A 57,671-nucleotide genomic window follows, 5' to 3' on the forward strand; every position below is an offset into this window, starting at 1 on the left:
GAGCCGTGTGAGGGGAAATCTCTCAAGCACGGTTTTGTAGGCGAGGCGGAGTGGTGACGCTCCGACCTTAGCCATCGACGTTGCACTAGGAAAACCTCTAGTGCGTAAAATCTTCAAGGATTTGCGCCAACATCGTAATCATGCGTACAAGCAAAAATGCTTGAGACGGTAACTGCCCCGTTGAAAGTGGAATGCGCTCACCACACCGGGCAAAGTATGCTCAAGGCGGTGATTAACAGGCACTACCCGTTTACGGAAACTGTAAGATGTTGGCGACGCTGTTCACGTAGCCAGGAACCTAGTCTTTGAACTAGTGCTAACAGGGTAGATGGCAGTTGATAGCCATAGGCTCGTGCCTCGTGATGCCGATGCCCGGAAAGAATCACCTAGCCTAAAGGCAGGTGAGTCATCAATAACTATGATGTCACTTAATTGTAGAACCCGGTTAACCGTCACCAAGCAAACAGATGTGACAAATAAAATTTTTCCCATGCCCAATGCCCTATTGCTAATATCCCATTAACTCCTACCCAAAGGCTCAGCTATTTCTGTAGGCTGTGATGTATATTTTTTCCCTTTGTAACGATACCACCACATGATTGTACCAGTGACAAATAAAATAAGCGGTGCAAGCCCTACAAATATGTAGAGAATGCGGGATGGTAACCCCCAAAAAGTTCCATAGTGCATCCATGGAAACGAATAGAAGACTTCATCAGCACGGGATAGCTTGCGACCATCTTTCAATTGCACGATTTCACCCGTGTACTGGTCTAAGTTAACTTGACTGCGACCGTACTCTACTGTATCTTGAGGTAATTTTTTCCCAACTCTGAAAACTCCTTCTGGGGTTTGTGGCAATCGGATATAGGTAGTCACAGCTTCTGGTAACGCAGCATCAGCTTTTTGTAAAAGTTCGGAAATTGTTAGAGGTAACTTTCCCGGAATAGGTTGAGAAACTGGTTCCTTTGGAATGGGCGTCAGAGTAGCAGTGTGGATTAAGGGCTGACTAAATTCCCAAAAGTTCCAACAAAACCCAGTAAAAGCAATCATAGTTAGAAAGATGGCAGTAATAATCCCCGAAACTTTATGAATATCAAAGTTGGTTCGTTTTGGGTGTGCTTGCCACTTGATTTTGAAACCACTGATAAGTCTTCGCCAACCAGGCCATAGGATAATTCCTGTAATACTGAGAATAAGTAGTAATAAAGCTGCAATGCCAACAATGACTTCTCCAACTTTGCCAGCCAGAAGTTGATAGTGAAGTTTGTATGTTATGCCGATGAGTGTCTTTTCCCACACGCGCTCGCCCACGATAGCACCCGTGTAAGGGTTAACAAAAACCTCTAATCGTTTTTCATCTGGAGACTGTAGGAAAGCACGATAGGGTAAGTTTGGATCTGGTAATGTATTAATGCCAGATAGTTTGTACTCTGGCTGAGAAGCATAAGTGGTTTTTACGGTTTCAAGAATAGATGCTACAGATACCCTTTGTTCTTGAGGAATCACTTGTCCGAACTGCTGCTGAACTAGAAATGAACTGATTTCCTTCTCAAACACCAACAAGCTACCTGTTAAACCGACGACAATTAAAATGAGTCCGACTAGTAAGCCAAAGTAACGATGTAGGACAAATGCTACGTCGCGCACTTTTCTAGAGTGTACCATCGATGCTCCTGTGTCATGATTTAAATCAGTATTCAAACACTACTGTCAATTAGTGTGAATTTATGAGACAGCATTTAATTGTAATTATTATCAGCACTTCCTGTAAAAAAATACAAGCTTATTGCTAAAAACTCTTAGTCAAGAATTCTTAACAAAATACCGACTATGTGACGTTTTATTGAGAAATTTGCAGATATCGAGCGTTCGGAACAAAGCATGAATGTATCACTGTTAGGCGATCGCAACAGAGCCTATCCCCTATCCCCTATTGTCAAATTGGTATAAACTGCATTTGATAAGTTTAAAGAATTCCAGAAGTGAAGAACCTGTTCCGCTACAAGCTGGGGTTGAAAGAAATGAAAGAAATGCTTTCCTTCCGGGCATTTCCACAGGCGATCGCCCTCTTTCAAATAAGGTTGCCATCCGCATAAATTCTCAGTTTCTACAATGATGTCGTCTAAACTCCCACAGACCATTAGAGGAACGGGAACTGAACTTGGAGGCAAACTAAGTTTTTGAAATAGCGAGTGGGGTGAAAGTGAGGAAGTCAAATCTTGTCTTAAAAGTCTTGTTAGACGTTTATTAGTACATTCTTCGTGATATCCAAACAAATTATAAGCCATGGCTCTGAGAACTTGCTGGCGACTAGAGAATGGGCGATGAGCGTAATAATGCACTTGCCAATCAACAGTAGCATCAACACCGACAGCCAATAGAGTGAGAGATTTTACTTTTTCAGGATACTGACGGGCATAAAGTAGTCCTAACAATCCTCCCGTACTATGACCAATAAGATGTACGGGTTGAGTGCAAGATTGAAGATAATCGTGCAATAACAACACTGCAAATGAAAGTGGGCTTGCTTCATCCTGCGTTTGAGAGTAATCCCAACTAGCAATTATCATTTGGTGTGACAAATGAGATAGCAGTGGTTGAGAAAAGTATTGCAAACTAGGGTTTGTATTTAACCAAAGGACATCTGGAGATTGAAACATTAAATTTACCTGCAAGTAAATTATGATAAGGATTGTTAGTTGTTAGTAGTTAGTGGTTATTAATTAGTAGTCACTAGTAACCACTATCTATAGAACTCCTAGTTGATTTTTGAACGACACGTAGGTAGGGTTATGCCGTACAAAAGCTTTACATGGTAGGCATTGCCCACCCTACAGTACTGAGATTTTTTCACAAATCAGATAGGATTGCTATATTACACGCCAAACTCCGTCTTCAGTTGACCAACCCAAGCTTTAATACGCTTGTCTGTCAAATTAGATTGGTTATCCTCATCAAGAGCCAAACCAACAAATTTACCGTCTCGCAATGCTTTTGATTCATTGAAATCATAGCCCTCGGTAGACCAATACCCAACAGTGGTTCCACCACGTTCGGTAATTTTCTCTTCCAAAATGCCCATTGCATCCTGAAAGTTATCGTTATACCCAATTTGATCGCCTGTTCCAAAATATGCGACTTTCTTACCACTGAAATCAATGTCATCTAACTGAGGAAAATATCCTTCCCAATCACTTTGTAATTCCCCAATATCCCAAGTCGGACAACCGATAATTATGTATTGATATTCTTCAAACTCACTATCTTCCGTATCTGCAATATTATGTATGGTGACAACACTTTTTCCACCAAATTCTTTCTGAATTGTGTCCGCTACATCTTCAGTTTTTCCGGTTGTAGAGCCAACAAATAGACCAATCTTTGACATGAATTTCTCCTAGATAACGTGAAATGAAAATTGATAAAGACGCTTGCTGTGTTTTTAACTAAATTGAGATGTTAGGGAATTGCAGCTAAAACATTCAGACTCGATGAGACCAGAATGAGCGACGTGAGCGCCTAGCAGTTTTCCCGATCAATTTGTGAGTCTTGCATTCCCAGCCCACTATGGAGCATCGGTGAGGTCTTGCTCCACCGACAACGAATTTGTAGAAGCGAGCGCCATTTTACCTGATTTACCTTTTTTGAGAATTTAGTTCAACAACTATGAGTAACAGCTTACTATATAATCTATATTGATGAAAGATATTTTCATTAAGTTCTCAGACTAATCTGCTCTTGCGATCGCGAGGTGGTAAATATGTCTGCTCACAGATGCCCGAACATTGCTCCCTGCATTGCTTCTACCAGTGCTATGGAATTCTCGCCATCCTGTGTTAATTCTCCGTTCACATTCTTTCAACTCTACCCGTCTACTAAAACACTCGATTGCTGTAACAGGTAGTCTATTACAAAAAATCTTCTTAGCTTTGAGTTGCCAATGGTAGCTTCTACAACCATGCTGGCTGAGTTAATATTAAAAAGTATAGCAATTCCCACTTTCGTGAGGTACAGAATAAAGAATTAACCGCAGCCTGTAGCAGAAGGACACCGATCGATTTGTACTTCAACAGACTGGGAAACGCTATAAGTTGTTTATAGATTTATAACGATTGACTCAAGATGTATACCTCTGACCTCTATGAAGTAGATTTCTATGCCTGGACTCAAGAACAAATTAGCTTGCTCAAAGCTCAGCGATGGGAGCAATTAGATACGATAAACTTGATAGAGGAAATTGAGACTTTGGGTAGGAAAGAGCGGCAAGAGTTGAGAAATCGACTGGGAATTTTGCTAGGGCATCTATTAAAGTGGCAATTCCAATCGGAAAAGCGTAGTAATAGTTTGTTGGGCACAATCAGAGAGCAGCGCGTTCAGATTAAACTGCTTTTGGAAGATAGCCCAAGTTTGAAACCTTATTTAGAAGAGGTTTTCCTTAGTGCTTATGAACTGGGTCTGGCTTTAGCAATTCGGGAAACGCAATTGGGCGAACAGGTTTTTCCAGAAGTGTGTCCTTACACTCTAGAACAAGTTATAAATCCTGAATTCTTACCTGAGGCCAATTAGATTGAAGGAGTAGGAAAGGGAATTGCCCCACTGGAGTATACTCGTAAAGTAGCAGTACCTTTAGGCGATCGACACAAGTAGCAGTTGCGCGATCGCCGACCTATACTAAGAATTACCTGGGATAAATATGCTGTCTGGGTGCTATTCCTGGATTGACAATGCCAGCTAACTCTTCTTCAGACAACTTGCTTAACTCAGTTTGCAATTCTTCGACTGTGAAGTCATAGCCACGGTCTTTAGCAATTTTAATAAAAACTTCTGGCTCAGATGTGGCTTTGAGTCTTTCCTTTAATGCTCGATCTTGTTTGACGATCCCCAAAAATCGGGTAGCATTGTTCTGTGACATAACAGTCCATCCCCTGTTTTGAATTTCAGATTTCCATGTAATTAATTAGCTGCCGTCGTTTCGACAAATTTAGCTGAATTGAACTACTGGCTTATATCTGTATACTTCGATCTTTAACTAAAAAAGAGAATGTGCGATCGATGCTTGACAAAAGTTCACCTAATCAAAAGTCCGCGAAGGCGGTGAGTCAGCGTCCTGTAGGCGGATTTCCCACGCCCAGGGAACTAGCGAACCCGGAGGGACTTGGTTTGTATAGCAAGAGAATTCTATTCTTGCAGGCTTTGGCAAATTTGGTATGCTCCCCGTCCCTCCACCTGAATCTATTGCAAACATTTACAGAAAGTCAATTTTACTCGCTCCACTCCGTTACTACAGGTGTGGTATGAGCTAATAATTTTCCTTTAGAAATGACATAGCGAGGAAAAGTGCGACAGCGAATAGCATCATAACGATCGCCTGCATCTAAAACTATCAGCGAAGCTTTTTTGCCAACTTCTACCCCATACTCGCTTTCTACGTGTAGTGTTTTTGCTCCATTTATGGTAACCATGTCGTAACAGGCATTAATTTCAGGCACTCCTGTCATTTGACAAACATGGACTCCCATGTGGGCTACGTCCAACATACTACCCGTACCCAAGCTGTACCAGGGGTCTTGAACGCAATCATGACCAAAACTTACATTGAGCTTTTGCTGCCAAAGTTCTTTCACTCTGGTGACACCTCTGCGTTTTGGATAAGTATCCATTCGACCTTGGAGTGTAATATTAATGAGGGGGTTAGCAATCAAATTAATTTGAGCTTGTTGGAGAAAACCCATTAACTTGAAAGCATAGGCATTGTTGTAAGAACCAAAAGCTGTTGTATGGCTAGCAGTGACTCGCGCACCTATACCAGTACGAATTGCACAAGCAGCAACGATTTCTAAAAATCTCGATTGGTCATCATCAATTTCATCACAGTGAATGTCAATCAAGCGATCGTATTGTTGCGCTAACTCAAATATACGATGTACCGATCGCACTCCATCTTCGCGGGTAAGTTCGTAGTGCGGTATTCCACCAACTGCATCAGCACCCATTTTTAAAGCTTCTTCCAAGAGGGCTTCGTTTTCTGTTTTGGAATAAATGCCATCTTGGGGAAATGCCACTACTTGCAGAGTCATCCAATCTTTGACTTCCTCTCTGACTTCTAACAGTCCTTTTAGGGCTATCAGTTGCGGTTCGCTAACATCAGCATGAGTCCGAACATATAAAATTCCCCGTGCTGCTTGTTGTTTGAGCATAGCCACTGCACGGGTTTTGACATCTTCTAATGAAAGATTTTGCTTGCGTTCTCCCCAAATTTGAATACCTTCAAATAAAGTACCACTTTCATTCCAACGCGGTTCCCCCGCCGTCAGTACTGAGTCTAAATGAATGTGGGACTCGACAAATGGGGGCGAAATCAGTTGCTCTCGAGCATCGAGTTCTACTTCCGCCGAACCATTGAGATGAGATGCGATCGCAATAATGTGACCGTCTTTCACCCCAATATCGACCAGTTCTTCAGGTAATCCAACTAATTTACCGCGACGCACTAGTAAATCGTATGTTTTGTTTGCCATAAGGACAATTTAAACCTTTTGCGATAACTGTTGCACAAAATCCGCGTGTTCCTTCGCATTCAGACCTTGTTGTAATACTGCTAAGACCACACTCATATTACCTGCCAATAGTGCTGATGTTGCCAACCACAACCCAGGAAATACCCTACTTTTCAAAATATCCCCATCTGCTTCTAGTAGAATATAATCACCTTTTTCCAAGCAGAACCAATCTAATTTATTCTCAAAAATCTGCCACACAATGTATTCGCGCACTCCATTTCGGCGATAGGCTTTCTTTTTATCATACAAATCATTAGCAACACTGCTAGCAGCAATTTCTACTACCAATTCTGGTGCGCCTTGTATGTAGTCATCATGACTAATACTCGCCTGTCCTCCCAATTGTTTATCAATCAGTAAAACACCATCAGGCTGGGGTTGATTATCCCGATCCAAACGCACGGTTGGCTCAATTCCCAACCTCACTCCTGGTGTTGTAATTTGGTAAGTCCACAACCAGCCAATCAAATTACTATGAGGTTCGGCATGACTTTCAAAACGTAACGGGGAAGCCACGTAAACGACTCCTTCGATAAGTTCCGCCTTTTTAATGTGGGGGGAAGCGGCGTAACGACGTTCAAATTCCCAGTCAGTTAGCCTATCTCCACTTTCTAGAGGTGGTATGCGTTCGTTCTTGCTTAGGTCATGCTCCTCTACGGCTGTCCTCATTAACTTAAATGCCCGAGTTGAAATACTTTTGCTAATTCTAACAAAGACTTTGAACTTAAGTAAGTCAGCACAATTAAAGTTAACTAGTTAGTCCTCGTCATTGGTCATTGGTTATTAGTCATTGGTAAGGATTTTTACTTAGCTACTTAGAAAAAAGAAATTTTTCTAAATTCTACTATAATTTCATCAAAAACGATTATCATTGCTTTATGAATATACCAGCAATTACCGTAGTTGCCGGTCTACCCGGCTGTGGCAAAACAACTTGGATTTACCAGCAGTTGGCTGTGGGACAACAGCACTTCCACTCTACCAGTGGAAATGTATTGTATTATAGCCCCGGTACTGGGTCGGTTCCCATCGACCAAACGTACCTTGCTACCAAATTTCCTCAAGTCAAAGTCTTTGACGACACCCAAACAGCCGAGTTTGTCAACCAACTGACAGTAGCAGATGCTATATACATGGAAGTAGGTTTTTACTTGGAATTATCTACTGTTGAAAAAATATTAAACAATTTGCCTTACTCTAAAGTAGCAGTCCTGCCACCAAATCTGAAAGATTCTGAGTGGTATTCTTGGGCAAGCGAAATCGTAGCAGGAGTCAGTGCTAGTAAAAATCTTTCAAAAGCCCAATTATGGAGAGTCTCTAACACGGGTCAAGTCTTTGATGAAAACAGTTTGGAAGAGTTTTGGTATGAAATGACACACGGCGCTTATGGAACAGTTGTTAGAGCTAAGGGAATTTTTGATGTTGCTGATGGGCGATCGCTCTACGCTGATTTTGTTGAAGGTGTCCAAGAAACCGATCTTATAGAATTAGACTTACCTCGCCATCTAGAAGGTAGACCTCACCGTTTCAGTGGCGTGGAAGTTTTAGGAGAAAACCTAGATGAGGTGGCTCTAGGACAAACTTTACAAGATTGCTGTTTATCAGACGCTGCAATTTTGTACTACCAAGAACAGGCAAAAGAATCGCTGAAGGAGGAAATGGTACGGTGAAAATAGCAGTTATGTCATGCATTCATGGGAATTATGAAGCATTAGATGCTGTGTTACTAGATATCGATCGGCAAAAAGTTGAAAAAATTTATTGTGTTGGGGATTTGGTAGGATATGGTCCCCATCCAAATGCAGTCGTTGCACAAATTCGTTCTTTGGATATTCCGACTTGTGCTGGTTGTTGGGATGAAGATATTGTGGAAGGGTTAAATGCTTGTGAATGTAGTTACCCCTCTCTACTCGCTGAGAAACGCGGACAATTAGCCCACGAATGGACAAATAAGGAGATTCATCCAGAAAATCGTGAGTTTCTAGCACAATTACCTTTTACTTTCCGTGAGGGAAACCTCGCTTTTGTTCACGGTAGCCCTCATAGCAATCATGAGTATTTATTACCTGAACTCAATGCTTTCGTAGCGCTAGAGCGCGTCATTTATACAAAAGCAGATGTACTATTTTGCGGTCACACTCACGTACCTTATGTTCGGATTTTAGATACAGGAAGCTTAACAATTAGTGTTAAAAAAGGTCAAGAAGAACAGAGTAGAAGTTTTGATACACCTTTAAAGAGAATTATTAATGTGGGTTCAGTTGGAGAACCTAGACATGGGCGACCTAATGCCACTTACGTTGTTTATGATATGGACACTCAAGAAGCGACATTACGGGAAGTTCCTTATGACTACCACAAAACTTGTGCAGCGATTATTGAAAAAGGCTTACCTGCTATTTTTGCATGGCGTTTAGCTCAAGGATTGGAATATGCGGAAAGAGCCGATGACCCAACTCATGTTTGTACGAGGTAATTGGTTAGTGGTTACTGGTTAGTGGTTAGTAGAGGCGCAAGGCGTTGCGCCCGTACACTGGTTAGTGGAATGACTTCCAAAATCTAAAATCTAAAATCCGAAATTGATATGAGTAAATGGGCTATTTTGAGTGGAATTGAAGGAAATTTAGCAGCGTATGAAGCTGTAGTAGCAGATATCAAGCGTCAAAGTCGTTGGATAGAGGCATTGTACATTCTTGGCGATTTAGTTGGACCGACAAAAGAATCCGAACAGTTGGTAAAACGGGTTCGCAATCCCAAGCGGGGTGAGTTAGAACCAATGGTATGTAAGGGATGGTGGGAAGAACAATGTTTGATTTTACACGGTCTGAGTGCTACCCAAGAACCAACTGATTTGATGGCAAAGTATGGAGGAGAAACGGTTAAGTTCTTGTGGGAGTCTGTTTCTCGCCAAACTGTACAATGGTTGAGAACGCTCGATTTTGGTTTTTTTGAATTGGATTGTTTGTTAATTCACGGTACAACGGTGTCTGTAGACGAAGAACTGACTCCTGATACTTCTCCCGTTCTTCTGTGCGATCGCTTAATACGATTGGATGCGAATAACTTGTTTTGCGGTCGTTCTGGTCTGACTTTTGAGTATCAGTTGCGCTCCGGTTCTATTGTATCGGAAGTGACTACTCTGGATCGTCAAGTTTTTCCTCAAACTGTCAAGATGAACTCACGTCAAGTCATTGGGGTAGGAAATGTAGGGAGAACATTGGGGACAGCTACTTACACTCTCTATAACACAAGTACAAATCGAGTGGAATTTAAGACTGTTCGATATGGAGTCAACAAAGGTTTTAATATTCTATGAACAACAGCACCGAACAATCTTTTCACTCGTCATTCGCGCCCCAGATAAATTCCGTGCCGTTGGTCCTACTTGTAAAGCTGCTAACCCACCCATCAAGAATAATTCACAACCCCGCCACCGCAAATGCCGATCTAGAACTGGTAAGCCATTAACTAATCACTTCTCCCAGATTTTGCACACCGATGAGCGCGTGTAGCAACGCTCGAGGTGCGAACGGCGTGTATTTACCACCGAGATCCCTAGCAATGATGCAGGTGTTCGATGAAATCATCCCCACATAAGTACCTTGCAGAGTTCCTTTTTCACCCAACCCGTCAGCAACTACTGGTTCTTGGGAAATTTTGATAGTTATCATTGTACGATTGATATGAAATTAGTTATCATTACCCTATGACTTCCGAAACATCCACTTCAACTAACACCGCATCTGATACAAGCGAGCTAATTTATCGTCCCCGTCGCTTGCGCCGTACTGAAACTTTACGTCGTATGGTGAGGGAAACCAATTTGACTGTAGACGATCTCATCTATCCCATGTTTGTGATGGAAGGTGAAGACCAGAAAATTGAAATCACCTCCATGCCGGGATGCTACCGATACACTTTAGATCTATTGCTCAGAGAAATAGCAGAAATTTATCAACTGGGTATTGGTGCTGTTGCACTTTTTCCAGCGCTCCCAGAAGTTAAGAAAGATGATACGGGTAGTGAAAGCTATAATCTAGAGGGTTTGGTACAGCAAACTGTCAAGGCAATTAAACAAGCTGTACCAGAGATATTAGTCATTACTGATGTTGCCCTCGATCCCTTCACAACTCACGGTCATGACGGCATTATCGATCGCAATGGGACAATTCTCAACGATCCGACTGTAGAAGTCTTGGTCAAAATGGCACTTTCTCAAGCTGAGGCTGGGTCAGATATGGTTGCACCTTCCGATATGATGGACGGTAGAGTCGGTGCAATTCGTAAAGCATTGGATGCAGAAGGATACATTGACGTGAGAATCTTGGCATACTCTGCAAAATACGCTTCGGCATACTACGGTCCTTTTCGAGATGCTTTGGATTCTGCACCTAAGTTTGGAGACAAGAAGACATATCAGATGGATGCTGCAAATGCTAGAGAAGCTATCAAGGAAGTAGAACTAGATATAGCAGAAGGAGCAGATATTGTGATGGTAAAACCTGCCCTTGCATACTTAGATATTATTCGTCAAGTCAGAGATTTCACTCAACTTCCTGTAGCAGCTTACAACGTTAGCGGCGAATATGCAATGATTAAAGCAGCTGCTCAGAACGGCTGGATTGATGAGAAAAAGGTAATTTTAGAAACTTTAACCAGCATAAAACGGGCTGGTGCTGATTTGATTTTGACTTACTTTGCTAAGGAAGTTGCATTAATGTTGCACAAGTGAGTTGTGCTGGCATTCATGCGTGACGTGTAATTCGCTCACAGCTAGACTAAGGATTCAGTTTAGCTGTGAAAGCGAATAGCGTACACGAGGTCATCATGCTGAATAAAGCCAACTATATAAGGTTAGTGAAAATACTAGCCCCAATAGATCCGGCTACTCCTAACGCAATCAACAGATAAGTAAAGAACTTGCCGAACTCTGCGTTTTGTCCCAGTGCTTTATCGTCCTGACCAGCAGTGAAAAATAATGACCAGGTTTGGTTCGCGCTGATTTGCTGGAAATTGTTAAACTCAGGGCGGAAAACTACGGGTCCAATTAACTCTTTTTTGGGAAAATCAAAGTCAGTTCTCATCTTAATTCCTCCAAATTTTATTTATACAGTTGGCAATTATCACTTCAATTGTTTTCTGTCAATTGACTTACAAACTGGTGAGCAATCCAATAAAACCGTGTCCGGTAAAAACTTCTAGCAGGATGAGGGAGACAAAACCAATCATCGCCAAACGTCCGTTGAGCATCTCTGCATACTCGGTGAAGCCGAAGCGTTGGGTTTGCTCTACATACATCTTGGGTTCAATGGCGTAGTTGTTGAGTCTGTTGCCTTCTTCGATTACGTAAGTACGTGATGTCATGGGTTTTTTTCCTTGTTTTGTTTTCTATGTTAAGAATAGTAACTTAATGTAAATAAATATTGCAATACCTTAAAAATGAAAATATTTGTGTTAGAACCGTATCGTTTAAGTTCGGAAGACAGGTCTTGACTTTAAAAGAGATTTATTGTATCGACAAAAGTGAATACCGTGCTTCTATCGTTACACCAATTTGAACGAAGAATGAGACAGACAGTTTGCTCAAATCAAGTCTAGACATGGCTTTCTCAATCCAAAATCTAAAATCTAAAATCCAAAATGGTATTACAGATGAAGCACAAAGCATTTATCGATCGCGGTTAAAGGAAGTGCATTGTCCTCCTAACCCTTTCGCGATCGCACAAGTATTTCGTTCCATCATCCCGATATATGTACCTTGCGGTGTCCCTTTTTTACCTAACCCATCAGCCAACAATTCTTCTGGAGAAATTTTCACTTTTGCCTCATTAGCCACGGTTTTCAAGACTTTATCGTTAGCAGTGACTTCAGCAAATACAACAGGGACGCCTTGCTTTTTGATACTGTTAGTTAAAGACTTGATTTTGCTAGCTGTCGGTTCTTCTTCTGTGGAGATTCCCAAAAGTGTATCGGTAACAGTTAAGCCATAGGCATTGGCATAATAACCCAAAGCATCGTGAGTTGTAACCAGTCGGCGCTGTCGTTGGGGAATGGTGGCAATTTGTTTGGGAATCCAAGCATCAAGTGCTTTGAGTCGAGCTTCATAGGCATCAGCGTTTTTGCTATACTCTGCGGCATGCCCAGGATCGATTTTTGCTAAATTTGTTTCAATGAGTTGTACCATACCGATGGTATTCTTCACATCATGCCAAACATGGGGGTCAGTCTCCGTTTTGCCATTTTCAACAAGCGTCAGTTTCTTGGACGTGGTTTGGTCGTGAAGTGCAATTTTAGGAACAGATGTTTTTGTCGCCTCTACCATGCTTGCGATCGCCGGATCGAAGTTCAGACCAGCATAGAATACCAAATCTGCCTGTTCAATTGCTTGTCTATCTGACGGTTTGCCTTCGTAGGTGTGTGGGTCTTGGTCTGGGTTAATCAGACAAGTCAAATTCACCTTGTCTTGGGCAACCTCTTCCACTAAGTTGCACAATACACTATGGGATGCAACAACTTTTGGTTTTGTCTTTGTTATTGCCGTTGCCGGAGAGGATGTTGTCGTGGTAGATAAATTATTGACGTTTTCTCCACTTTGAGTTTTGGAAGCTGATTCACATCCACCTACCCCAACAATCATTGCTAGCAATAATCCTCCCCAGAAAAAATGCGTCTTGTTTTGCACGATTCCCAACATTGTATTTTCTGCCTCAGACTAAAGAGTTATACCATTTTGGATTTTGGATTTGGATTGAGAAAGTCAAGTCTTGCTTGGACTTGATATCAATCAAACAATCTGTCTCCTAATTTCCAATTGGCATTAAATATCCTAAGATAACAATAATCATTGTACAATATGAATAACAATTTAATTTTGTGCCTGTTAAATATGCGAGCAGTAATACGAGAATAATTATGCAAATCAAGACAAAAGAAGATGAGGGGACAGAGATCGATAGTTTAGAAAGTATGCTAGAAGTCTATAATTTATCAGTGCATTATCGAGGAAACTTAGCGCTAGAGGGCATTAGCTTTACTGTAGAACCAAGCCAATCGATTGGGATTATCGGTCCCAATGGGGCAGGTAAAAGTACATTGATTAAAGCCATGTTGGGGCTGATCAGAGTTTCCAGTGGCAGTGTGAAATTTTGCGGACAACCCCTAAAGCAACAGCTATCACGAGTTGCCTACATCCCCCAACGCTCGGTCATTGATTGGGATTATCCTACTACAGTCAAGAAAGTGGTGATGATGGGGCGAACAGTACAAGCAGGCTTGTTTCGCCGTCCAAGTCGTCAGTCGAGAGAACTTGTGAAGATGGCACTACAGCGAGTGGACATTTGGAACTTACGAGATCGCCCTATAGGACAACTGTCTGGCGGACAACAGCAACGGGTATTTTTAGCAAGAGCGATCGCCCAACAAGCAGACATCTTATTATTTGATGAGCCTTTTACAGGGGTAGATTATAAAACAGAGGAAATTATCTTTGATATTTTTAGAGAGTTTAAAACTCAACAAAAAACTTTATTAATTATCAATCACGATTTAGGAGATACCTTAAAGCAATATGACAAACTCCTGTTATTAAATAAGTATCTTGTAGCATGGGGTTGTAGAGAAGAAGTCATAACACCTGTAAATATTCAAAAAGCATACGGGCACAATTTTGGTTTGACAAACCCATGAATAGGGAATAGGGAATAGGGAGTAGGGAGTAGCAATTAGCCATTTATGAATTTAATACTAGAACCCCTGTCATTTGAATTTATGAGAAATGCCATCATTGTTGGAATTTTAATGGGCATTCTTTGTGCGGTTGTTGGAAGCTATATGATTGTGCAGCAAATGGGTATGATGGCACACGCAATTTCTCACTCAGTTGTTGCAGGGCTGCCAATAGCTTATGTTTTAGGTATATCTTTGTCAGTTGGTGCAGCGATCGCGGGAGTAGTGAGTGCAATTATGCTAGCTGCCATTGAAGCTTATTCGCGGGTAAAATTAGATTCTGCCATGGCACTGATTTTATCTGAATTTTTGGCAGTTGGAGTGACATTAATAAGTATTTTACCAGGAGCTAATCGCATTGACTTAGTTAATATTCTTTTTGGCAATATCTTAGGAGTTAATCGTGACGATCTCATATTAACTCTAATCTTAACTGGCTTTATTTTGGTATTAACAACGTTATTCTACAAAGAACTGCTGTTTTACACATTCGATCCATTAGGAGCACAAGCTCAGGGAATGCCAACAAAGATATATTATATTGGTTTAGTCACAGCTATTACCTTGACTGTCGTTGCGAGCTTGCAGACAGTAGGTTCGCTTTTGGTAATTGCTATGTTAGTTGGTCCAGCAGTCACTGCCTATTTGTTAGTCAAAGAACTGCATGCGATGATGATTTGGGGTTCTGTATTTGGTGCAGTCAGTAGCGTTGTGGGAATGTATATGAGCTACTACTTAGATATCCCATCTGGTGCGGCTATCGTGCTGATTGTTTTTGGATTTTTTTTCTTAGCGTTTTTATTCAGTTTTTCTTATCGACGACTTAAATAACAATGACAATCGGGTTTCTCAATGAGTGATTCAATCAAAGCATTTAATGCAGTTGCGGCTAACAAACCACCTCCTAATGTCCCTTCAATTGCGATCGCGCCCACAGATAATTGCATCAGTTGCCTTTTAGCCGCCGGAGCATGACTAAAACCAATAGGCATTCCAATGACTAAGGCAGGGTGAATTTTCTGCTTTTGAATCGCTTCACAAACAGATAGTAGTACGCTAGGAGCATAACCGATCGCAATAATGCAACCGTCAGGAACTTGCAGTAATTTTTCTTGCCATTTCTGATGTTGCCAAAATTCTTTCTCTGCCTCTGTTGCAGAAGTCACATGAGGATTATCAATTAGTATTTCAACGCGACAATCCAAATGAGCTAATCGTGTCATATCCAAAGCAGCCGCTACCGTTGGGGTATCTACAACAATTTCACAACCAGATTTCAAAGCTTCGCGGCTAGAGGCTATTGCTTGTTGATTTAACCTGACGAATGATGCCAAACTCACATCTCCGCAAGCTAAGACAAGTTTGGAAATTAAATCTTGTTCTATTTCAGAGCGGTTAGACAAATCGGGAAGTAAATGTTGTAACGATTCTTGAAAAGCTTCTGGATGAGCATGCACTTGGGCATCTAATCCACGCCAAAGTTTTTCTAGTCCAGACAAACCCGTCTTCGTTTCCACTTCCAGTAACTTTAGTTGTGCTAAAACCTCAGCTTGCATAATTTGGCAATTGCGATCGCGTCCCAATAACCCCTCTAATGCAGATGCTGTTTGCCTTAGTTGAGAAATTTGTTGCATCACTGACTGATATTGCTGTTGGAGTTGCGCCATAAAGCTAGCAGTGGCATCCGTTTCTGGTTCCACTTCTAAAATTTGACGGATGTGGTTGAGTTGAAATCCTTGCTGCTTCAGTGCCACAATGCGTTGCAGTCTAATAACATCTTTGTCGGTGTAAAGACGATAGTTGGTCGAAGAACGCTTTGGTTGCGGTAATAATCCCAATTGATGATAGTGACGTACCATCCGAGGAGTGATTCCGCCACCAACTGCATCGGTAAGTTCTTTGATTGTTAGGATATTAGACATTGTGGAATTAGCCATAATCAAATCTTCTCTTCCTCAAAATCAACCAAGTCTTAAGCAGTACCTTTCAAAGCGGTACAGAGTTTAGCGACTCTAATTAGCAATTCAACACCATTCCTGTTGTTCTCTAGGTTTCTGATGGTAGACTCGGTTACACCAATCGAGTCTGCATACTCTTTCAGTTTAACAAAAGCCATGAATAGTGCAATTACTTATCCAATCAAAGAGTTTAAGAACCACAGATAAACGTACATTAGGTGTATATCATGCTTATTGCACGCTTCACAAAAACTTTTTAAAAGAGACAGTGTTACTTCGGAAGCCATATATTTTGTGTCTGTGACACGCTAATAACAAGCAAATATTACTTGATAAATTACAGCATCTATCCTAAAAAAATGACATTAAACTCTACAGAGTCTTCCCCTTGGAATCCTTTTGTGCCAACCAAACGGGATATAGAAAGAACTGAAGAATTAGCCAAGAAAAATCCCACTATTGCCGGTTTTTTAACATTTTTCTTTTTGCCACTTGGTATGGTTTATCTCAACAGAGGAGTCAATAATCTCAAAATTGTGGGGTATGTATTCCTTCTTGGCTTTGCGATAGGATTAGTATCCTATGATGGCAAAAATGATAAACAACTCAACGCATTGGGTAATTTTGTCGGGCTATGCGGTCAAATTGCTTTAATTACTGAAAATGTGAGAGCAGTGACTCTAGCCCGCCAAAGACAACTATAGCAATGGATGAAGTACACCCAATCTTAAGGCAGAAATTTTTATATTTCTAATCTCCTACTATGAATTTGAAATTAACTGCTATCATAAGCGCTCTTACCGTTACTGCAACATCTATTGTCAATCCCGCACTTGCTCAGGAAACAACGAAATACAAAGCGGGGGAATTTACTATCACTTTAGGTAGTGATGATTCTTATCAAGGATGTGACAGCCGCAATCGCTGCATCAAACTTCAAGGCTCCCAATCTGTACGTGATGACGGTTACAGAGGAAAACTCTGGTTTAATGGCGAATATATTTACGCAGTATCCTGGCGTGAGAACCAAGAAGGAAATATGCATCTGAATATTCTCAAAGGCGATCGCCCTATTTTTACTAGCGAACTTGTGCCTATAGTTGACCTGAAGTGGATAACTTGGTGTGATGTCAAGGGTATTCAAACAGGACAACTTGCAGTGCGCTTTTCTCCTGGAGGGAAATCAAAAGCCGGATTGAACAATGGCAACACCGTTCATGTTATCCGAGAGCAAGGAAATTGGGCTTATGTTGAAGTTGAGCAAGGTCCAAATACAAGAGTTAAGGGGTTGCAGGGTTGGGTAAATTCAAATTATTTGCGTTGTACTCAAGAACCTATTGACTGAGCTTAAAAATGAAAGCACCTTGTAGTGCATAAGTAAGCTTGATTTTTACCTATACTTACTTAGAACTATTTCTCTCTTACCACACAATTGCTAAAATAACCCTTGACGCGACAAGCCGATAGGGTTTTTATTTGGGTACAGTCTTAATTTAATTATTCCTTGATTTTTATATTTTTTAGAAGTAACAAAGTCTTTTCTACTGTAGCAACCCCTATCTTCTTAATGATTTCGAGGCTCATTAGTGTATATTAACCAATCTTTTCCATATTCTTTAAAATAAACACTCATCCGAGTATTTGGCTTATATTGTAGCTGAATATTACGGGAAGCTGTGACAGAGGTTGATTCTCCTAGCAAAACTTTAGAGATGTCATGAAATTTAGAACTAATTTCACGATTTAACAGGTTCTCTTGAGTAAATTTAAGATACAATCTCCCCTCTATCGTATTGATAGAACTTTCATATTTCTCAATTTCTACCTCAAAATATTGACCATAATTTGTAATTTTTATATAAGGATTATCATGATAAAATAAACTTTTATCTAATACATCCTGTTCTTCAAAAACTCTGTGGGCGTATTTGGAATCTCTACCCATAAGATGTAGTAAAAGTTGTTTGTCGTCCGTGTTTCGACAGATAAGGCTTATGTCTTCTAAATTTAGCTTAGTAAAGTCAAGGTAATGATGAATAATAAATTCTTGTTGAGATGCTCTCAAATAAATCTCTTTACCAACCTGTTGTAATGTAGAGTAGACGTGATTAAAATCAAAATACTCTTTTAAAAAATTTACACTATTTCCATAATAAGATCCTGAAGCAGCAAGGTTTCCATTACTAATACCACATTGACTACCATGTGTTTCCAGTACTCGTTCGAGATTTAAGCGGAAGAAAATTGGTACGGGACACAAAGCATAAATGTTTCCTTTTCGCTTACCTAGTGATTCGTTATGCCATTGAGTAGGAGTCTTGGGGCGAAAGTAGAAGCGTGCAAAATCTTTTACATCTTTACTAGTATGGGTAATCAAGCTTGCGCCCGCCGAATCTCGAAAATTTTTACAATGATTCCTTGCTAGCAAGCGTTCGCCTTGAAGAATTGAAACAGCATTCTCAATATGGGTAAAGTGATAAATATATCCCTTCCAAAAAGAAGATTGGCAATTAAGCCCGTCTAGAAGCATACGCGCAAATGCTTCCTGTTCTTGTTGCGATCGCTCTGAAGAAAAATCATTACGAGTGCAAGTTGATTGAATTTCTAAGAAAGGATTATGCTCCTCTATCTCTTCATTTTCTCTAGATATATCTTTGGAAGGTTCTGGAGAAAGAAGAACTTTTTCTCGTTCAATGACTATCAATACCATGTATTCGAGGATGTCTATTATCCGTCGATCGCTGCCAAACCAGTAATCTTCACGGTTAGAATACAAGATGGGCGCTATTTCTTCTCGTTTTTCTCCTCGTAAAAGGTAAATATACACTGCTTGGCGCTGTTCATCAGTTTGTGCTTGTAATGCCCAGATGACAATTTCATCTTTAGAAACACTGTCTCTCCTTAAGCGACAAGCATAAAAGAAATTGAGAGCCGTCTGGTTATAGTCAGAGTGAAGAATGCGATCGTCTGGAGCAAACCCAACTAACAAATTTTCTTCAAGAGTATTGGATTGGCTGTCCAACAATTTCTGAGACGGGAGATAAGTGCCAGCCTTAGACAGAAAGTTCACTGTTTCTAAAAAGCTTTGCAGATGACTGAGTTCTGAAGATATATTGAAGCCATTAAAAAATTCTTTTGAAATGAGTTCGCCAATATAACTAGCCTTGTATGGTGTCACCTTTGGTTCATTCATTGCTATTTCGTTTTTCAAAACGTCAAGTAGCTGCAAGTCTCTGACGTTATAACGCCGTTCATCAAAAGCTGCTTCTAACAGTTGCTTGACCTCTTCCCATCTGTGACGTGCAATAAGGTTACCCTGATACTGTTGCAGGAAATTAGACCATTTCGCAACTTTTAAAAAACAACTTTGCTCTAAGAGTTTGCCTGTGACTCTGTATTTAACATTATCAAGCGAGATGAGTTGACGGTGATAACCGTATAAGCCACTGGGTAGCAACTGACAGTGAGTAATCAAATAACCCATAGCGCGATCGCCTATCAACATATGACAGATAAGACTCACCTTCTAGTAAATTGGATAGCTCAGAAATAAGATTTTCAATTTGCTGATCGAGCTTCTCTATAGATTTTTTTTGCTGTCTCAGTTCTTCCCTCAAATGGCGCAAGTTATCCCAATGTGTTAAGATGTTATTGATTGCAGAACTCCGCTTGTGTGCGCCTAACATCCTCATTACAGATGGAGCGTTTTCTAGCAAAAGGTTTTTTGCTACTTGAATATCAAGCTGATCTGACTGACATAAATCCTCCCAAATCGTTTGAGCAATTCCCCAACTCTGGCTAAAGCTTTATCTTGAGTTACAAATAACTCCTGAGTCAACCATTGCCAGCAGCTTTCATGCTTGCGGATTGATGTTGTTAACTGTGAAGACGCAACATAGGTAAAAGGCACTACCAGTAGTAACTCTTCAATTTCATTTTTTATAGATATATAGTGAAGAACATTGTGAGGATGTACAGCTTTTCCTTGTTCATCTGCAAGCCATGCAGTTGTTTTAAGACTACTGTTATTGTTGGTATTTAGATGGCGGAAATTGCTGAAAAGATAATTTAAGGTATCGAGAGTAATATGGAGATATTCGTGAGGCTGGTGCTGTCTCAAAATAAAAGAAATGATATCGTTCTCAGACCACCGACAAAAGAGCTTATTTAATCTTTTGTAGTTCTCATGATTTCTGATTTCAACTGGAAGCCGGGAATATTCCGTATACTCATCAGGGCTTAAATCAACTAGGGCAGTTAAATGCTGCTTGAGTTCTTTGGGTATCTCGATTACTTGCTCTGGTGCAATGTGCTTCTCTCCCTTTTTCCTAAGTACAACAGCCTTGAATACAGAAAAATTATTGTGTTTTATGATACTCTATAGTATTTGTGCTATACATATGGTGGAAAGTGCGATCGCACTTTCAAAACATGGTTATCCTTGTTCTTAAGTCTAATGATTCCATCTGAACTATCATTCCAACAGTAATGCATAACGTCAGCCAAACCATTACATTGCCCACCCTATGCATAGTTTATAAATCAAATAGGATTCTTATATCAACCAACTGCATTGGTAAGTTCTTTGATAGTTCAACAAGCTACTTTCATATTTACCTCAACAACTGCATAATTCTTTGTAATTCTTCACTAGCTACTTGAAGTGATAATGGTGTCTTTTCATCTAAATTCAAATAATACTGATTTATCCAGTTTTCAACGTAAGCTTTGCAAGCTGATTCTTCAGAGAATTTTGAATATTCTGCTTCTTCGTCAACACTTTCTCCCTGTAAATAATGTATCCAAGTTTCAATATTTCTTTTCGGTATCAATATAGATATTGCTTCATTAAGTTGACGTAATTGTTGAGAGTCTGCTTTCAAAGCATCGTCTAGTTCCTTTAAGCGTTCTTGAACAGTTTTATTATCTGCATCAATGACTACAACCAATCCAATTGATAAATAGCTTGACTTACTACGGTATGCTTTGACCTCTGTGGAATATCGTTCCCTAACAAACTGTTCTCCAGACAGACTACCTTTTGGGCAAACCAGAGATCTGATATTTCTAGTCGAAAAACCTATATTGTTTAATAAGTAACGAGTAAAGACTTCGTGCTGTCTGTCCTCACACAAAATAACAATTTGTACTGAGCGCTGGCTCATACAGCCAACCTCGAGCAATCAGTTCTGAAATTGGTAGTCCTGTAGACGCTGCTACTTCTTGACTAATCTTTTTTACTGTTACTGGAACATGACTTTGACGCTCAAACCAATATCCTATTGGTGATGCTAAAAGATAATTAATCAATTCAGGATGATGGGAGATGAGTAAAGCCTGCATTTTTTGTTCGCTACACAGGTCGTAGAGTTGGGTGAGCCAAGGTTGGATTTCTGATAAGGCTAAAAAGTTTTCTGGTTCATCTATACATAAAGTATAATCTTCAGATTGAGTACCATATAAAAGAGTATATAAAGCCATGAGGACTTTTTGTCCGTCGGACAGTTCGTCAAAGCGATAATCCATTAATTCTTGCTGAGAAGAGTCTAGAGAAAAACGTAACTTTAAAATTCTATATTCTTCACTGAATCTCTCAAATTTAAAACTAATAAATCCGTCTAAAACTTCTTTTAAAACAATCATTAATTGTGCTATTCTGCCTTGATTTTGTGAAATATAGCGATACCAGGAAACAAAATTTTCCATGTGTAAACTCAACCGGGTTTCTTCGCGATCGCTACCATCAACCATTAAATGTGGAATAATTTTGACAATAATGAACCGCTCCATACGTTCTTTAAACCATATTAGCTTCGTGTTATCATCTCTTAAAACTAATGAGGATAATATCGACCGAGACCAATCAAATGGATATACTGAACCTACAGAATAATCATCCTGAAAAAGTTGAACCTCGCCCGACTCAAACTTTAATAGAGGCTGATTATCATACCATAAGCGTTCGTACTTAATACGGCTCTTTTCCTGTTTATATTCAAGAGCAAGTTCATATTTATAGTTACCCCCATTTCCAGAAATTTCTAATTCAAAAAGCTGAATCGGTCTTTTTTGCCAACGAGTACAGTCATGAGATTTGAAAATTTCCTCTACTTTAGAATCACCACTTACAAATACTTGTATTTTCTGTAAGACTTCAAAAATAGTAGATTTACCTGTTCCATTTCCACCTAAAAATAGATTGATTGAGTCAAAATGAAGTTCAAAATTTACTAAGCAACGAAAGTTATCAATGTAGAGTCTCTTTAACATCTCATCCTCCATCAGTGTTGTCATTTGTCATTTGTCATTTGTAAGAGTTTTAGAGATAATTTATAAAGTAGGTTGGGTTGAGGAACGAAACCCAACATTTCATCAAATTAGAAATATTTCAGGACTTACGCAACCTCAACGGTATTTTAGGGATTTCACGCTTTGTCGATCCCCCCATCTCCACCCAACCCCAGAGGGGACCCCTAGCTCCCCTTTTTAAGGGGGGCTTTGCGTAAGTCTTAATATTTATATTCTGTCATCTTATTCTGTTGATTTCCAGCTATCTAGTTTATGGCAACAAGTTTTGCACAGAAGCACGACCTACCTCAACTCCTTCAATAACTAGTGGAATCGTTTCTGTGATTTGGTAGTCGTGGCGCTGCTGATAAGTTGGTTCTTGCAACAAGTTAGTAGGTTCCGTGTAAACTTCTACCTGTTGCTCTACGAGATTAACTATCCAATAAACAGGAATATTCGCACGAGCGTATATACGTTTTTTGAGAGTTCGTCGCGAAGCGCAAGCTGTACCCAGCTTATCGCGCTCGAGTGTAGAATCAGAAACTTCAACAACTAAGGCAATATCTTTTGCACCAGGATGTCTGTCAAGGTAATCGCGAGTGTCACCTCGGACGATAACAACATCGGGTTCTGGCTCACTATTATCTAAAGTAATCGGCTCTTGTGTATCTACATACCATCCATCAGGTACAAGTTTTTCCAAAATATTCCGAGTCAACTTTGTAGCAACACGGTGTGGTGGATTTTTTGGCATTTTGGGTATGAGCCATCCTTCCAATAATTCTACTGGATCGTCTTCAGTAAGGATGCCCTGACAAATCATTTGATGATACTGTTCAATACTGAAGCGCCAAATAGGCTCAGTCGGTACAGCCGGAATTTGCTGGAAATCTATTGCGTCATTTTGAGTAGAGACAGACACAAGTTTTTGACTTTACTCTGTACTTTGTAATTTATTGTAGCGTATAATTCTATGGATTAGGATTGACATTGACATTAATGTTAAGGTTTAGCGTGAGAGAGTATATCTAGATTTCACTCTCATGCTTTACCAAGAGCGTTTAACCGAACTTACTAGGGAACACGCAGATACCCTACCTGCAATCCTTTGTGGAGTTTTATTATTTTTAGGATGGTTCGCCCTGCATCTCGGCTTTTTGGGGTGGGCGTTGTTGCTTTTACCTGCAGCATATGTCATTGGTGGTTATGACAGTGCAAAGGAAGGACTGACAACTCTTATTAAAGAAAAAGAACTTGATGTCGATCTACTGATGATTGTGGCAGCATTGGGTGCTGGTGCTCTAGGATTGTGGCAAAGAGAGTATCACTTAATTATTGATGGAGCTGTCTTAATTCTCATCTTTGCCATCAGTGGTGCTTTGGAAAGCTATGCTATGCGCCGAACAGAACGAAGCATTAAAAGTTTGATGAAGCTCGCTCAAGATACAGCAACTGTTTTGCGTTTTGGCAAAGAAGAAGTGGTTTCGATCGCTCAGTTAAAGGTGGGAGATGAAATTATTGTCAAACCAGGAGAGATTGTTCCTACTGACGCATTGATAGTTTCTGGTTATAGTACTCTCAATCAAGCAGCTATTACGGGTGAGTCTATACCTATAGAGAAGATGGTGGGAGATGAAGTCTTTGCAGGTACAATCAACGGTTATGGGGCGTTGAAACTTCAAGTCCACCAACCACCTGAAAGTAGCTTGATTCAGCGCGTGATTCGTTTGGTGGAACAAGCACAAGATTCAGCACCTCCTTCCCAACAATTTGTTGAGCGATTTGAACGGGGATATGCAAGGTTTATTGTCATAGCTGGATTATTGCTGGCTATTTTGCCACCATTTATCTGGGGCTGGAATTGGGAAGTGACAATTTATCGGGCGCTGACTTTTCTCGTTGTTGCTTCTCCCTGTGCATTGATGGCAGCAATTATGCCTACTCTGCTTTCTGGAATCGCTAATGGTGCAAGACAGGGGATTTTGTTTAAAAATGGTGCTCAATTAGAAACGATTGGTAAAGTCAGAGCGATCGCTTTTGACAAAACTGGTACGCTAACAACAGGACAAGTACGAGTCGATGGGGTGATGCCTGCTAGTGAATACTCTGAATCTGATGTATTAAAAATAGCAGCATCTGTAGAAGTCTCTTCCGAACATCCTATTGGCAGCGCGATCGTTCAAGCAGCAAGAGAGTTAGATTGGGTACGTGCAACTGAGGTGAGAGCTATTCCCGGACAAGGAATTGTGGGGATACGAAAGCCCTTGTATGGAGCTGGGTTTGAATCTCAAGTTATCGTCGGGAAAGAAAAGTTCATACACCAGTACGTTTCTAGCTTACCAGATGAATTGAAAGAATTAGCTCGCAATTGTGAGCAAGAAGGAAAAACAGTGGTTTGGGTAGCAATGGTTCCTACGATGAGTGTTTCCTCCACTTCCTCCCAACCCAAAATTCTTGGTGCGATCGCAATTGCAGATGAAGTCAGATCCGAAGCAGCAATAGCAATTTCCCGTTTGAGAAAGCTGGGAGTCGAACAGATCGTCATGTTAACTGGCGACAACGAAGCGACTGCAAGCAGTGTTGCTCGAGCGCTTGGAATTGACCAAATCCATGCAGAATTACTTCCAGAAGATAAACTTCACATTATTCGTCGTCTTCAACAAGAATATCAAACAGTGGCGATGGTAGGAGATGGCATCAATGATGCACCAGCTCTAGCTCAAGCATCTGTAGGTATCGCCATGGGAAAAGTTGGTACAGATGTAGCCTTAGAAACCGCAGATATTGTGTTGATGGCAGATAAATTGGAGAAAATAGAAGTCGCAATACGTTTGGGTAAACGAGCGCAGACAATAGTAAAACAAAATATTGCGATCGCTCTAACTTCCATTGCCTTGCTCTTAGTTGGCAACTTTTTAGGAAGCATCAACTTACCCATTGGCGTCATTGGACATGAAGGTTCTACTGTCATTGTTACCTTGAGTGGTTTACGGTTGCTAAGAAAATGATGAAGTATGAATTATGAATGATAAAATTTCGTAATTCATACTTCATAATTCATAATTCTGTATTTAGCTTTCTTTACTACTAGATTGATAGCGGTGACGGCGGCGACGCTGATTGCGTAAAGCTTCAGCCTTGCGTCGCCGCTTTTCAATAGGTGTTTCAAAGTGTCTCTTTTTCCGTAAATCCGGCAAAATTCCTGCTTTAGAAACTTGTCGCTTAAATCGGCGTAGGGCTGAATCGATCCCTTCAGTTTCTCCCAAGATAACTTGAGTCATTGATTCTCCTGTACCATTGTCTAACGAGCGCGGTTTGAGTAATGGCGAGTTACTGAGTTCGCCAGATAGTAGAGGCAAGTTGGCATTGAGTTAACCCTCTTAACCCCAATATATAATAAGATTTTTTATGACCAGTTACGTATAGTGTCTTCCACCATTATTATATTCAATGAAAAAAAGAAATCGATTGTTCGTTCATCTAGTTACCGAATCCTTATTACCAATTACTGGTTACTAGTCACTGATTACTGCTCACTGGTCACTGGTCACTGGTCACTGGTCACTGCTCACTGCTCACTGTTAATAACGGTTGCGAAAGTTACCCTTGTTACCACCAAATGGTTTCTTATCTTCACGTGGTCTAGCTTTATTAACTTTCAGGTCGCGCCCCATCCATTCAGCACCGTCTAGACCTTCGATAGCTGCTGTTTCTTCAGCTTCGCTTGACATTTCTACAAAGCCAAAGCCTCTGGGCCGTCCAGTTTCGCGGTCTGTAGGAATCTGGACATCTTTGACTGTTCCATATTCTGCAAACACCTCTTTCAAGTCATCTGGCGTGACTTCGTAAGAAAGATTGCCTACATAAATTGACATGATTGTCTCCAAAGTCATCAAGTTGTAGAGAGCAATATTTCGGAGACAAGGCTGTAAAAATCGAGAGGGCGAAGCCTGTAAATTCTAATAACAAACATTGCAACCGAAATGACACTCGCTTATTAGCCTAGCATAACTAAAACTGACAAAGGTCACATTGAGTGTTAAAATCAACGCAAAAATTAGACCCCCCAAACCCAATCTCAGCACAAAATGCTTGGGGGATCGCCCTTTTTCTGTTTCATGACAATACTAGAATGTTTGCCCAGCATAAATTGAGCGAACTTCACCGTTACGACGAATGACAGCTTCTCCGTTGGTAACTTCCACAAGTGTCCAACCACTATAACCGATTGCTTCACCTACTTCAATGCGTTTAGTCACACCATTAATTTTAAATAAAGCAGCAGATTTTTTCCCCAATTCCATCAAACCTTCCAAAGTGTGAGCGCCAACAGGAGGATTTGGGGCAGAGACAGTGGCTACAATTTCTTGCTCTGCAATTGGAGCAGTCGATGTAGGTGCTTTATCGGTGGGTAATTTTGGTGATGTAACGTTAGGGGAAGTAACAGATAGTATGGGTAAAGCAGGCTTTAGAGCTTGGTGTACGGTGACTGGCTTGGTTTGCATTGCTACAGGTTTTATGTCTTTGCGTACAGCAGCCAGAGCATTGACAGTCATAGGCTTGATAGCCGGAGCTGAATGTAGTTTGATTGAAGCTAATTTCACAGGTGCGGGTTTAGAGGCATGACCTAAATTCTTTTTAGGAGATGTTGCAACTGGCACTTGTGGTAAAGCTCTCAGATTGGCAAGCATGGGTGGAGGTGCGTAGCGCATCGGTTGTGGCGCTTGATACACTGGAATGTAAATTCTCTCAACAACAGTAGTTGAGCGACCGGAGTTTGGAGAAGTGTTATTAGCCGTAACAGGTATTGGCAAATTACCAGCAGAAGGTTGATAGGCAATATTTGTTTGGTTAGATGGAACACTAGCGATTGTTGCTGGTTTATTAGACCTAAGATTGCTCTTTGCTTCTTGTCTATCGATTGCTGACAGCGCCCCTAACATATAGCGAACCAAATCTTCTTCAACTTGCGCTCTTGTCGGCAATTTTGACTGTACCTGTTGCGGTAATAAATTTTTCTGAAATGATTTGGCAGTTAAACGGTTGACTAACTCAGAGTTTGAGAGCCAAGCCAAACACGCCATTGCAACACCTACACCAACTCCTAGCCACAGCATCACGCTTAGGGAGAAAGGGGATTTCGATTTGCTGGGTTTACTGGTTGGTTGGTTTGTAGCTGTAGCACCCATGACTACAGTGCTCAATGGATTGTGCCTAACTTTGGGAATAGGTTGTGTCTGTGGAATTTGTCTGTCTTGAAAGACAATTTGCGGCACTGTAATTGTTTGTACGCGGTGGATATGTCCTCCATGCTGAACCGTTTGGCTAGGTAGAGTTTCTTGTCCATCCAAAATATTATCGATTTCAGCAAAGAGTTCATCCATCAAGCCATCAGCGTAGGTCTCGATTGACCAGGGTTGTTCGCTGACTATTAAATCTTCTGATGGTTCTGGAAGTATAAGATAAGTACTAGCTTTTTCTGACATGGCTATTTTTAATTGTGGTTAGTTGTTAGTTGTTAGTTGTTAGTTGTTAGTGGTGAATACTTTGACTGGTAAGCATTTTCCTACTAACCATTAACTACTAACCACTATCTACTATCTACCAGATACTAACGACTTAACTTTAATCTGGAATTGATGATGCCATTAAATCATGCTGTCTATCATATTAGCCTCCATAATTTCACCAAAGTTTTTAGATTTTGTGAACGATGGTGAACAGTGCAGTGACCAGTGACCAGTGACCAGTTAATTTGCTAGGACTGGAAGTTCGCTTGGGGTTTTATTTTTGCGGACTTCTAGATAGATTAGCAAAGCATTCACATCAGCTGGATTGACTCCGCCAATGCGTGCTGCTTGTCCGATTGTCAGGGGTCTGACTTTACTGAGTTTTTCTCGTGCTTCTTTGGAAAGCGTGTCAATGGCATCGTAATCTAAATCGGCTGGTAACTGGCGATGCGCCTGACGGGCAATTTGCTCGATCTGTGTTTGCTGTCTGTGCAGGTAACCAGAATATTTGATGTCAATCTCTACTCCCTCTTGTTCGCTGCGATCGAGATTCGAGTTTGCCAAGGAGTGCTTGTGAAAATCTACGTAGTGAAATCCCGGACGACGTAGCAAATCTGCTAGGGTTATGGAACCTTTGATTGCTTGTCCGGTGATAAGCGCGATCGCTCGTCCAATTTCATCGTGTTCTTTCACACGTGTGGCATACAATCGTTCTTTTTCTGTTGCTATGTTTGCTTGCTTGCGAGTAAACAGATCCCAACGACGCTCATCAATCAAGCCAATTTCTCGTCCCAAGGGAGTCAACCTTTGGTCGGCATTATCAGAACGAAGTACTAATCTATACTCGGAACGACTCGTCAGCATTCGGTAAGGTTCCCGTAAATCTTTAGTACATAGATCGTCTACGAGAGTACCGATATAACTTTGTTCTCGTGGAAAAACAATCATTTCCTGACCGCGAACAAAACGAGCCGCATTAATTCCCGCGACTAATCCCTGAGCTGCTGCTTCTTCATAACCCGTTGTTCCATTGACTTGTCCGGCACAGAAAAGTCCTTCTAGCTTCTTGGTCATCAATGTAGGATAACACTGAGTAGCTGGTAAATAATCATACTCAACAGCATAAGCTGGGCGAAGCATGGTACAGTTTTCCAAGCCGGGAAGGCTGCGTAACATTTGCAGTTGTAAATTTTCTGGCAGCCCTGTAGAAAATCCTTGAATATAAAGTTCGGGAATATCCCGTCCTTCTGGTTCAATAAAAATTTGGTGGCTTTCTTTGTCAGCAAAGCGCACAATTTTATCTTCAATACTAGGACAATAACGAGGTCCTTTAGCATCCACCCAACCGCCATAAACAGGTGACAGATGCAAATTTTCTCGAATTAGGCGATGAGTTTCGGCTGTAGTACGGGTAATATAACAAGGTATCTGTTCTCTTTCTACCCATGCTTGTGGGTCAAAACTGAACCAACGAACATCTTCATCTCCAGGCTGAGGTGCCATCTTACTAAAATCGACTGACCGCTTATCGACTCGTGCGGGAGTTCCTGTTTTCAATCGTCCTGTTTCAAATCCCAAGCGATTGAGAGTTTCTGTCAAACCTTCTGCTGCAAATTCTCCCGCACGACCAGCAGCCATTGATTTGTTTCCAACCCAAATCCGTCCTCCCAAGAACGTACCCGTCGTTAAAATCACCGCTTTGCATTGGAAGGTAACACCAAAGTAAGTTTGAACGCCAATGACTTCATCATTAGCACCCAACACCAAATCGGTGACCATACCCTCGCGAATTGTCAAGTTCTCCTGGTTTTCAACGATCCCCTTCATCACTGCGGCGTATTCTCTTTTATCTGTCTGAGCGCGTAACGCCCAAACAGCCGGTCCTCGCGAAGAATTGAGAATGCGCTTTTGCAGATACGTTCTGTCTGCCATTTTGCCAAGTTCCCCACCCAAGGCATCCACCTCATGAGTCAATTGAGATTTTGCCGGACCGCCAACAGCTGGGTTGCAGGGTTGCCAAGCAATCTTATCTAAGTTGAGGGTTAACAGCAGGGTACGACAGCCTAGGCGTGCAGTCGCAAGGGCTGCTTCACAACCGGAGTGACCGGCTCCAACAACAACAACGTCAAAAGCGTCTTGGAATTCAATAGAGGTGTGCAGGGTCATGGACTTAACAAAGCAGCAATAACTCATACCTATTCTAACTGTTATCAACGGTTCTGTTGATTATTGGTATTTGAGTTAAAGAGAATGTTTGTAAAATCTCAATTCATACTTGCCTTTGCGACGCTGATGTTGCGGCTATACAGGCAAAACCCTCTTAGGTGGGTTTCAAAACTTGAATTCTTTATTAGTCCGCCTATGCGGACTTCGTTTATATAGTAGTGAATTATATTCACCTAAAACTCTCAAAAAATCTTCAGATAAAACTATAAATCTCGACAAGCTATCTTTTGTAAGATATACAAGAATGGATTGTGATACATAGCTGTTTTTTCTAATACATTTTTTCTGAATAAGTTGCACTTTCATGAATAAGTTACAATTCATAAAAAAATATATTAAAATCATATATCAATTATTAATTATCTTGAAACCAATAGAGAATTAATCTGCTGAAATATAGTAAATAAAATTAGACGAACACTGATTTAATTTAGATTTTTTAATAAATTCAATTAAGTTAAAATTTATTACTTATTAGAAAAATGAACATTAATAAATTGAGATATTGCAATCATGAATATGAATGGGAATTGGAGCCAGTAGTGCTATCCAATTTAACCCTTTTAGTTGGGGCTTCAGGAGTAGGTAAAACTCAAATACTAGAAGCTATAATAAATTTACAACAAATAGCTAAGGGAGCTTCATTAAATGGTATAGAATGGGATGTTGAATTTGTTATAAAAAATAATAATTATCAATGGAAAGGAGAATTTGAAAAACAAGAAATATCTCCTTTTCTGGAAGAAATTGAAAAAATAAAGAAAAAAAGATACAGAGTGATTCAAGAAGAACTCTATCGAAATGGAAAAGTTATTGTAAAGAGAAGGCTTAATGAAATTATATTCAATAATAACAAACTGCCAAAACTATCACCTTTTCAAAGTCTTATAGAAATTTTGAGAGAAGAAGATATTGCCCCTATTAGAGATGGTTTCAGTAAAATTATTCAAAGTACTCGCTCAATAGAAAATGCAGCAAATGAATTTTCTTTTTTAATTGTTGCATCTATTTTAAGTAAAGATCTATTTTCAGTAGAGGAAATACAAAAAAGTGATTTTCCAATTCCAATAAAGTTAGGGTTAGCTTATAAATATGTACCAAATGTTTTTAATGTAGTCAAAGAAAGATTTATAGATATATTCACATCTGTAGAAGATATAAAAATAAATTTTCTAGAAATTGATTCTGATAAGGGGTTTTCAGAAAAACAGTTAGTAAGTGTGTCAGAAAGTCAACAATCATTTATTTATATAAAGGAAAAAGGAGTAAATCATTGGATTAATCAAAGACACATATCTTCTGGAATGTTAAAAACTCTGTTACAGATTAGCAAACTCTATTTGTCTACTCAAGATACTGTCATTTTGATTGATGAATTTGAAAATAGCTTAGGAATTAATTGTATTGATGTTGTTACAGATTTACTATTAGAAAATAAAAATATGCAGTTTATAATCACAAGTCATCATCCATATATTATTAATAATATTCCAATGGAGTACTGGAAAATAGTAACTCGTCGGGGAGGTGTAGTGACTGCCACTAATGCCAAGGAATTCAATTTAGGAAAATCTAGACATCAAGCTTTTATGCAATTAATTAATCTTGATGCTTATAGAGAAGGTATTACAGTAAGATGAATATCTACTTTCTAACCGAGCTTTCAAGAATTTCTAAACTTTTGTGCTTCAATTAGATTGGATCTACCAATATAAATTGTAAATTAACCAGTCAAATGAAGCTAAGTATAAAGAATATAACCTTTATCGCTATAATCACCTTTCTAGCTTGCACTCTAGTTGCTAGTCATGGAGTTAACCGATATCAGTTGCGTGCTAGTCGTCAGTCTATAGAAAATTGCGCCGCACCTTCAAACGATCGCACAGAGCAAAACCCATTTTGTACAAATGCGCCTCCACTTAAGATATCTCCTACTATAGCTCCTCCGCCTACCCCGAATCTCAGCTTGCCTGAAAAAGATCGTTTTTTAGCTTTGGTGACATATAAGTTACCAACAGTTCCTGCACCCAATACCTATGAATATACCTTATTGCGTGCCTATGGTGCTGCATTTGTTATTCAAGAAGTAGGGATTAAACTTCCACCAAAAGTGGTATTTACTAACGAGCAAGAAACACAACAGTTTCAATCTAACTTGAGCATGGGTAAAGTAAATAACACTAACAACTGCTATTTACAAAAATCAGCTGCCGATGCTTTAAACAGAGCCAAAGCAAAAATCAATATTCCTTTAAAATCTGGTTACGGTGCGAGTGACTGTACTCGGAGTTTTGCCACCAATTTAAGATTTTGGAACAAATACGCCACTGCTACAACTTTACAACGAGTACGACAGGGCGAAGAAACAAATATTCTTGGTGTTGTTGCACCGCCAGGATCGTCACAGCATCTTTGGGGATTGGCAATCGACTTAGGTGTGAGCAATCCCTCTCAGGAATATACTTTAAATCAAAATGGCTGGTTTCGGACAGTCGAAAGAGATTCACCTCATTGGACTTATCTTGGTTTACATCCAGAAAGGTTGGCTGAGTTTGGTTTTATGAATAAAGTGGTTGGGGGCGTAGTTTATTGGTTAACACCCCTCTAGCCAGATTCAGTTTGTGAAGGATGTTTGGACTCAAAGCTTTGCTGTAAAACACTATTCTGCATCCACTTTAACTCAACTTGGAGGCGATCGAGAATTTTTGGCAAATCTATTAGTAGAGAATCTAAATCGATTTCTTCAATAAATTGCTGAACTTTTGGAACGGGATTTGGATAATTTTGATTGTAAATCTGTAGGAGATGAATTAAATTTTGACAATATTCGCGGGTCAAGGAAAGGTGCTCGAAAAAATATTGAAAATTATTAATTCTAGGATGCAAATCTTCTACTATCAATTGCTCAAAGGTAGAGTGCGTTTTTAGTTGTAACACTTCAGCTTGAGTTCTTTTTAATTGTTCGACAATCATCTCTAGCTCTTGAATTTTTGCGCGTTCTCTTGCTTCAACTTCTAGCCGTTGACGAATTTCTTTTTGAATCAATGCATTCTGTTCTTTTAATTGTTGTGCAAGCGATCGCAAAGTTAATTGATTGCTAACTCGAACCAAAATCTCTTCAGCCTGAAATGGCTTGATAATGTAATCTACACCTCCCACTTCAAAAGCTTTGACTTTATCTGACACATTATCAGAAGCACTGATAAATATAACAGGAATGTCCTTAGTTTCCGGCATTGATTTTAATTTTTGACAAACATCATAGCCACTCATCTCCGGCATATAAACATCTAGTAAAATCAAATCTGGTTGTGCCAGCTTCACTCCTTGTAAGGCAAATTGACCACTAATTGCTTTCTTTACTTGATATCCTTGAGACTCAAGCATAGCAGATAAAACCTGTATATTGTGTGGTGTATCATCAACAATAAGAATAGTGGCTAATTTGTTTGACTTCATAGATATTTAGTGGGCATTGGGCATAGGACATAGGGGAACTCGGGGCCCCCTCCTTGTTGAGGGGCAATGGGGATTAGGGATTAGGGATTGGGGAACTCGCTCTTCCACTCCTTGTTGAGGGGCAATAGGGATTGGGGATTGGTTGTTCTCCTCTAACCCCCAACCTCTAACCCCTAACCTCTAACCTCTAACCCCTGTCACCAGCTTCTTCAACATAAGCCGGAGTAATATTGGCGATTATATCCAAACGAAAGCTTTCCACCAATCTGTTTAAAGTCTGAGCAAGAGACGAATGTTCTTCTGGAATTTCTTTAATAAGATTGAGAACAATGGCATCATCCACAGCCATTGCTGCCCAATGCAGTTTTCTCACCCATTCCAATGACATGACATTAAGGGCATCTGGTGCTAGATGTAAAGACTGTGCTAGTGACTGAGGGGAATAAAGTTGATTTTCTTCTGCATATATATATTTAACACCTAAGTATGTTGCTATTTTTCCAAACAGTATTTCCTCCCGCAAAGGTTTGGGTATGAAATCATCACAACCTGCTTCTAATACCGCCGATCTTTCCTCAGAAAAAGCATGAGCAGTGAGAGCAATAATTACAGTTGCTTGACCTTTTAAAGTTGCTTTAATTCTCTTGGTAGCTTCATATCCGTCCATGACTGGCATCAGCATATCCATAAAAATCAGATGCGGTTTCCATTGTTGCCAAACAGCAACAGCTTCTACTCCGTTGACTGCTGAACGTACTTCAAAACCAACTGATGCTAAAAGCCGAACAAGTAAGATACGGTTTTCTTCTACATCTTCCACTACTAGAATACGATACTGTGGTTGGTTAGATTGCAAACCTATAACTCGTTTAGGCTTTGATGATTCCAAGATATCCGTTTTTGTTGGTAAGCTGACTCGAATATCAAATCGAAAAATAGAACCCTCACCAGGTATACTGGTAACATAAATGTCTCCTCCCATGAGGCGCACAAATTGCCTACTGATTGGTAAACCCAAGCCAGTGCCTTCCATTGAGTGACGACCTGTTGATGTTTGAACAAAAGGATCGAATATGCTCTGAAGTTCCTCAGTTGCAATTCCATAACCTGTATCGCGAATTTCAAAGATGAGCATTGGCGATTGGGGATTGGCGATTGGGGATTGGCGATTGGGGATTGGGGAACTCGATACCCCCTCTGGGGATAAGGGGCAATGGGGACAAATTCCTAGTACTTCTTCCTGGTCTTCCTTGTCTTCTTTGTCCCCCGTGTCCCCAGTTCCTTGTCCCCAGTCCCTAGTCCCCAATCTTACGTACAGCGTTACATGACCGCTTTGCGTAAATTTGATAGCATTTTCCAGTAAATTAATTAAAACTTGACGTAATTTACCTTCATCAGCCACAACATATCGCGGAACATTTAACACACCTTCAAAGACAAGTTTTAATCCTTTTGCAGATGCTTTAAGTTGCAGCATTTCTTTGATTGATTCAACGAGCCAGTGTAAATCAAATTTGTGTTCGTTGAGCGTGACTTTACCTGCTTCAATTTTGGACATTTCTAAAACATCATTAATGAGTGCTAGCAAATGTTCTCCACTGCGATTAATAATTTCTAGATTTTTTAGCTGTTGTGAAGGTAAAGTATTTTCCCGGATCATAATCTGCGTAAAGCCCAGAATTGCATTGAGGGGAGTTCGCAATTCATGACTCATTTTTGCCAAAAATTGGCTTTTTGCCCGGTTGGCAACTTCAGCTTGTTTTGCTGCTGCTTCTAAAGCTGAGTGAGAAAACTCTAATACTGCTAGCATTAGTGTACTTTTGAGTTCCTGAGCTGCATCAATTTCGACTTGTTGCCAAGGTAAGGACTTTTCTCGAACAGTTTCTTTCCATAGTTCAAAAGATTTACGCGGCGATAGACTAACGCTTCCATTACTTTCAACAACTACGGGTTTATTGGGATTTCCTCCCCAATAAACTGTGTGAATAACTTCTGGTCTAAACCAGATTATGTGATAAGAGGTCTGGTAAAGCAAAATAGAAATAGCAAGCAGACCATATGCGGAATCTTTAAACTCCTTTGCAAGTGGATAAACTTTACAGAGGTTATTTGTATAAAAAGTATCTTCTCTATGGGTATTTATTAGCCAAGTTAATAGATTTTGTACAGCTTCTCTAGGTGGAGTGTTACCAATTACGAGTAAATCTTGACCTAAACAAATTGCGGCTCCTGTTGCTCGAACTAAATCTAATAAATGTTGACTATTTTTCTCTAAAATATTCCCTATTTCTTGAAAATTTTCTAAGAATTCTTGTCTTATTTGTTGTTGAATGATTTGAATTTGCTGATGATATCGCTCAATTTCTTCATTTTGCTTCTTTACTAAATAAACAGACATTAACTGTCCAATAAATTCACAATAGTGACGTGTTTTATAATCAATATATTTAGGCGAGTAGTGATGACCTACTATCATGCCCCAAAGGTGTTTTTCATTAACTAAGGAAATACATATAGACGCGCTGACGCCCATATTTTGACAGTACTCTCTGTGGATGGGAGAAACACTTCGTAATAAAGAACAACTTAAGTCTAAAGGAGCATTTGTCAGAGGATTAATAGCAGGTACAATTTCGACAGGTTGGTAGTTCATATCGACAATGAGTCGCAACCAGTTATCATAATATAGTTTCCTTGCTTGTTTGGGAACGTCTGAAGCTGGATAATGTAAATCTAAGTAAGGTTCTAACCCTTCTTGTTTGTCTTCCGCAATGACAACTCCAGTTCCATCAGGTTCAAACCGATAAATCATAACTCTGTTGTATCCGGTTATCCTCCTAATCTCTTTCACAATAAATTCTGTAGCTTCTTGGAAGTCTGTAGCCTTTTTGATTTGTGAAATTGATGCTTTGACTTGATGGTAAAAACTGAGTTCTCCTCTTTCTATAGAAGATAAAGGTGGTTCGAGTTCTAGGATCAAAACACCATCATTGCGATGCAGCATTCCATCAAAAACTAAAATTTTGTTCTCAACTTCAACTGATAATCTTAAAGGATTAAAAACTTCTGCTTCTTCTTGAGCAATACAAATTTTTAAAATCTCTATCTGAGTAGCATGAAATAAAATAGCTAAGTTTTGATTAATTAATGATTCGGCAGGAATTTGGAAAAAGTTAGTTATGTTACGGCTTACTTGTAAAATCTTTAGCTCTGGTTCTTGTAAAACGAGAAGAATACCGTGAGGCTGAATCGAGCCGGGAATGTGAATAGCTTCGCGATCGCAATTTGTTAAATCTACCTCGTGTGTATCAATAAGATTTTTTCTATCCATATCTTAAATCTTAAGTTATATCAAAATAGAGGGATGCCGAAATTATATATTATATTTTTCAACAGGAGGTTTTAAAGATGCAAGCCCTATATATAGGAATCATAAATGATTTATGAAAAATTTTCAGTACTGTAAGGTGGGCTGTCTTCCCTACCTACTACCGCGTCTACCTAAAAATGGTGGATTGAGACAGCAGGGGGAGCATCCGGTGCTGAGGCGCTCTTGAGAAAGTATCATAGACTAATTAACCGATTAATTTCTACCCACCAAATTAGCCTAGATGCGCTACTACGTATATTTCAAAAATCTGCGGAGGAGTCCTATATCAGATCCAAACAAAATGCTCAACAGGATAATAACCGTTAAATTAGATGACGGCTCACCCCAGCGCCTGTAGAGGCACTGTTTTTCTCTGACTAAATCTAAAACTCTATAGAAAATTTTACCAGCAAAATTTCCGGAGTGTTGTATCATTAGTAAATTAGGAAGCGCTCATGTGGCCCAAGAGCACTTCCTCAAAAAAACTAAAAACAATAATTCTGGAGCGATCTTAACATGACTAAAGCGCCGGAAGCAGCTCCTGCTGCGAATTTTTCACAAACAGTTGCTCTTGAAGTTCAATATCTCATCCGTAAGCTAGCAAGATCGAGTCAAGACTTGATAAAAGAAGTCTGTGCCGAGATTAGCTGTACAAACCCCTGCATATTACTAGGAGCCGCTAAAGTAGGGCAATTATTGCTATTTCTCAAAGAAAAACTTAAAAACAAACAATATGAAGAAGCTTTAGCTAATGCTTTAGGATGGTCAGCAAGCATTGCCAACCAGTTGCTGAAGCTAGCACCCATACTTGGAAGTTTCACTACCAAACAACTCGATAAAATTAATCGCAACCTCTCGATGCCAGCACTCTACAAATTAGCTACAGGTCGGACGCCAGTAGAGGTTATTCAGTCGATGTTAGAAAAAGCTTGCACCCAAGAGGTTTCCAACAAAGATCTTCAAACTGAAACTAAGAACTATAAGGATAAGCAACCGAAAAAAGAGCCAACGCCATGGAGATATGCAGGTTGTGGCAGAGAATACCAACCACCGAGAATCTCAGAAGAAGCAGGGTTGGTTGTAGAACGACTGAGCGAACAAAATGGCAAACCGCGACGTTTCATCATTGAAGAGGCGGTGCATATTGCTAGCAGAGAAATTTCAGCAGGTGGCGATCGCTGTAGCTTAGCTTTTACAACCAAACATAGACTCCACTTGCTGTCCTAATAAGGCTAAAATGCGATACGGTTGTACTCCGTTAAGCCAGAGGCTTATCGCCAAATGCCAAGATTCTAGCAAGGACTAGCAAGCCATAGCGACTCTTTCTTGCTTAATATAGATAGGACTTACGCAAAGCCCCCCTTTTTAAGGGGGGTTGGGGGGATTTACAACACTTGAAAACCCTAGAAGATCGTTGATGTTGCGTAAGTCCTGATAGAGTAAATGCCGTGGATAATTGGATTTATGGATATTTCACTTTTAGATCGTGCTATAGAAGAAAAATTAGTAACCCGAGAGAGATGTTAGTTGGGAGCAATTTAAAGGAATTGAGGCACAACTCATCGATAATCGCAGTGTGCGGTTATCTTATTTATCAGGAATTTTAGAAATTATGTCCCTAGTTGGTCCTAGGCTGTCACTTGCATCCCTGCCTTCACCAGCATATTAATCAATTTATCCACACTGAACCGACTAATTTCACCATTCATCAAATTACTCATCTGTGGCTGCGTTTCACCAAAAAAGTCAGCTGCTTGTTCTTGAGTCCAGCCACACTCCAAAATGTATTGTCGCAGTTTCAACATAAGGTCAGCCCGCACTTTTAAATTCGCAGCTTCTTCAGTATCAAAACCAAGATCCTCAAACACATTTTCACTACCTTCCATCACTGCCATTGTTTCACCTCAATCGTTCTCGTTATTTGTTTGTTCTTGTCTGAACTGAGTCATTTCTTTATAGCGCTGTTGTCCAATTTTAAGGTCTTGTTTTGAAGTCTTCAAAATTGAGGAGAAATAATTATACAAGTGAGCAGAATGTTGTGAAAATTGGCCATAAATATTTATTTAAGATTTGCGATCGTAAAAGTCATCTATATGATTTTTATCAGAAGATTTTAGAAGCTTTTTAGGAGATACCGATCGTGCAAAAAGAATATATGGAGATTTTAGAAACATTAATTGATAAATTGACATTATCCGCAATCTTAGAAATGTTAGAGCGAATATGTCACAAAAGAGCAGAAAATCTGAGAACTCATTGGCAAGATGAGACTTCAGCAAAGCTTTGGGAGAAAGCTGCTAAACAGATAGAACAGATAAATATTGATATTTGATAAAAATTAAGAAATTTCAGCAGGTGGTTTTCGCCTTGGCTTAGTTTTTGCAACCAAACATAGGTATCCGCTTTGCGTCACGATAGGACTAAAATTCGATACGGCTGTCTTCCCGTAGGCAGTTGGCTTATCGCCAAACGCCAAAAGTCTAGCAAAGACTGGCAAGCCGTAGCGACTCTTTCTTGATTAAATAGAGTTAGTGCCGTGGATAATTGGATTTATGGATATTTCACTTTTGTCTATCCATTTATCCCGCAATATTAAGCCTGGGCTGAGCGCGATATAATCTTGTTCAACTTGAGCTAAATATTTAGATTCCACAATTTCACTAAATTTTTTTAGAATATTCAAGTTATTGGAATTATGAGCTACTTCCTCTGCTTTGCGTTCAATAGTTTCCAACCTTTACTCGATCGTAGCTAGCGCTCGCTTCTTCATAGGAACACTGATAGATGGTGTCTTATCAGATACCGATTTGTTCTCTCGCCAAGCTTTTTCTAGTTCTCGATCTGTAAATGGAATTACCATTATGCTATTCGCGGTCTATTTCGTTAAGAATAACTCAGACATATTATGTCAAAATTGCTCCACCCATTAACCGCTCATACCGATACTTCAATTTTTCTTTCATCAAATACCAGCGCTCAAGAGTTACATCTCTAGAATGAGATGTCATGAATTCTTTCTCGAAACTTATTAGGAGAGGTGAGGTATAGTTAATTTGTGCAGGACAGTACATTCTTACGTATGGCAATTACAAACTTAGATGCGATTGCAGATTATTTTATTTACGTAGCTAACGAGACAGGTTCATTTATCAGTAACCTGAAGCTGTAAAAACTTGTGTATTATGCTCAAGCTTGGCATTTAGGAATTTATGATACTCCTTTATTTGAGGAAGACTTTGAAGCTTGGGTACATGGTCCAGTTATTCCTTCTTTGTTTTATAAGTATAAAGAATTTGGGTGGAAGCCGATTCTTAAAGAAGTTGAGCAGCCTAAGTTTCTACCAGAATTAGAAGAATTTTTAGAGAATTTGACTGAGGAGTATTTTATTTGTGATGGGTATGAACTAGAACTAATGGTCACTCGTGAAGAGCCTTGGAAGTTGGCGAGAAAAGGTTTAGCTAGAGATGAACCTTCTCATGCGATTATTACTAAAGAATCCATGAGAATCTTCTACAAAGAACGTGCCGCCTAAAAAACCTAAAAAAACAGATACCCGTAATAAACAATCTACATCTGCAATTAAACGAATACCAGTAGAGATACCACAAGGAACTAGTTTTTCTTTTAAATATCTCCAGAATGATCGGCCAAAATTCACCCTTCAAAATCGAGATACTAAGTATTTTGAATCTCTTCTCATAAGATTGCGAGATTTATCAACCTTAACATTTGCAGAAATTATTAACAATCGTAGTAAAAGTCTTCGATGCCATTTGATAGATTGGAAAGATACAACAGAAACAAATGGCTTTGGCATACCGAACGAGGAGCAAATCGTCAACTCAGCTTATCAGTTTCAGATATCATCAAACGAACATGGCAGGGTTCATGGCTTTTTTCTTGAAAATCTTTTTTATGGGACTTCCAAGAAATAAATTATCCATCTTGTGGAACGGGCGAGGACGCCCGTTCTAGACTAGTGGCGGGCGGGACGCCCGCACCACAAGAAAAATGTTGAATATTTTTTTATTTGGACATCCCTATATTGTTTGGCTAGACCCTAATCACAACCTTTATCAATGATTATTTGTTAAAAACGTTTTATCGTCAAAACCGCTCGGGACAAATATCAACAGCATCTTCAGGGTGGCTAGCAACGTAATCTTTGAGCCATGCACAGCCGCGCTTGAGTAAATCGTCTAGTAATTCGATTTTCCACAATCGAACCTTACCATAAGGATCGTCCCCTGTTACCAAGAATTTACCATCTGGGGTAAAACTGATACTCCTGATCCAGGGACCTTTATTGACTCCATAAGGGGTAAATTCATCTACCTTCAAACCTGATAATGTCCAGAGTTGGGCTGTACCATCAAGACCTGCGGTTGCTAGGAGTTTACCATTAGGGCTAAAACTTACCTGTTCGAGGCGAAGATTATTGTTATCATTAGGGGAAATTCTTTGCAGTTCTTTGCCAGAAACATCCCACAGCCGGACAGTAGCAACAGAATCATCGCCGGATGTGGCAATTTGCTTCTCGTCTGGGCTAAATGCCCAACTCCTGGTTACAAAATGGGTTCTCCATTGTGCCAACTTCTTCCCCTGCGGATTCCAAAGCGTTAGACCGTTGGCAAAACCGGGAATTATGGCAGCAATATACTGACCCTTTGGACTGAAAATCGCGTAAGCACTTCCAGCCCATTCAGCTAGCATTTTGGGAGTTGGTTTGTTAGAGACGTCCCATATCCGGATCATTTTGTCATCTCCTGCTGTGAGGAGTTGCTGGCTATCTGGGCTAAAACTGACACTCCGGACTGGCTGACGAGAATGAGCAGACCATTGGGAGATGCGTTGACGTTGACCAGAGCCATCCCATATCTCAACACGACCATCCTGATAGCCAATCGCTAGAAATTGACCTTTCCGATCGAAGTTAATACTCTTGACGTTCTTAAATTCAGCAAGGCGCTTACCAGAGAAATCCCAGATGCGAGCGATTCCCATTTCCCACCACGTCGCAATGTGCTGGTTGTCTGGACTGACGTAAACTTGCCATACTCTTGCTCCAGACTGCTCAAGCTCAGGATAAGCTACCCACGATCGCTCTATTTCTTTTGCTTTTGACGAACCGGATGTTTCTGCCAAATCCCAAATTGAAGCACTGATTGTGTCGGTTGTAATCAGCCGTTTCCCATCTGGGCTAAAGCTTACATCCGCAGCCGAAGTACCATCAGTCCGGAGGTTCTGATTGTATACCATTAACTCTTTTCCTGATAAATCTAAAATGCTGCCGCTAATTGCTAAACGTTGTCCATCCGGACTAAAACTAATCCCATAGGCATTGGTATTAGACAATTCCCGCTGCGGTTCTCCAGATATAGTCCATAGTTTCACTGACTTGTTGTGTGCGGCTGTAACTAATTGGTTTTTGTCTCTTGGATTAAACCTAACACTCACACCAAGCGGTATAACATCCCAGTCAACAAGCCCTGCTGCTGGATAAGCTTGCCATTCGTGCTGTTTTTTCCCAGATAATGTCCAGATTTTAACAGTGCCGTCCTGTCCGCCTGTCGCCAATAGCTGTCCGTTTGGGCTGTAGCTCACACTTTTGACTGCGCTAGTATGGGCGTTCCACTCCTTGATTCGCTTGCCTTGTAAATCCCAGAGTTTAATCGTGCCGTCACTACTGGCAGTTGCCAGGTGTAATTGGTCAGGGCTAAAACTAATTCCCAGGACTTGAGCGGAACCAGTTGACCAGTGATGTAATAGTCTACCGGATGCCGTCCAAAAGCGAATTGTGCCTGTGTCACTCCCAGTGGCTAGGTGCTTCTGGTCAGGGCTGTAACTGACACTGAGGATTCTTTCTGGTGGTTGGCGGAATTCAAGTTGATTGCGGAGGCGAGTGTTGCTGTTGAGAATGGTTCGTAAAGCGGCTGAAGTGGTTGAATAACTCTCTATGGGACGGCCATCTTGAACTTGCCGTTTGAACCATTGAGTATTTTTCATCACATCTACAAGAATATCCGTAGTTCCTACTTGACCTAACCGTCGAATCGTTTCCGCTCTTCGTTCATAAGCTACTCCTTTCAATATAATTTCTGAGTTTTGCTTGGCCTCTTTACTGTTTTTTTCAGCTTTTTTGCGTTGTTCTTCCGCTTCTCTAGTTTGAACTTCGGCTTTTTTGCGTTGTTCTTCCGCTTCTCTAGTTTGAACTTCGGCTTTTTTGCGTTGTTCTTCCGCTTTTCTAGTTTGAACTTCAGCTTCTCTGGCTGTAAGGTCAGCTTGCCGTTTTTGTGCTTGCGCTTCCGTTCTTTGCTTTTCGGCTTCTTCTTTTTCTTTTTTGGCAAGTGCGACTGCTGTTGTTGCCGTCTCTCGCTTTATTTCCGCTGTGTTTGCTTTTTCTTCAAGGGTAACCAATTTTCTTTGTAATTTATCCAGAGCGGAGGTTGCGGTGTTCAAAGCAAGCACAGTAAAAGCTATGGTAACTAATATTAAAGCAATGGCAATTAACGAACTCCATAGCAGCCGACGATTCGCTTTCTTGGTTTTTGCCTCAGCTTTTAGCCATGCTACGTTAAGAGTACGTTTTTCTTCTTGCGCGACACGCTGTTCTACTTCCTGGCTGGCATTCAGGAAGCGATAGTCTTCATCACCTAAACTCTTTTCTGCAGCCCAAGCTAATGCCTCTTGCAATTTTTGCCCCCGCAACAACCGTGATTCATCCTGACGGTTAGAAGCAACCCAGGCACTCAGATCTTTTCCGTAGGGGCGTAACTTTCCGAGTTCCTGCTCAAACCACGACGAGTTAAATACCTCTGCGTAGATGCGGTTATAAATACGTAGCTGACTCTGCCGCTTCACAACCAGTCCCGTCAGCCGCAATTTCGTTTGCTCGGGGCTGTCATCTGCTGTCACTTCTCCCTGCTGCACAATTTGCTGACACAGCCCCAAGAGTCGCCCCGATTGTTCCTCTCCACCCGCTAGCAGGCGATCGCGAATTGATTTCAAGTGTTCGTGACTATCCTGACTCTCCCAGTTTTCTAAAATGTGCGATCGCACTAACTGTTCAATCCCGGCACCTTCATTCCCTGCCACAATTGAGTTAGGTGAGTTCAGCACTAATTGGCAGAGTCTTTGGACTAGAAATGGTTGTCCACCCGTCCACCCGAGAATAATTCTTAAAACTGCTTCTGGGTTCTCTGCTTTGCCGATTAATCCTGGTATCAGGGGTTGCACTTCTTGAGGTTGAAAGCCTTCCAGAGCGATCGCATTTCCAATATTAAATGGCGTGCGGCTTTTGTCTTGAGTCAGATCGGCAGGGGTAGCAACGCCCACAAGGGCAAAGGTGAGACGCTTGTATTCTGGTTGTTCCGTGCGCTGTTCCGAAAAAAAGCGGATCAGCGCAAAGAAATCATCTCGGAAATCAAATTTAAACACACTATCGATTTCATCAAAAAACAGCACAATCGGTTGGGTAATTTCCACCAACAGCACTGTTTCTATAAATTCCACAAAACGTTGCCTGGGTGGGATATCTTCTCGCTCATTCCACCACGTTCTGTGCTGAAATTTGATGCCCAGGCTGCTTTTTAGTCGTCCGATGATGCCTTGATACCAGCCTGCTTCAGTAAGATTGTTGCTTCCTATCCCGGCAAGATCGACCACACCACAGGCAATCCCCTCCGATCGCAACCGTTGGGCAGTACGTGTCTTTAAACTAGATTTACCCATCTGCCGAGAGTTGAATACATAGCAAAACTCCCCGGCTTTGAGATCTGTATAAAATTCCCGATCTGCCTGTCGCACCACGTAGCTAGGTGCATTGCTGTCTAACCCACCCCCTACTGTGTATTTGTATTCTGGCAGCGATGGTGTACTCATGGCGATCGCTACCCTTTGTCTTGTAAATGGTCGCGAAAATACGAGCGGTACAAATCGCAACGAATCATGGATTGATTGCCCTGCAAACTCACTAATCCCATGCTTTCCAGTTTAAATGCTGATTTTGAGTTCAATTCTGTGGGTTTACTTTTGATCGCAACTTGGCGCAGGGCTTCAGTTAACTCAGGATAGCACTGTAAATTCAGTAAGTGCCGTCGCAAATGGTCAATGTAAATGCCTGCTTCTGTGGGTGCTTCCAAAAGCAGTTGCTCCAGTGTCACATCTTGGCGACGCAGATGATATAGTGCCTTACGGACGAGGTAGGGATGACCACCTACCAATTTTACCAGTTGTTCCACTTGTTGCCTACCCCAATTCAGCCCATAGCGTTGTGCTAAATCTTGCACCTGATTGGAGTTAAATTCCGGTAACTCTACAGTCATTCCTACATTAAACGGCGACTGGTTAATGTTGAGGGGAATATAAGCTTCAGTCGAATGCACCACCACCAGCCGCAGCTTTGCCCACAAATCGCTAGAAGCATCGCCATACCGCGCCGCTTCGTACCAGGAACGAAGTAATCCAAAGAAATCATCGGCAACTTCGCGGTGGGGAAAGACCAAATCCACTTCATCCAATCCCAGAGCGATCGGGCTATCAATTTCCTCTAAGATGCACTCTTCTAAATAGGTAATGCACTTATCCTTACTGTTATCTCCCTTCCAGTAGTCTTCTAACTGATTCAGTCGCTTTAATCGCCGCCCAATTTGCTCGCAGAACCAGCGTAAAAATTGATCTAAATTCGTAAATAATTTATTATCTGCCCTCTGAAAGCTGATGGGAATTGCCTGATAGCCTTGCTCTTTGGCATAGTTCAACACTCTTGCCATCAACGAAGTTTTGCCCATCTGTCGGGGAGCTTTGATGCGAATCAGTGCGCCAGATTGCACAATCTCCCGGTAACAATCTGTTTCTTTGGGAGGACGTTCAATATACAGTCCCGAAGTTAGCGGTACCGATCCCCCAGGCTCTCGGTATACCTCTGGTTCTGCGACTGGCAAAGGGGGATGGTCTGGACTATCTTCGTAAGGGATGACTGGCTCAGAGGTAACAATTGCGGGCGGATGTCCTGTTGATAACAGAGTTAGCACTTCTTGTATGAGTGCGGGTGTATCCAGAGGAGATTGCCATTGCCGTTGCTGAATATTCTGTAAGTACCCCCGCAGATCGTAATTCAAAGGAGAATTCATTGGAAAGTTCACCCGAATTGGCAAGATCGTCGGGCGCTGCTCGGCACGACTGTCACGCCAGCGCTTTGCCCGCCGCACTTCTTCTGTCACCATTTCACTGACGGCTGATTGCTCAGACAGCAGTAACAAAAAGTAATCACTTCGTTCTAATTCAGCATCAATTCTCTGTGGCCAGGTTTCGCCCAGACGGATGCTTTCTCCTGCCATAAATGCTTCATATCCTGCTACCGTGAGTGCTTGAAAAAACTGTTGAGCCAATTCGCGATCGGGGGATTGACTGCGGTAGCTAATAAATACTCTGGTTGTCCCGGTCGAGGGAGAGACGGCTTTTACCCGCTCGGACTGAACCTGCTTATGTCTTACCTGGGGAGGCTTTCTCAGCTTAATCACAGGTGTAGAAGACTCCGGGATGCTTTGGAGATCGATTAAATTACACCCAAACTCAAAAGCGTCTTTGTAAGTCCTGTCCGTCCCAAGCGCCTGGTAAAAGCCTTTAGCAAACTTAATGGCGGCGATATCTCCGATCGCCTGGTTCATCCCCACCACGCAGTTAATGTGTTGATAAATCGCTTTTGCCTGTTCCTCAGAATAACAGGCGTTCAAAAATACACATTCCACATCCGCCTTAAACAACTTAAACAGCCCTGCTAACGCTGTAGAACTGACCAGTTGCATCTCCCCTAGTTCGTTTTCTAGTGCTAACCCTTGGCTTCCCCCACCATGCCCTGAGAAATGAACGATATCAGGAGTACGATCCAATAGAATAGGCTGCAGATCGTCAACCCGAACTGCCCAATGAGTCACGATTTCAAACTGGTCTCGTTTTTTTGACCGATCCAACGCCGCCTGAATTTCCCGCACCTCATCACCCAGGCGTAGTAGACTTGTATTCTTTGGATTCGCAGTCAAAATTAAGATTTTTTTCACAGCAATAATTGTGGAGGGGGGGCTAATTAGAAATTACAAACAGCAATCGCTCCATTTCTGATTAATTTATTAATTCTTAAGAATTGCCTCAAAAATTCCCGAATTGAAAAGGTGGAAATTTAACATTCCTTCGGGAATATCTTTTCCTTGGATAAAATGACGTGCAATCTGAAGGACTGTGCGATTCATTGCCAGATTATTTTGACCAGTCGTTTTGGATGTTGCCGATCGAATTTTGTGTATGGAAGATGGAAAGGTAACTCAATACATACTTCAGTACTGCCTTTTTTGCAAGCATCTTCGCCACAATGATGATTTGAAGAAGTATCGCTGTCTAATAATTCTAATTCCTGCTCTAACTTGTCACAAGACTCTCGTACTAAACGCAAGCCATCATCCAGTGAAAGTTCAGCGATTGTTTGAGTAAATTTTTGCAGAATTTCTGCTTCGATTGTTTTACAGCTATCTAATGTCATTCTCAGTTGTCTGAGATATTTTGTGCCCTTGCTGTCCTCAGCAATAGCAAACTCCAAAATTGAATCTACATAATCTTTTACCTTCGCGTTTTTAATTCCTTCTGTGGCTGCAGCATAAAGCAAGTCACCGTTTAAATACTCAAAATCTGGAACCCATAGATAACTCCCATCTAAATCAAATATATGTAATCCCGGTTCTTTCGTACATAGCGTGCTAAATTTTCATTAAAATCTATAATTATGCTTTATTTACAAGGCTTACAGGTACTCACGGATTAAATTTGAGCAAGGAATACCGTTTTGAAACTAATAATGGCTGTAAGGTAAGTCCAGCAATAGTTTTAAGCTTATTTTTCGACAATTTTAGCACGCTAAGTACGCAAGAGCCCTATCTCTATCACCTTTTCTACTGCTTGTCGCGCCAGAACTAACACTTCCTCATCTTCTACCAAACTTACCAAAGTAAAGTCAGGTATACCAGATTGACGAGTTCCTAAAACTTGTCCGGGACTGCGAAAACGTATATCCATTTCAGAGATAAAAATCCCATCTTGTGACTGTTCCAAAACTCGCAGGCGTTGCTGTGCATCAGGGCTTCTAGAACTACTCATTAACAAACAGTAACATTGAGCTGCACCTCTACCGACACGTCCTCGTAATTGGTGCAACCGCGATAAACCAAATCGTTCCGCATTTTCTATGAGCATAACTGTTGCATTTGGTACGTTTACACTTACCTCAACAACAGTGGTCGAAACTCAGATTTGAATTTTGTTTCCTATCTAATGATAGACTACTAACCTCGATTTCTAGACCGCCTTTTAGGATCGTGTACTCGTCGCCTATCTAAAATCCATAGAGTGAACCAGCTGCTTACGACTCCAAACAAAATGCTGAACAGGATAATAACCATTAAATTAGATAACGGCTCACCCCAAGGAAGTTTTTTTGAGTCTACCTTTACGGGATAGAACCGAGTAAAGTCTTTCACGAGTGCTGAAAAAGCAGAAGATGCTGTGGAGGCTACTCCTACGCCGACACCGACTGCTGCGATTCGGTTTTCAAGGCGGCGATCGCGTTCTTCTTTTTGCTCATTTAACTGTGCCTGTCTGATTTCAACAATTCCTCTAATAGTGTCTATCCATTTATCCCGCAATATTAAGCCTGGGCTAAGCGCGATATAATCTTGTTCAACTTGAGCTAAATATTTATATTCTACAATTTCACTAAATTTTTTTATAATATTCAAGTTAGTAGAATTATGAGCTAGTTCTTCTGCTTTGCGTTCAATAGTTTCCAACCTTTGTTTAAAGTTATAAAGGTTTGTTTTAAGAGTTTGCTTTTGAACTTCTAAGAAAGCAACATTTTCGGCATACCAAGCTAAATCACGATAGTTTTTTTCTAAAGATTGTTCTAATTGTTTCAAATTTGATTCTAATAATTCTGCTTGTGGTAATAGAATTTGAATGTGACCATTACCTTGGTCGGTAGGAGAGAAATTTGCTTCCAAGATAGGTTTGATTTGTCGCGTATTCCCATAAGCCCAGATAATTTTATTGCGATAGTATAATAAATATCGCAAATCTTCATAAAAATTATCGATTCTTTTCATTGTTTTTAAATCAGGATACAGAATAATCAGTACATGGTGATTTTCAGTATCTAGGTTTTCCCAATTTTTAGGGCTTCTCGATACTTCAAAAACTGTAGCTCCCATGAATTGTCCTGATTGAATATTTCTAGGAAAACTTTCAAATCCCAAATCTTTGTAGGCTTCTTCGGCAATTTGTTCTTTTATCTTTTCACGAATGTTAGGACTAACTTCATAGGAAAATCTGGGTAAATAACCAGTAATCAACCAAGTTTTACCCAGACTTGCGGAAAACGATAATTCTTGTTTTTTGGCTAGTAACTTATCTTTTAAAATGTCTAAACAAGGTTTTTCGGGAGGAGTTACCTTATCTGCAACCGCGCAAGCAATCAGCAGAGTATCACTATCACCTATACAATGTTTAGAATAAAACCCATCTGGGAAAGTAGTAAATTTGGGTTTATCTAAATCTTCCAGGTTGCTTTGTCCTGATGTAAGGTGATAGGCAAATAGATAAATATGGGGATAGATTAATTGAGTCATCCGAATAATCTTAATACCCAATGGTATTGTTTATAACCATTTTGCTGACTTAAATCCGATAATCGTGGACTATCCTGCGGTTGCAGAGGTAATGTTTCTATTTCAGTTTGAACCTTTTTGGCGCTTTCTACAATATTACTGGCAGAAAAAATCTGATGCGTTATCTTCAGGGAATCAAGCGAACGAGCTAAGTTTTCTAATTCTAAGTTTTCATCTTCTGGTTCTGGTTCTAATGGTAATATAACTTTATTACGAGGTTTTGCCTGATACAGTGATTGTAAAGTATTGCGAGCAGTTTGATAGGGTGTTTTGAGAAATTCGTGCTGACGGATCAGTTTTCTAAGACGCTCTAGGGCTTGTGGCATATCGTTAGCCATCTCTTTCCCTAGCTCGTGAATCTGCTTTTGCAGAGGTTCATCTAGCGAATCTAACTGGGAAAGTGTCACCAAAAAAGCTTGTAGTGTAAGGATATCCGTTTCTTTCATAAATTTATTGATTAGGTACTTTTCCTGTCATGGTAAATCCAGCCCAGTAGTAGGGATGGGAATAAGGGCAATTATTTATATGCGTTTCCGTGCCTTGCTTATAAAACTGTTCTTCCGTAACATCATTATCAAATGTGGTGTTACTGGTGTTGCCAAGAGCGTTAGGTGAGGAAGGAGGCTTCCGAGAAAATGGACGCTGGAGGACGAAAGACAAAGGAGGGGCAGATGGTAAATTTTTCAGTGTAGTGCTTTGGCTTTGCTTTACTTGCTGTTCAATATTACTGGCGGCACTTTCTAAGTTTTCACAACAGCCTAGATCGTAATCTTCCACTTCCGCAGCTCGTTGACCATACCAATTTGCAAGTTCGCTGTATGTGACAGTGCGGAGCCAATGTTTTGCTTGTTTTAAAGCTTCGGGCGGAGTCGCACCAGCTTCAAGGCGGCGGTAGAACTCTATCATTATCAGGGCAGAAGAAATTTCATCGACAGTCCAAAGGGTGCTAACAACGTAGTTAGTTCCTTTGGCAAGGAAGGCGGTGACTAAACCAACAAATTCATCAATGATGCTACTTTTGTTGGCAAGTCCTGTTTCGCAAGCAGATAGACAAACCAAATAATAATTAAGGTTATTAGGTAAGTCGAGCAGTTCACGCATAGTTAGTCTCGCACCGTCAGCAAGTGCTAATGCTGAGTCTGGAGGAGAGTCAACGTTGTGTTCTGCGTGACCCGTGAAGTGGAAGATGTCACCACCAACTTTTAAGGCTTGCAAAACAGCCTTCTTGATAGCGTTTGCCCCTGTAATTCGACTAGGAGGTGGTTCTCGGTAGAGATTGGCAAGTACGGCAGACTCAATTTCAGCAAAAAGTAATGGTTGCGATGTTTCGGGATGCTCAATACTTACCAGAGAAGGGTTACTTCCTATTTCTAGGGTAGATTTTTGTAGATCGAGTCCAATTTGGGCGCTAGGTAGACGAATGATAGTTAAATTTTCAGGGAATAAAGCTTCGAGGGGCAACAGGTGTAAGTCGCGATGGGGAAATAAAATTAGTTGCTTAATATTCTTACCTAAAGATTTTACGATTCTTTGGACATCAAGTATTTCAGCTAAGTTTTCCAAAGCATCTTGCATTTGTTTCTGCCAAGAATGGCTAACTGTTACTTTTTTGCTTAATTCAGCTTGCTCTAAATTATCTACTTCGGTTGGGTTTTTGCTAATTAGCTTGGCTTTAGTATCTCGGTAATCTCGATAACCTCTTTTCCACCGTTCCATCAAGTTTTCCAACTCGTTTAGCTGGCAGAAAATAGCTATGTTAGGAAATTTAACTGTTGTTTCGCTCTTCAAGAAAGACTGTGGTGAGGTACGAGAATTTGGTCTTAGTGTCCAGACTTGGGGAGATTGGTTATATTGCAAGGTAAATGTAGTCAGAGCCGCTGGGCTAATGTGCCAGTAAATCGCAGCAGTTTGAGGATCAAGTAGCTGTTGTATATCCCTGTACTTGGGAGATCCATTAGTTAAATTGATTGTGTTCTGCAACTCCTCCATATTATGGAGGTCGGAACCTGAATTGAATCTGTAGTCGCTCAAACTACTGAGACAAAGATTTTTAAGAGCTTCTGCTATCTCTAATGCCTTGACTTGCGACTCAGAATCTAAGGATTGAGCTAGTGTATCTACCCGCATTTGGCTAACAAAACTGGCAAATTTTTTCTTAATTTTGGGTCTATCCCACCAAGGAGTAGATAATAACAGCCGATATAACCCTTTTACCCCTTCGGATTTCAAAGCGTGGACATACCTCTCCCACTTTCGGTTTGGTTGTGCGTCCCCTAGTTTGCGACAGATTTTGATTAAATCTTGCAAAACTTCCAAATACAGTTCAGAAAGTTTTCCTTCCCTGTACGAGATTTGAAGCGCTTCCTCGTACTCCTCTTTTGCCTTATGCCAGTATGAATCGGGATTCGAGTCTTTTTGCCCTTGGAAAAAATATGCTTTACCTTTAAAATAATGCAATTTACCTATATTTAAAGATGATTCCCTATATAGACTGAGTGCTAGGCTTAATGTTTGATCTAAGCTTGCGAGCGCCTCTTCATAACGACCTAGCTCATACAGTGTTTCACTGCGGTTATACCAGCTTTGGTAGTCATTTGGCTTGATTTCAATTGCTTTATCGTAGCTAAAGATTGCTTCTTCATAGCGACCTAACTTATACAGTGCTTTACTGCGGTTATACCAACTTTGGTAGTAATTAGAGTTAATTTGAATTGCTTTATCATAACTAACGGTTGCCTCTCTATAGCGACTACTCTGATACAGTTTTTCACCGAGCTTACACCAGCTTTGATAGTCATTAGAATTGAATTGAGGTAATTTATAGTAGCTAGCAATCGCTTTTTGATAGAGACCTAAATTCAATATTCCTTCTATCGTTTTGTACCAGCATTCGTAGTTATTAAGACCAGCTTCAAGGGTAAGATCGTAATAAAAAATTGCTTTTTTGTAATTACCCACTTTAGAATAGGTATTACCTTTATCAAGCCAGTCTTGAAGACGGTATTTGTGATTTAGTGCAATAGCTTTGTCGTAGCTAGAGTAAGCCTCTTCATAGCGTCCCAAAAAGTTAAACAAAATTTTGTAACGCTTGTACCAAGCTTCGTGATCTTTGGGATTAATTGCAATCGCTCGATCGTAGCTAGTGAGTGCTTCTTCATACCGACCTAGTTCACCTAGCGCATCACCCCGTTTACGCCAAGCCTCATTATTATTGGTATTGAAAGCTAAGGCACAGTCCAATGAGGTGAGGGCGGCTTCATTCTCTCCTGCTTCAAGCTGCTGAAGACCTTGGTTAACAAGTGCTTGTGCCTCCTGTGGTTGTGACTGGGTCATCTAGTAAATTCTCTCCTAGCTGTCAGATTATGATATTAAACATTTTGTGGCTTAGGCTTGTTTCTTCAATATTTCATTAGCTAGTAGACACTTTGCCAGTCACGGTAAATCCTGCCCAGTAGTAGGGATGGGTATAAGGGCAATGTGTTGCATTGTGTTTGTTTGCTTCTTGTTCCGCGTTACTAGCAGCACTTTCTAAATTTTCACAGCAGCCTAGATCGTAATCTTCTACTTCCGCAGCACGCTCCTTATACCACTTGGCAAGGTCAGAATAAGTAATAGTGCGGAGCCAGTGTTTTGCTTGTTTTAAAGCTTTAGAGGGAGTTTCCCCTGCTTTGAGCCAGCGGTAAAACTCTATCATGATTAGGGCAGAAGAGATTTCATCAACAGTCCAAAGGGTGCTGACGACGTAATTAGTTCCCTTTGCAAGAAAGGAGCTGACTAGACCAACAAATTCATCAATGATATTACTTTTACTGGTAAGCCCGGTTTCACAAGCAGACAGGCAAACCAAGTAATAATTGTGCAGTCGCAAATTAAAAAGCTCACTCATGGTTAACCGTTCCTGTTTGGCAAGTTCTAATGCTGAGTCAAGAGGTAGATCGATGTTGTGTTCCGCATGACCTGTGAAATGTAAAATGTTGTAAAATGGGACTTGCAGTGCTTGCAAAACACGTTCTTTGGTAGCATTTGCACCTACTATGCGATGGACGTATGCTTCTTTGTATTTGTAGACAAAATTGGCAAGCATAGCAGACTCAATCTCGGCAAAGAGCAATGGTTGTGAGCTTTTGGGATGCTCTATACTTAGTAGAGATGGAAAGTAGCCCATTTCTACAGTAGATTTTTGCAGATCGAGTCCAATTTTGGCACTAGGCAGACGAGTAATTGTGAATTTTTCAGGAAACAAAGCTTCGAGGGGCAACAGGTGTAAGTCACGGTGGGGAATTATAATTATTTCGTTAATATAAACTTGCAGGTTATTTATAATATCTTCAATTTGAAGTATTCTAGTTAGAATATCCAACTCATTACTCATTTCTTTCTGCCATATTTTCCCAGCATCGTTCTTCTTTGTATCCTTTATTTGTTTACGGTTCATTTCATATTTTGATTTCCATCTATCCATCCATTTTTCAAATTTATTTAACCTTTCTACAGTTTTAGGAAGAATAGCTCTATTCAAAATTTCATGAGTCTCCAATGTCTGCTTCATCCCTAATATATTAGGATCTGGTTCCAATGTATAGACTATAGGCTCCCTATCATCCTTCAAAATAAAAGTTGTCAGAGCAGATGGGCTGAGATGCCAGTAAATCACTGCTCTGTTGAAATTTAGTAACTGTTGAATTTGGTCATAGTTCGGACTGCCATCTGCCGAATCTATGATGTCTCCTTGCATCCACGCCAAGCAAACATTTTTTCTCTTTTCAGCTAATTCCACAGCGCCACGCCCGTTGCCATTCTGAGCTTCAATATCTACTCCTATTTCGGAAAAACTGGCAAACTTCCGTTCTAGCCTAATTTTCTCTTCAGGTAGTTGATCTACTTGGAGCCGTCTCAACAAATCAGTCGCATTCCGGAGCAGTTCTTTTATTTGTCCTTCAGGTTTCAGGTATGGACTAACTTGAATTAAATCATTCCACACTTCTAGCTGGCGTTCAGGCAATACTTCAAATTTGAGAATATTTAGGGCAAGCTCGTAGTTATCATAGGCTTTCAGCCAGAATTCGTAGGGTTTGTGTTGTAACCTCCCGTAACGGTAATTAGCTTTACCTTTACACCAGTACAACTCACCGCGACCTCTATTGTACTCAGGGTTAGGCTGTAGTTGCTGCAATCGTTCTAATTCTTGCAATCCTTTATCCCAGATTCGTAAAGCTTCTTCGTACTGCTCTAAATCTTGAAAGTATGTCCAACCCAAGTTTACCCAAGCTCGCCAGTTCTGATTTCTCGACAGTTGCAGAGCTTGGTTAAAATCAGATATCGCCTCATTTATTAATCTTAATTTTCTGAGAGCAGCACCGCGATTGTTGTAGGCAAGGTGGTTGTTCGGTTGTAGCCTTATGGCTTTGTTGTAATCAGATATCGCCTCTTGATAACGCTCTAACTCTCTGTAAATATTACCTCGCCCATTGTAAGCAAAATAATTATTTGGTTGTAGCCGGATGGCTTCATTGTAATCAGATATTGCCTCTTGATAACGTTTCAACTCTTTTAGAATGTCGCCCCGATTGCAATAGGCGAGATAATAGTCTGGTTTTAGCCCTATGGCTCTGTCGTAATTTGATATTGCCTCTTGATAGCGTCCTAATTTTCTAAAAGCACTACCACTTCCCGTATAAGCAAGGTAGTTGTATGGATCGTCTTCGTTGAAATGTCGAAAGGCTTTGTTGTAATCAACTACCGCTTCTTGATAAAATCCTAATTTTCTCAGGATTTCACCAAGCACACTATAGACAGAAGGTTCCTTGAATAGCTGCGGGTCGATTTGCTTAAAATACGATACAATGTCTTCGTAGATTTTTAAGTCTTCCAAGGCAAAACCACTCATGATAGCCATAGCATGGTTGAATGCAGCGATCGCTTCCTGGATACGATCTAAATTCTGAAGAGATATGGCAAGTCCATGCCAAGCATCGGCGTTTTCAGCATTAATATCTATAGCGCTTTCAAAGTGGGACTTGGCTGCCTCAAAGTTTTTTTTGTCCAGTTCCTGCATTGCTTTGTTAAGCTCCTGAACTTCTTGTTGATAAAGTTCTTCGGCTTCAAAAACATTATTAGACGCTGAACTATAGGTGTTGGTAAAAGAACTAAGGTAAGAAAGAGGTTTAGGAGAGAACGGACGCTGAATGACTAAAGATAAAGGAGGTTTAGATAAATTTCTTAAAGCATTCTTACGGCTTTGCCTTACTTCGTCAAATTCTGGTTGAATTGCCAACGCTTGGTCGTAGCTTTTAATTGCCTCTAAGTAATTTTTCTCTTCTTCTAGCTGCTTACCTCTTTCATGTAGGACTGTAGCTAGGGAATGGTTGGACGCGGAAATAATTTCTTGTGCGTTGTCTAACTTCTGGATTGCGATCGCCCGTTCATTCCAAGCATCAATGTTTTTCAGGTCACGGGTAATGGCTTGGTCAAAGAAGAGAAGGGCTGCTCCGTAGTTACCCGCGTGAAGTTGCTGCTGTCCAAGGTTAATCCAGAAGTTAGCTTCTTGTAGCATCCAGTCGTATTCAGATCAATTGTCTGCTATTATACTCTAATTTTTAATGACAAACCCCCCAGTTATTCAAAATGAATAGCTTGGAGGGTCGATTATTTCATTAAATGTGAAGTAGCAGCAATTAAAATGACTGCTTCCTCTTTCTGATTAAGCAAAAAAGTGATTTCGCTTTTAGATATCCATTACGGATGTTGTATGTAAACGATTATATCTCAAAAATCTACTTATCTGCCAGTTTATATCTGTTTGTTTTAAGAATTCATTCACTAAATACTTTGCCAGTAACGATAAATCCAGCTTAGTAGTAAAGACAAGTATAATGGTAAAAAATTACACTTTTTGTTGTTTGATTATTTTGCTTACAAATTAAATATGGAACATTTGATTACCAGGGGAGCTTTGTTTGTATAGCCCTACATTTCTAATGTGATGGTTACTGTGAACGGCTAATATCAAATCCGTTTGTATCGGAATTATATCTCCTTCCCCTCTCTCTGCGCTCTCTGCGCCTCTGCGGTTTTTTAATCATTCAGATGCTACCGGATTTGATATAACAACTGTTTTTTCTCACAATGGTTCCACAGCATTTGTAGGGGCGCAAAGCCTTGCGCCCCTACGACTTTTGACAATTGTTGAAAAGTCAGGTTCTAAACTGTTTTTGGTATATTTATTAATTTTTCCAATCATGTCTGCTCATGTCAAAATTGCCCCACCCATTAACCGCTCATACCGATACTTCAACTCTTCTTTCATCAAATACCAACGCTCCAAACTGGCATCTATCTCTATCACCTTTTCTGCTGCTTGTCGCGCTAAAACTAATACTTCCTCATCCTCTACCAAACTTGCTAAAGTAAAGTCAGGTATACCAGATTGACGAGTTCCTAAAACTTGACCGGGACCGCGAAAACGCATATCCATTTCAGAGATAAAAAAGCCGTCTTGCGACTGTTCTAAAACTTTCAGGCGTTGCTGTGCATCAGAGCTTCTAGAACTGCTCATCAACAAACAGTAAGATTGAGCCGCACCTCTGCCAACACGTCCTCGTAACTGGTGCAATTGCGATAAACCAAATCGTTCCGCATTTTCTATGAGCATAACTGTTGCATTTGGTACGTCTACACCTACTTCTACAACAGTTGTTGAAACTAAAATTTGAGTTTGATTATCCCGAAATTTACTAATAGCTTCGTCTTTATCAGCCGAACTCATGCGACCGTGGAGTAACCCCACTTGAAACTCAGGAAAAATACTTTCTTGTAACTTTTGATGCTCCTCTACTGCCGATCGCACATCTAATTTTTCTGATTCT

51 protein-coding genes and 2 pseudogenes (1 of these 53 running past the window's edge) are annotated in these 57,671 nt (G+C 40.5%); 16 read left to right on the forward strand and 37 right to left on the reverse strand.

The annotated features are described in order from the left end of the window. Window positions 1-519: 519 nt before the first annotated feature. The 4 genes from ACKTT2_RS23755 to ACKTT2_RS23770 form a co-directional block, all read right to left on the reverse strand. On the reverse strand, window positions 520-1,668 hold the full coding sequence (locus ACKTT2_RS23755) for a PepSY-associated TM helix domain-containing protein (protein ID WP_407891108.1): 1,149 nt from the start codon (window positions 1,666-1,668) through the stop codon (window positions 520-522). Window positions 1,669-1,919: 251 nt separating this feature from the next. Next, window positions 1,920-2,663 carry an alpha/beta fold hydrolase gene (locus ACKTT2_RS23760; protein ID WP_407891110.1) on the reverse strand — a complete coding sequence of 248 codons (744 nt, stop codon included), beginning with the start codon at window positions 2,661-2,663 and terminating at the stop codon, window positions 1,920-1,922. A gap of 215 nt (window positions 2,664-2,878) precedes the next feature. Further along, window positions 2,879-3,391, reverse strand: a complete 513-nt coding sequence (gene fldA / locus ACKTT2_RS23765; RefSeq protein WP_407891112.1) for a flavodoxin FldA — start codon at window positions 3,389-3,391, stop codon at window positions 2,879-2,881. 339 nt (window positions 3,392-3,730) lie between these two features. Then, window positions 3,731-3,865 (reverse strand): hypothetical protein, encoded by a 135-nt coding sequence (locus ACKTT2_RS23770; RefSeq protein ID WP_407891114.1) that lies wholly within the window; start codon window positions 3,863-3,865, stop codon window positions 3,731-3,733. A gap of 260 nt (window positions 3,866-4,125) precedes the next feature. Here ACKTT2_RS23770 and ACKTT2_RS23775 point away from each other — a divergent pair, with 260 nt between their 5' ends. Beyond that, entirely contained in the window at window positions 4,126-4,569 is a 444-nt protein-coding gene (locus ACKTT2_RS23775; RefSeq protein ID WP_407891116.1) for a DUF29 domain-containing protein, read from the forward strand. A gap of 112 nt (window positions 4,570-4,681) precedes the next feature. Here the strand turns inward: ACKTT2_RS23775 and ACKTT2_RS23780 are convergent, their stop codons facing one another. The 3 genes from ACKTT2_RS23780 to ACKTT2_RS23790 form a co-directional block, all read right to left on the reverse strand. After that, window positions 4,682-4,915, reverse strand: coding sequence for a Nif11-like leader peptide family natural product precursor (locus tag ACKTT2_RS23780; RefSeq protein WP_407891118.1), 234 nt, complete (start codon window positions 4,913-4,915; stop codon window positions 4,682-4,684). Between the two features lie 349 nt (window positions 4,916-5,264). After that, entirely contained in the window at window positions 5,265-6,521 is a 1,257-nt protein-coding gene (gene codA, locus ACKTT2_RS23785) for a cytosine deaminase (RefSeq protein WP_407891120.1), read from the reverse strand. Window positions 6,522-6,530: 9 nt separating this feature from the next. Continuing rightward, entirely contained in the window at window positions 6,531-7,232 is a 702-nt protein-coding gene (locus ACKTT2_RS23790; protein ID WP_407891122.1) for a Uma2 family endonuclease, read from the reverse strand. Between the two features lie 209 nt (window positions 7,233-7,441). Here ACKTT2_RS23790 and ACKTT2_RS23795 point away from each other — a divergent pair, with 209 nt between their 5' ends. The 3 genes from ACKTT2_RS23795 (at window position 7,442) to ACKTT2_RS23805 (ending at window position 9,879) form a co-directional block, all read left to right on the forward strand. Next, complete coding sequence (locus ACKTT2_RS23795; RefSeq protein WP_407891124.1) at window positions 7,442-8,233, forward strand: CobW C-terminal domain-containing protein; 792 nt, start codon at window positions 7,442-7,444, stop codon at window positions 8,231-8,233. Further along, entirely contained in the window at window positions 8,230-9,039 is an 810-nt protein-coding gene (locus ACKTT2_RS23800) for a metallophosphoesterase family protein (RefSeq protein ID WP_407891126.1), read from the forward strand. The genes ACKTT2_RS23795 and ACKTT2_RS23800 overlap by 4 nt, the downstream gene beginning before the upstream one ends. A 108-nt stretch (window positions 9,040-9,147) precedes the next feature. After that, window positions 9,148-9,879: a metallophosphatase gene (locus tag ACKTT2_RS23805; protein ID WP_407891128.1), complete on the forward strand. Its 732-nt coding sequence runs from the start codon at window positions 9,148-9,150 to the stop codon at window positions 9,877-9,879. Here ACKTT2_RS23805 and ACKTT2_RS23810 read toward each other — a convergent pair. Next, a pseudogene (locus ACKTT2_RS23810) lies at window positions 9,874-10,035 on the reverse strand (FAD-dependent oxidoreductase); the annotation flags it as partial. The gene ACKTT2_RS23805 and the pseudogene ACKTT2_RS23810 overlap by 6 nt on opposite strands. Continuing rightward, window positions 10,028-10,234, reverse strand: coding sequence for a hypothetical protein (locus tag ACKTT2_RS23815; RefSeq protein ID WP_407891131.1), 207 nt, complete (start codon window positions 10,232-10,234; stop codon window positions 10,028-10,030). The gene ACKTT2_RS23815 and the pseudogene ACKTT2_RS23810, both read right to left, overlap by 8 nt. Before the next feature lie 35 nt (window positions 10,235-10,269). On the opposite strand from ACKTT2_RS23815, the gene hemB reads away from it, so the two are divergent. Beyond that, entirely contained in the window at window positions 10,270-11,295 is a 1,026-nt protein-coding gene (gene hemB / locus ACKTT2_RS23820; RefSeq protein WP_407891133.1) for a porphobilinogen synthase, read from the forward strand. A 112-nt stretch (window positions 11,296-11,407) separates the two neighbouring features. Here the strand turns inward: hemB and ACKTT2_RS23825 are convergent, their stop codons facing one another. The 3 genes from ACKTT2_RS23825 to ACKTT2_RS23835 form a co-directional block, all read right to left on the reverse strand. Beyond that, on the reverse strand, window positions 11,408-11,647 hold the full coding sequence (locus tag ACKTT2_RS23825) for a hypothetical protein (protein WP_407891135.1): 240 nt from the start codon (window positions 11,645-11,647) through the stop codon (window positions 11,408-11,410). Between the two features lie 67 nt (window positions 11,648-11,714). After that, window positions 11,715-11,927: a CAB/ELIP/HLIP family chlorophyll-binding protein gene (locus ACKTT2_RS23830; protein ID WP_407891137.1), complete on the reverse strand. Its 213-nt coding sequence runs from the start codon at window positions 11,925-11,927 to the stop codon at window positions 11,715-11,717. Between the two features lie 304 nt (window positions 11,928-12,231). Continuing rightward, window positions 12,232-13,257 (reverse strand): metal ABC transporter solute-binding protein, Zn/Mn family, encoded by a 1,026-nt coding sequence (locus ACKTT2_RS23835; protein WP_407891140.1) that lies wholly within the window; start codon window positions 13,255-13,257, stop codon window positions 12,232-12,234. A gap of 218 nt (window positions 13,258-13,475) precedes the next feature. On the opposite strand from ACKTT2_RS23835, the gene ACKTT2_RS23840 reads away from it, so the two are divergent. Next, entirely contained in the window at window positions 13,476-14,249 is a 774-nt protein-coding gene (locus ACKTT2_RS23840) for a metal ABC transporter ATP-binding protein (RefSeq protein ID WP_407891142.1), read from the forward strand. 45 nt (window positions 14,250-14,294) lie between these two features. Beyond that, a complete protein-coding gene (locus ACKTT2_RS23845; RefSeq protein WP_407891144.1) occupies window positions 14,295-15,119 on the forward strand; it encodes a metal ABC transporter permease in 825 nt (274 codons plus the stop codon). Here ACKTT2_RS23845 and ACKTT2_RS23850 read toward each other — a convergent pair. Next, the gene (locus tag ACKTT2_RS23850; RefSeq protein WP_407891146.1) at window positions 15,101-16,225 is read right to left on the reverse strand and encodes a precorrin-8X methylmutase; all 1,125 of its coding nucleotides are present in this window, start codon (window positions 16,223-16,225) and stop codon (window positions 15,101-15,103) included. The genes ACKTT2_RS23845 and ACKTT2_RS23850 overlap by 19 nt on opposite strands. Window positions 16,226-16,260: 35 nt before the next feature. After that, window positions 16,261-16,404: a hypothetical protein gene (locus ACKTT2_RS23855; RefSeq protein ID WP_407891148.1), complete on the reverse strand. Its 144-nt coding sequence runs from the start codon at window positions 16,402-16,404 to the stop codon at window positions 16,261-16,263. Between the two features lie 201 nt (window positions 16,405-16,605). Here ACKTT2_RS23855 and ACKTT2_RS23860 point away from each other — a divergent pair, with 201 nt between their 5' ends. Continuing rightward, window positions 16,606-16,950: a hypothetical protein gene (locus ACKTT2_RS23860; protein ID WP_407891150.1), complete on the forward strand. Its 345-nt coding sequence runs from the start codon at window positions 16,606-16,608 to the stop codon at window positions 16,948-16,950. A gap of 59 nt (window positions 16,951-17,009) precedes the next feature. Then, complete coding sequence (locus ACKTT2_RS23865) at window positions 17,010-17,591, forward strand: SH3 domain-containing protein (protein ID WP_407891152.1); 582 nt, start codon at window positions 17,010-17,012, stop codon at window positions 17,589-17,591. 219 nt (window positions 17,592-17,810) lie between these two features. Here the strand turns inward: ACKTT2_RS23865 and ACKTT2_RS23870 are convergent, their stop codons facing one another. The 5 genes from ACKTT2_RS23870 to ACKTT2_RS23890 form a co-directional block, all read right to left on the reverse strand. Further along, window positions 17,811-19,769 (reverse strand): DarT ssDNA thymidine ADP-ribosyltransferase family protein, encoded by a 1,959-nt coding sequence (locus ACKTT2_RS23870; RefSeq protein ID WP_407891154.1) that lies wholly within the window; start codon window positions 19,767-19,769, stop codon window positions 17,811-17,813. A 204-nt stretch (window positions 19,770-19,973) separates the two neighbouring features. Then, on the reverse strand, window positions 19,974-20,366 hold the full coding sequence (locus ACKTT2_RS23875; RefSeq protein ID WP_407891156.1) for a hypothetical protein: 393 nt from the start codon (window positions 20,364-20,366) through the stop codon (window positions 19,974-19,976). Window positions 20,367-20,859: 493 nt separating this feature from the next. Then, window positions 20,860-21,411 carry a hypothetical protein gene (locus ACKTT2_RS23880; RefSeq protein ID WP_407891158.1) on the reverse strand — a complete coding sequence of 184 codons (552 nt, stop codon included), beginning with the start codon at window positions 21,409-21,411 and terminating at the stop codon, window positions 20,860-20,862. Then, a complete protein-coding gene (locus tag ACKTT2_RS23885; protein WP_407891160.1) occupies window positions 21,374-22,540 on the reverse strand; it encodes an AAA family ATPase in 1,167 nt (388 codons plus the stop codon). Before ACKTT2_RS23885 ends, ACKTT2_RS23880 begins: the two co-directional genes overlap by 38 nt. Window positions 22,541-22,805: 265 nt before the next feature. Next, on the reverse strand, window positions 22,806-23,456 hold the full coding sequence (locus tag ACKTT2_RS23890) for a Uma2 family endonuclease (RefSeq protein ID WP_407891162.1): 651 nt from the start codon (window positions 23,454-23,456) through the stop codon (window positions 22,806-22,808). A 121-nt stretch (window positions 23,457-23,577) separates the two neighbouring features. On the opposite strand from ACKTT2_RS23890, the gene ACKTT2_RS23895 reads away from it, so the two are divergent. Then, the gene (locus ACKTT2_RS23895) at window positions 23,578-25,542 is read left to right on the forward strand and encodes a heavy metal translocating P-type ATPase (protein ID WP_407891164.1); all 1,965 of its coding nucleotides are present in this window, start codon (window positions 23,578-23,580) and stop codon (window positions 25,540-25,542) included. A gap of 63 nt (window positions 25,543-25,605) precedes the next feature. Here ACKTT2_RS23895 and rpsU read toward each other — a convergent pair whose 3' ends face one another. The 4 genes from rpsU to mnmG form a co-directional block, all read right to left on the reverse strand. Then, the gene (rpsU, locus tag ACKTT2_RS23900; RefSeq protein ID WP_407891241.1) at window positions 25,606-25,815 is read right to left on the reverse strand and encodes a 30S ribosomal protein S21; all 210 of its coding nucleotides are present in this window, start codon (window positions 25,813-25,815) and stop codon (window positions 25,606-25,608) included. A gap of 300 nt (window positions 25,816-26,115) precedes the next feature. Then, a complete protein-coding gene (gene rbp / locus ACKTT2_RS23905) occupies window positions 26,116-26,409 on the reverse strand; it encodes an RNA-binding regulator (protein WP_407891166.1) in 294 nt (97 codons plus the stop codon). A gap of 252 nt (window positions 26,410-26,661) precedes the next feature. After that, complete coding sequence (locus ACKTT2_RS23910) at window positions 26,662-28,020, reverse strand: hypothetical protein (RefSeq protein ID WP_407891168.1); 1,359 nt, start codon at window positions 28,018-28,020, stop codon at window positions 26,662-26,664. 264 nt (window positions 28,021-28,284) lie between these two features. Then, window positions 28,285-30,210 carry a tRNA uridine-5-carboxymethylaminomethyl(34) synthesis enzyme MnmG gene (gene mnmG, locus ACKTT2_RS23915; RefSeq protein WP_407891170.1) on the reverse strand — a complete coding sequence of 642 codons (1,926 nt, stop codon included), beginning with the start codon at window positions 30,208-30,210 and terminating at the stop codon, window positions 28,285-28,287. A 542-nt stretch (window positions 30,211-30,752) separates the two neighbouring features. Between mnmG and ACKTT2_RS23920 the strand changes: the two genes are divergently transcribed. Both ACKTT2_RS23920 and ACKTT2_RS23925 read left to right on the forward strand, forming a co-directional pair. Continuing rightward, entirely contained in the window at window positions 30,753-31,910 is a 1,158-nt protein-coding gene (locus ACKTT2_RS23920) for an ATP-binding protein (protein ID WP_407891171.1), read from the forward strand. A gap of 95 nt (window positions 31,911-32,005) precedes the next feature. Then, a complete protein-coding gene (locus ACKTT2_RS23925) occupies window positions 32,006-32,878 on the forward strand; it encodes a D-alanyl-D-alanine carboxypeptidase family protein (RefSeq protein WP_407891173.1) in 873 nt (290 codons plus the stop codon). Here the strand turns inward: ACKTT2_RS23925 and ACKTT2_RS23930 are convergent. Together ACKTT2_RS23930 and ACKTT2_RS23935 are read right to left on the reverse strand one after the other, a co-directional pair. Continuing rightward, window positions 32,875-33,729 carry a response regulator gene (locus tag ACKTT2_RS23930; protein ID WP_407891175.1) on the reverse strand — a complete coding sequence of 285 codons (855 nt, stop codon included), beginning with the start codon at window positions 33,727-33,729 and terminating at the stop codon, window positions 32,875-32,877. The two genes, ACKTT2_RS23925 and ACKTT2_RS23930, sit on opposite strands and share 4 nt — an antisense overlap. A gap of 187 nt (window positions 33,730-33,916) precedes the next feature. Then, window positions 33,917-37,060: a response regulator gene (locus tag ACKTT2_RS23935; RefSeq protein ID WP_407891177.1), complete on the reverse strand. Its 3,144-nt coding sequence runs from the start codon at window positions 37,058-37,060 to the stop codon at window positions 33,917-33,919. A 555-nt stretch (window positions 37,061-37,615) separates the two neighbouring features. Between ACKTT2_RS23935 and ACKTT2_RS23940 the strand changes: the two genes are divergently transcribed. Beyond that, the gene (locus ACKTT2_RS23940) at window positions 37,616-38,326 is read left to right on the forward strand and encodes a hypothetical protein (protein ID WP_407891179.1); all 711 of its coding nucleotides are present in this window, start codon (window positions 37,616-37,618) and stop codon (window positions 38,324-38,326) included. A gap of 401 nt (window positions 38,327-38,727) precedes the next feature. On the opposite strand, the gene ACKTT2_RS23945 is transcribed toward ACKTT2_RS23940, so the two are convergent. Beyond that, on the reverse strand, window positions 38,728-38,994 hold the full coding sequence (locus ACKTT2_RS23945) for a helix-turn-helix domain-containing protein (RefSeq protein ID WP_407891181.1): 267 nt from the start codon (window positions 38,992-38,994) through the stop codon (window positions 38,728-38,730). Window positions 38,995-39,239: 245 nt separating this feature from the next. Between ACKTT2_RS23945 and ACKTT2_RS23950 the strand changes: the two genes are divergently transcribed. Further along, window positions 39,240-39,431, forward strand: coding sequence for a hypothetical protein (locus tag ACKTT2_RS23950; RefSeq protein ID WP_407891183.1), 192 nt, complete (start codon window positions 39,240-39,242; stop codon window positions 39,429-39,431). Window positions 39,432-39,617: 186 nt separating this feature from the next. Here ACKTT2_RS23950 and ACKTT2_RS23955 read toward each other — a convergent pair whose 3' ends face one another. Beyond that, the gene (locus ACKTT2_RS23955; RefSeq protein ID WP_407891185.1) at window positions 39,618-39,833 is read right to left on the reverse strand and encodes a hypothetical protein; all 216 of its coding nucleotides are present in this window, start codon (window positions 39,831-39,833) and stop codon (window positions 39,618-39,620) included. A 3-nt stretch (window positions 39,834-39,836) separates the two neighbouring features. After that, entirely contained in the window at window positions 39,837-39,959 is a 123-nt protein-coding gene (locus ACKTT2_RS23960) for a hypothetical protein (RefSeq protein WP_407891187.1), read from the reverse strand. A gap of 315 nt (window positions 39,960-40,274) precedes the next feature. Between ACKTT2_RS23960 and ACKTT2_RS23965 the strand changes: the two genes are divergently transcribed. Both ACKTT2_RS23965 and ACKTT2_RS23970 read left to right on the forward strand, forming a co-directional pair. Beyond that, entirely contained in the window at window positions 40,275-40,631 is a 357-nt protein-coding gene (locus ACKTT2_RS23965) for a Panacea domain-containing protein (RefSeq protein WP_407891189.1), read from the forward strand. After that, the gene (locus tag ACKTT2_RS23970) at window positions 40,621-41,034 is read left to right on the forward strand and encodes a hypothetical protein (protein ID WP_407891191.1); all 414 of its coding nucleotides are present in this window, start codon (window positions 40,621-40,623) and stop codon (window positions 41,032-41,034) included. The genes ACKTT2_RS23965 and ACKTT2_RS23970 overlap by 11 nt, the downstream gene beginning before the upstream one ends. Window positions 41,035-41,206: 172 nt before the next feature. On the opposite strand, the gene ACKTT2_RS23975 is transcribed toward ACKTT2_RS23970, so the two are convergent. The 9 genes and pseudogenes from ACKTT2_RS23975 to recG form a co-directional block, all read right to left on the reverse strand. Further along, window positions 41,207-44,980, reverse strand: a complete 3,774-nt coding sequence (locus ACKTT2_RS23975; RefSeq protein WP_407891193.1) for an AAA-like domain-containing protein — start codon at window positions 44,978-44,980, stop codon at window positions 41,207-41,209. Between the two features lie 8 nt (window positions 44,981-44,988). Continuing rightward, window positions 44,989-47,157, reverse strand: a complete 2,169-nt coding sequence (locus ACKTT2_RS23980; RefSeq protein ID WP_407891195.1) for an AAA-like domain-containing protein — start codon at window positions 47,155-47,157, stop codon at window positions 44,989-44,991. A gap of 185 nt (window positions 47,158-47,342) precedes the next feature. Beyond that, the gene (locus tag ACKTT2_RS23985) at window positions 47,343-47,756 is read right to left on the reverse strand and encodes a hypothetical protein (RefSeq protein ID WP_407891197.1); all 414 of its coding nucleotides are present in this window, start codon (window positions 47,754-47,756) and stop codon (window positions 47,343-47,345) included. Window positions 47,757-48,022: 266 nt separating this feature from the next. After that, a pseudogene (locus ACKTT2_RS23990) lies at window positions 48,023-48,391 on the reverse strand (helicase-related protein); the annotation flags it as partial. A gap of 38 nt (window positions 48,392-48,429) precedes the next feature. Next, complete coding sequence (locus ACKTT2_RS23995; RefSeq protein WP_407891199.1) at window positions 48,430-49,767, reverse strand: hypothetical protein; 1,338 nt, start codon at window positions 49,765-49,767, stop codon at window positions 48,430-48,432. Next, window positions 49,764-50,252: a type 1 periplasmic-binding domain-containing protein gene (locus ACKTT2_RS24000; protein ID WP_407891201.1), complete on the reverse strand. Its 489-nt coding sequence runs from the start codon at window positions 50,250-50,252 to the stop codon at window positions 49,764-49,766. The genes ACKTT2_RS23995 and ACKTT2_RS24000 overlap by 4 nt, the downstream gene beginning before the upstream one ends. Window positions 50,253-50,256: 4 nt before the next feature. Beyond that, complete coding sequence (locus ACKTT2_RS24005; RefSeq protein WP_407891203.1) at window positions 50,257-53,139, reverse strand: CHAT domain-containing protein; 2,883 nt, start codon at window positions 53,137-53,139, stop codon at window positions 50,257-50,259. Window positions 53,140-53,215: 76 nt separating this feature from the next. Further along, a complete protein-coding gene (locus tag ACKTT2_RS24010) occupies window positions 53,216-56,359 on the reverse strand; it encodes a tetratricopeptide repeat protein (RefSeq protein WP_407891206.1) in 3,144 nt (1,047 codons plus the stop codon). Between the two features lie 693 nt (window positions 56,360-57,052). Next, on the reverse strand, window positions 57,053-57,671 hold the end of the coding sequence (recG, locus tag ACKTT2_RS24015) for an ATP-dependent DNA helicase RecG (protein WP_407891208.1). The gene runs 2,024 nt beyond the window's last position; the window shows 619 of its 2,643 coding nt (coding positions 2,025-2,643); the start codon falls outside the window, past its right edge; its stop codon occupies window positions 57,053-57,055.

The sequence above is a fragment of the Scytonema hankhaensis NUACC26 genome (genome assembly GCF_045865695.1).
Taxonomy (GTDB): domain Bacteria; phylum Cyanobacteriota; class Cyanobacteriia; order Cyanobacteriales; family Nostocaceae; genus Scytonema.

What these genes read in the sequence shown, in the direction of transcription:
- mnmG (WP_407891170.1), bottom strand. Translation starts at nt 30,210, where the DNA reads ATGACCCTGCACACCTCTATTGAATTCCAAGACGCTTTTGACGTTGTT.
- ACKTT2_RS23880 (WP_407891158.1), bottom strand. Translation starts at nt 21,411, where the DNA reads ATGAGCCAGCGCTCAGTACAAATTGTTATTTTGTGTGAGGACAGACAG.
- hemB (WP_407891133.1), top strand. Translation starts at nt 10,270, where the DNA reads ATGACTTCCGAAACATCCACTTCAACTAACACCGCATCTGATACAAGC.
- ACKTT2_RS23960 (WP_407891187.1), bottom strand. Translation starts at nt 39,959, where the DNA reads ATGGTAATTCCATTTACAGATCGAGAACTAGAAAAAGCTTGGCGAGAG.
- ACKTT2_RS23895 (WP_407891164.1), top strand. Translation starts at nt 23,578, where the DNA reads ATGCTTTACCAAGAGCGTTTAACCGAACTTACTAGGGAACACGCAGAT.
- ACKTT2_RS23855 (WP_407891148.1), bottom strand. Translation starts at nt 16,404, where the DNA reads ATGGCTTTTGTTAAACTGAAAGAGTATGCAGACTCGATTGGTGTAACC.
- ACKTT2_RS23995 (WP_407891199.1), bottom strand. Translation starts at nt 49,767, where the DNA reads ATGACTCAATTAATCTATCCCCATATTTATCTATTTGCCTATCACCTT.
- ACKTT2_RS23945 (WP_407891181.1), bottom strand. Translation starts at nt 38,994, where the DNA reads ATGGCAGTGATGGAAGGTAGTGAAAATGTGTTTGAGGATCTTGGTTTT.
- ACKTT2_RS23805 (WP_407891128.1), top strand. Translation starts at nt 9,148, where the DNA reads ATGAGTAAATGGGCTATTTTGAGTGGAATTGAAGGAAATTTAGCAGCG.
- ACKTT2_RS23920 (WP_407891171.1), top strand. Translation starts at nt 30,753, where the DNA reads ATGAACATTAATAAATTGAGATATTGCAATCATGAATATGAATGGGAA.
- ACKTT2_RS23835 (WP_407891140.1), bottom strand. Translation starts at nt 13,257, where the DNA reads ATGTTGGGAATCGTGCAAAACAAGACGCATTTTTTCTGGGGAGGATTA.
- ACKTT2_RS23830 (WP_407891137.1), bottom strand. Translation starts at nt 11,927, where the DNA reads ATGACATCACGTACTTACGTAATCGAAGAAGGCAACAGACTCAACAAC.
- ACKTT2_RS23780 (WP_407891118.1), bottom strand. Translation starts at nt 4,915, where the DNA reads ATGTCACAGAACAATGCTACCCGATTTTTGGGGATCGTCAAACAAGAT.
- ACKTT2_RS23930 (WP_407891175.1), bottom strand. Translation starts at nt 33,729, where the DNA reads ATGAAGTCAAACAAATTAGCCACTATTCTTATTGTTGATGATACACCA.
- ACKTT2_RS23910 (WP_407891168.1), bottom strand. Translation starts at nt 28,020, where the DNA reads ATGTCAGAAAAAGCTAGTACTTATCTTATACTTCCAGAACCATCAGAA.
- rbp (WP_407891166.1), bottom strand. Translation starts at nt 26,409, where the DNA reads ATGTCAATTTATGTAGGCAATCTTTCTTACGAAGTCACGCCAGATGAC.
- rpsU (WP_407891241.1), bottom strand. Translation starts at nt 25,815, where the DNA reads ATGACTCAAGTTATCTTGGGAGAAACTGAAGGGATCGATTCAGCCCTA.
- ACKTT2_RS23760 (WP_407891110.1), bottom strand. Translation starts at nt 2,663, where the DNA reads ATGTTTCAATCTCCAGATGTCCTTTGGTTAAATACAAACCCTAGTTTG.
- ACKTT2_RS23755 (WP_407891108.1), bottom strand. Translation starts at nt 1,668, where the DNA reads ATGGTACACTCTAGAAAAGTGCGCGACGTAGCATTTGTCCTACATCGT.
- ACKTT2_RS23845 (WP_407891144.1), top strand. Translation starts at nt 14,295, where the DNA reads ATGAATTTAATACTAGAACCCCTGTCATTTGAATTTATGAGAAATGCC.
- ACKTT2_RS23825 (WP_407891135.1), bottom strand. Translation starts at nt 11,647, where the DNA reads ATGAGAACTGACTTTGATTTTCCCAAAAAAGAGTTAATTGGACCCGTA.
- ACKTT2_RS23885 (WP_407891160.1), bottom strand. Translation starts at nt 22,540, where the DNA reads ATGACAACACTGATGGAGGATGAGATGTTAAAGAGACTCTACATTGAT.
- ACKTT2_RS23860 (WP_407891150.1), top strand. Translation starts at nt 16,606, where the DNA reads ATGACATTAAACTCTACAGAGTCTTCCCCTTGGAATCCTTTTGTGCCA.
- ACKTT2_RS24010 (WP_407891206.1), bottom strand. Translation starts at nt 56,359, where the DNA reads ATGCTACAAGAAGCTAACTTCTGGATTAACCTTGGACAGCAGCAACTT.
- ACKTT2_RS23775 (WP_407891116.1), top strand. Translation starts at nt 4,126, where the DNA reads ATGTATACCTCTGACCTCTATGAAGTAGATTTCTATGCCTGGACTCAA.
- ACKTT2_RS23840 (WP_407891142.1), top strand. Translation starts at nt 13,476, where the DNA reads ATGCAAATCAAGACAAAAGAAGATGAGGGGACAGAGATCGATAGTTTA.
- ACKTT2_RS23935 (WP_407891177.1), bottom strand. Translation starts at nt 37,060, where the DNA reads ATGGATAGAAAAAATCTTATTGATACACACGAGGTAGATTTAACAAAT.
- codA (WP_407891120.1), bottom strand. Translation starts at nt 6,521, where the DNA reads ATGGCAAACAAAACATACGATTTACTAGTGCGTCGCGGTAAATTAGTT.
- ACKTT2_RS24005 (WP_407891203.1), bottom strand. Translation starts at nt 53,139, where the DNA reads ATGACCCAGTCACAACCACAGGAGGCACAAGCACTTGTTAACCAAGGT.
- fldA (WP_407891112.1), bottom strand. Translation starts at nt 3,391, where the DNA reads ATGTCAAAGATTGGTCTATTTGTTGGCTCTACAACCGGAAAAACTGAA.
- ACKTT2_RS23865 (WP_407891152.1), top strand. Translation starts at nt 17,010, where the DNA reads ATGAATTTGAAATTAACTGCTATCATAAGCGCTCTTACCGTTACTGCA.
- ACKTT2_RS23940 (WP_407891179.1), top strand. Translation starts at nt 37,616, where the DNA reads ATGACTAAAGCGCCGGAAGCAGCTCCTGCTGCGAATTTTTCACAAACA.
- ACKTT2_RS23815 (WP_407891131.1), bottom strand. Translation starts at nt 10,234, where the DNA reads ATGATAACTATCAAAATTTCCCAAGAACCAGTAGTTGCTGACGGGTTG.
- ACKTT2_RS23795 (WP_407891124.1), top strand. Translation starts at nt 7,442, where the DNA reads ATGAATATACCAGCAATTACCGTAGTTGCCGGTCTACCCGGCTGTGGC.
- ACKTT2_RS24000 (WP_407891201.1), bottom strand. Translation starts at nt 50,252, where the DNA reads ATGAAAGAAACGGATATCCTTACACTACAAGCTTTTTTGGTGACACTT.
- ACKTT2_RS23925 (WP_407891173.1), top strand. Translation starts at nt 32,006, where the DNA reads ATGAAGCTAAGTATAAAGAATATAACCTTTATCGCTATAATCACCTTT.
- ACKTT2_RS23790 (WP_407891122.1), bottom strand. Translation starts at nt 7,232, where the DNA reads ATGAGGACAGCCGTAGAGGAGCATGACCTAAGCAAGAACGAACGCATA.
- ACKTT2_RS23975 (WP_407891193.1), bottom strand. Translation starts at nt 44,980, where the DNA reads ATGAGTACACCATCGCTGCCAGAATACAAATACACAGTAGGGGGTGGG.
- ACKTT2_RS23850 (WP_407891146.1), bottom strand. Translation starts at nt 16,225, where the DNA reads ATGGCTAATTCCACAATGTCTAATATCCTAACAATCAAAGAACTTACC.